Source organism: Aurantibrevibacter litoralis (assembly GCF_034651555.1).
GTDB lineage: Bacteria > Bacteroidota > Bacteroidia > Flavobacteriales > Flavobacteriaceae > Aurantibrevibacter > Aurantibrevibacter litoralis.
Genome location: NZ_JAYEEQ010000006.1, coordinates 24,728 through 82,398, shown reverse-complemented (window position 1 = coordinate 82,398; position 57,671 = coordinate 24,728). Strand labels below are relative to the sequence as shown.

Sequence of the window (57,671 nt, the reverse complement as noted above, 5' to 3'; positions counted from 1 at the left end):
TCGTAGGTAAGGCCAACAGATCCTTGTTTGCTACGGGTAATAGGCAAGGTTGCGTCATCAGACAATATCCAACGTCTTTTTTCAATTCCTAGAAAATTTTGTTTTAGATCAATAATCTGATTGGTGGTCTGATTCTTAAATTCGCCTAGAACTTCCAAGTGCAGGTTTTGGAGCAAATTATAATTGATGGTTAGCCTTGGTTCTACAATAACCTTGGTGAATGTATTTTTGTTTTCGATGTAATTTATACGTGTCCCGCTGCGCGCTATTAATTTTTTATTTGGCGATTCATAACCCACCTCAGAATATAGTGCATGTGTGCGTATTACCCCTTTAATATTACTATTAAAAGGGGGTTGTGTTACATTGGTGAAATTAGTGATGCCTACCTCATTCATTTGATAACCATTAAGCCAATTAAGGGAGCTACTAAGCCTATAGTTGGTATTTAATTTCACGGCCGTTTCTAAGATTTCATTATTCTGAAAAAGTTGTTGAACGTTTTCAAAATTGTTTTGGGCATCTAAATTATAGTAGGTGTAATACAGTTGTATTTCAGTTGAGAAATCGTTGGACCAACGACTAGCCAAGCTGCCGCCAAAAGAAAGGTTCTCCTGAACAAGTTGGCTTTGGGTTTGGTCGTTGTTAGCTACTTGAGTTTCTTCGTAATCGAGTCGGTTGTTCATGGTGATGAAGCTTACTCTTAGTTTATGATTCCGAGTAAGGTCGTACAGAATTTTGCCTGTAAAATCATAAAAATAAAAGGTCTCTTTTCTTCGAATGTCCGGCGATGCATTGTTGGCTTCCGCAATCTCGGTATCCTGAAAAGCACGGTCAAAAAATTGGTTGTAGGTGGGGGTGTTTACCACATCGTTAAGAGATCGGCGTGCAGATAATTGTATGGCCAAGTTAGGGCTTAGGGGTACCTGACCAAAAACATCGCCACTGATCATATTAAATCCACCACCCCCAAAAAACTGGTCGGTAACCTTGTCTTTGGTTTCCATGCTAATGACACTGCTAACCCCATCTCCATATTGGGCACTTGTGCCATTTTTTATAATACTTACTTTGTCTACCAAGTAGGGATTAAAAGCTGAAATTAATCCGAAGAAGTGGCCGGATTGATACATTTTTATACCGTCCCAAAGGATAAGGTTTTGGTCATTTGTGCCGCCACGAACATTGATGTCCGATACGGTTTCGTCTATACTTTTTATACCAGGTAACGCTTGTACCGTCTGTAATACGTCGGGCTCTATTAATCCCGGAAGAATGCCAAAGCGCTCCGTATTCATTGCGATACTACCATCTTCATTTTTAACCAAACCGCTGGTTAAAAAGTGAGATACCACGACTTCATCTAATTGTTGCACCAAGGGTGCCATTAAAACTACGTTACAGGGATCTTGGTTCTCCAAAGATGCAACCGAAATGTACTTGACTTTGTAACCTACATAGCGAATGCGCAAAGTGGCCTCTCTGGGAACATCCATTAATGTAAACTGTCCTTTTGCATCCGTTATGGTGGTATGGTTGTGTCCCAGCACCTCTACCGATGCCCCTATGATGGTGTTGTTCTCGTAGTTGTCTAGTACTTGTGCGCAAATAGCTGCGGTGACACTTTTAGAAAGGGTATAGTACCGCTCATTTAGCTTATTTACTTTTAGCGGTGTTTGGTTCTCAATAGCCTCTAGCACTTCGTCCAAATCGCCTTGAGTAGGCATTGTAACTCGGAACGTTTGTAGGTCCTTATCTACATAAGAAAACTTTATGTTAAAATCGATTTCTAATTTCTGAATGAGCTCAATAAGAGGTAGTTGCGTGGTAATAGCCTCCTGCGCCTTGCTCGGGAAAGGATTAAGAAAAAGCTGGATACAGACAACGAAACCAGCGTATTTACGGTGCGTTTGAGCCATAGAACAGCACTTTATTACCATCTACGGTATACTGTAATTGAGATGGAACACTTATACTTTGTAACGCCAATTCTATATTTGTGTTGCTGAAAGTACCTGTAAATAATTGATTTTTATCGATATCTTTTGTCGCTATACGAACGTTAAATTGCCGTTGAAATTCTTCCAAAACAAAGTGCAACGGGATGCTTTGAAAAGAACTTTCCGCATTCATCCATGAAGGAGTTAAGGCACTAAAAGGGGATCGTTTCTGTGGAACACCATTTAAAACTAAAAAAGATGTTCCTGCCGGTAATTGAGTTTCTTTATTTTCATAGCTAACACCAACAAGACCTTCAAAGCAGTGTACTTCAAAAAAACCATCTCGTTGCACCACATTAAATTGCGTGCCTAACACCGTTACAAGACCATCTTTGGTCTCCACAGTAAAGCGTTTGCCTTTAGCTACTTTAAAAAAGGCTTCTCCCTCTAAGGAAATAGTGCGCTGTTGATCCCATTTTTTCTCGTTATACGATATTTCCGAAGCTGCATTTAGCGCAATTTCAGAACCATCCGGTAATACTACTTCTTTGTTTTCTGCATAGTGGGTGCCAACGGTTTTATTCAAGGTAGTCATATAGAAGTACGACGCAGCAAAAAGAAGCGCAACGACCGCTGCAATGCGAATAAATCGTTTTAAAGGGTTCAGAGCGATTATCTTTACGTCTTTCGTTTTTTCTTTCTGTGCATTTAGGGCAAGTAGCGCCCGGTCCACGTCATATGGAGGTGCTTTTAACCCTCTCGATACTTCAATGAGCTTTTGGTAGCTTGCAAATGCATCGGATTTTTGGAAGGTAGCAAACTCCTCTTCCGAAAGTTCATTGTTGAGCCATTTTGCTAAGTAATTTTCTTGCATGATCTCAAGTTTTATAATGGTAAAACAACTAGGTGCTAAAAAACCCTACTTCTTTTTGCTTATAAGAGCCAAACGCCAAACGCCAACAGCCAAAAGCTAAACGCCAAATGCCAAACCTGTCACTCATATTCCCTCAATCTGATCTCTCAGCGTTTTTAAAGCCAAATGCATTCGTTTTTCTATAGCTTTAATGCTTACACCTTCCATAGTAGCAATTTCGGCATATTTTTTTCCGTCAATTCTATTCAATAAAAAAGTGGTGCGTTGGTTTTCCGGTAGGTCGTTGAGCGCTTTTTCTAGTTTTTCCTGATATTGTTTATGCTCCAAAGTAAATTCGGGCGATTCGTAAGAACCTTCTACAATAGTATGCGCATGTTTTAATCGTACTTTTTCAGCCTTTAGTACATTCAGGTACAGGTTGTTGGCTACGGTAAACACAAAAGACTTCGCCTTTTCAGGACTCACTTTAACGCAATTTTCCCACAGCTTTAAAAAAGCTTCTTGCACTGCGTCATAGGCTTTTTCTTCGTTCCCATATTTATAATAAACAGCATGGAAAACCGTTTTAGAATGAGTCCTAAAGAGCGAACTAAATAGCTGTTCTTCACATACATTGTCTGCCTGTACGTTGTCCAAAGCGGAAATTTTTGTCAAATATATCTTAAAAAAATTAAAAAATTAGGTAGGGTATTTTTAAAGATGGTTGTTTTAGGGTTGTATGAACAAATAAAATCCAAATCGTTATGAAAAATGTAGTAAAACATGTAATGTATGCCGTCCTACTTGCGGGAGCATTATTTTTAAACGCCTGTCAAGATGAATTTGAAGAATTATCCGAGCCTAATGCGCAAGAAACATTAGTGGCAAATTCGGCAACAGCACAATTAATTAAGAGGGCGTCCTCTAATGATGGTTCTATTGATGATATTGTAGATGAATCGCGCTGCTTTGCCATAAACTTTCCCTATACCGTAAATATCGGAGGTGTAGAAATTCGTATTGATTCTAGAGAAGATCTAAAGCAAATAAAGGAAGTGGTCACGGAATTGCCAAGTGCCCTTTTGGAAATTATTTTTCCGGTGACGATTACCTTTGGCGATTTTACAGAACTCACTATTAACAGTAAAGAGGATTTGCGAGAATTAGTGGAAGATTGCAAAAAAGACGACGACGATGATGACGATGATGACCATATCCGTTGTGTAGATTTCGTATACCCAATTACGCTTTTTACCTTCGATATTCAGAGGCAACAAACAGGAAATGTTAGTGTTAACAGTGACAAAGAAATGAGACGTTTTTTTGCGGATTTAGACGACAGCGATCTCGTAAGTTTTGATTTTCCTGTTACTTTGGAATTGTACGATGGTTCTAAAATTACCGCAAACAGCAATGCCGAATTGGCGAATATCATAGAAAACACCAAAAATAACTGTGATAATGATGATGATAGTGATGATGATAGTGATGACGACGGTGATGACGACGGAGACGATTCTGGGGTAACCTTGGAAAGACTTAGAAATGCGCTTGCAGAATGCTCGTGGATCATTAAAAAGGTAAAAAACCAAGGCGAGGAATTAGACCGATTGCTAGGTTTCGAATTCAATTTCCTAGCAGAGGGTGTCGTTACCTTAAGTGATGGCGAAAGTACTTTGCAAGGCTCATGGGAAATAGCGGCAAATGAACAAGGTCGTTTAGTCATGGCTATTACTATGGGTGATGAACCTGGCGTTAGTTTCGAGTGGCCTCTTGCCGATCTAAAGGATAATCGATTAAAGTTTGAAGTGTCGGACATAGGCTATGAACTCATCTTAGAACGGGTATGTAACGACAATGCCGGCGACGGCGATGTACTGGAAATTCGAAATATCATGATGGGTGGCGATTGGGTGGTAGCTCAGTACAAAGATGATGGTGTAGATGAAACTGCCAATTATAACGGTTTTGATTTTTCCTTTGACCCCAATCACCTTATAGAGGTAAGCATTAACGCTGACCCAATACAACGAGGCCTTTGGAGAGTAATACGCGACAGCGACGGAAAGCTTAAGCTTTTTATGAATTTGGGTGAATTTGATCCTTTCGATGAATTCACAGATGATTGGGATATTGTTTCCGCAACGGCAAGCCGAATAGAGCTAAAGGACATCAGTGGCGATGGTTCCACAGACACTCTAGTTTTTGAAAAATAATACATAAAAATAATTTAAAATAGAATATAAAATGAAAAAAACACTTGTGGTACCCGCTTTATTCTTTGTTTCCTTACTGTCTATGATTTCCTGTGATAGTAGCAGCGATTCGGAAAACGATCAAATTACAAGCACCGATATCAACGCCATCAGGTCTTCGGTAGTTAATGGAGATTGGAGGATTACCTTTTTTTTCGATACAGATAAGGAGGAGACTACGAATTTTACAAATTTTATATTCTCTTTTAACGACGATGGCACCTTGGTTGCTACAAATGGCAATCAAACGGTGTCCGGTGTCTGGTCGGTAACTGATTCCAATTCTAGCGATGATGACAATCCAAGTAGCAGTGATGTCGATTTTAATATCTTTTTTGCAACACCATCAAATTTTGAGGAGTTGTCCGAGGACTGGGATATTCTGGAATTCTCTGCCACTACTATAAAATTGACTCATGTAAGTGGCGGAAACGGAGGTACCGATTTTCTAACCTTCGAAAAATAATAAACCTTTTTTGCCCCAAGCTCTGAAAGGGTAGCTTCGCGAGAAGCTGCCCTTTTCTTTTTTATATTTTTGGCTACAAACTGCGAACATCCCAACCATATTCTTAAATTTGCAATTCCCTATAATATCGGAATACAATGTTCAATAATTTAAGTGAAAAATTAGACAAGGCGCTCCATGTGCTTAAAGGACATGGACAGATTACGGAGATCAACGTGGCAGAAACCTTAAAGGAAGTCCGCCGTGCCTTGTTAGACGCCGACGTTAATTTTAAAATTGCTAAGGAATTTACCAATAAAGTAAAGGAAAAGGCTCTGGGCCAGCATGTACTAACCACCTTGCAACCGGGTCAGTTATTGGTGAAAATCGTTAAGGATGAACTCACCGAATTAATGGGTGGGGAAGAAGTGGGTATTCATCTGTCTGCAAATCCCTCGGTAATTCTTATGTCGGGGTTGCAGGGTTCTGGGAAAACCACTTTCTCAGGAAAATTGGCAAATTATCTTCAATCTAAAAAATCAAAAAAACCTTTATTGGTTGCTTGCGATGTGTACCGGCCTGCCGCTATAGATCAATTGCATATTGTTGGCGAACAATTGGGTATCCCGGTTTTTTCAGATAAAGAAAGCAACGATCCTGTGACCATTGCAAAAGCAGGAATCGCTTATGCCAAAGAAAATGGGAACAATGTGGTGATTATAGATACCGCAGGACGCTTGGCGATCGACGAAGAAATGATGGCTGAAATTGCGAACATTCACAAAGCCATTCAACCTCAGGAAACCTTGTTTGTGGTAGATGCCATGACAGGGCAAGATGCCGTAAATACAGCTAAAGCCTTTAATGATATTCTTAATTTTGATGGTGTAATTCTTACCAAATTAGACGGGGATACCCGTGGTGGAGCTGCCATTTCTATTAAATCTGTTGTAAATAAACCTATAAAATTTATAGGAACGGGAGAAAAAATGGATGCCATAGACGTATTCTATCCTTCCCGTATGGCCGATCGTATTTTGGGGATGGGCGATGTGGTTTCATTAGTAGAGCGCGCGCAGGAGCAATTTGATGAAGAAGAAGCTCGAAAAATTCAAAAGAAAATTGCCAAAAACCAGTTTGGTTTTGATGACTTTTTAAGTCAAATTCAGCAGATTAAGAAAATGGGAAGCCTAAAGGATTTGATGGGGATGATTCCCGGTGCGGGAAAAGCCTTAAAGGATCTGGACATAGATGATGATGCCTTTAAGCATATAGAAGCGATTATTCATTCCATGACCCCCCTGGAGCGCTCAACGCCATCAAAATTAGATGCCAGTAGAAAAAAACGTATTGCATTGGGCAGTGGCACAACAGTACAGGAAATAAATCAGCTTCTAAAGCAATTTGAACAAATGAGTAAGATGATGAAAATGATGCAAGGAGGAGGTGGTAAAAAAATGATGCAAATGATGGGTGGTATAAAGGGTATGAGATAATTTGTGCAAGGTTTAATCTAAAGATTCCCCGACCCTTGGGTAGGGGTTTCCTATTTACCTCTCCTTTGGAGCGATCGGAACTGTCTATATGCAGTTCCGGGTGAGGTGAAATACAAAATTTCGGTTTTTGGCCCAAAGGCCAAAATGAAACTGGCGAAATACCCCTATGGCTTGCCTCGGGGATAGTCAGTTTCAAGAAATTTTTTATTGTTACAAGTTTAAGGATTAAAGGTACTAAGGTTATAAAATAATACATCATCAACCATCAACGAACAACCATCAACGATCAACCATCTATGAACAACCATCAACTAAAAACGTAAAACCAACATGAAGCTACTAGACGGAAAAAAAATAGCAAACGAAATTAAAGAAGAAATAGCGGCTGAGGTAGCCAAAATGCGCGAACGAGGTGAAAAAGTGCCGCATTTGGCTGCTGTAATTGTGGGTAGTGACGGGGCAAGTCTTACGTATGTAGGCAGTAAAGTAAAATCCTGCGAAAGGGTTGGTTTTGAATCAACCATGGTGCGACTTCCCAGCACTACCTCAGAGCAGGAATTGCTCCGAAAAATAGAAGAACTCAATAAAGATACCGATATAGATGGTTTTATAGTTCAGTTGCCTTTGCCGGAACAAATAAATACCCAAGCCGTAATTATGGCTATAGATCCGGACAAGGACGTAGATGGTTTTCACCCTACCAATTTTGGTAAAATGGCGTTGGATATGAGCACGTTTATTCCGGCAACGCCCTTCGGAATTTTGGAGCTTTTAGAACGATACAACGTAGACACCCAAGGTAAACATACTGTAGTAATTGGCAGAAGCCATATTGTAGGAAGGCCTATGAGCATTTTAATGGGGCGCAAAGGGTGGCCCGGAAACTCAACCGTGACTTTAACCCATAGCCATACCAAAAACATTACCCAAATTATTTCTCAGGCAGATATTGTGATCTCCGCATTGGGGGTTCCCAGATTCCTAAAGGCAGAAATGGTAAAGGATGATGCCGTGGTGATTGATGTGGGGATTACGCGAGTGGCAGACGATACCAAAGAAAAAGGCTACTATATTACCGGCGATGTAGATTTTGAGAATGTAAGCAAAAAGGCATCTTTTATAACCCCAGTACCCGGTGGAGTGGGCCCTATGACCATTGCCATGCTACTAAAAAATACCTTATTGGCTCGGGAAAGGCATCGTAATAGAAAGTTATAGTATCTGGTAGTTGTCGGTAATTTTGGAAATGGAAAATAGAAATTCAGAAATTTTAGCACAAAAATCGAGAGAGTTATTGAATGACCAATTAAACTCAATAGATTCTAACAACAGTAAAGCTGGAACTTTTGTTTCTATTTCGTCGCTATTTATTCCATTGGCTTTTGGACTTTTTGACAATTTTGAAAAAAGCACAACTTGGATTTTTGTATTTTCAATTCCAATTATTTTAAACCTAGTTGGACTTTATTTCCTAATTAAATCATTGTTTCCTAAAAAAATGTATCACGGAATTAACTTTAGTGAATTTGATATTTTAATTAACAAAGAGGATAGTAGAGATATATATGATTTTGAAATTGGGGCAAATAGAGATTCTTTTAACGACAATAAAGAAACACTAAAAAAACAAAACAATAATCTCAAATACGGACTTATTTTTATTTTTGTAAGTGCTATTTGTTTGACTTTAATTTTTTTTATAAACGTATTGGTAATAAATTGTAGTTCTAATGGCTGAAGAAAATGATAATAACAATGGGGATTCAGGGAATCCTAGGGGAAACAATAGCTCTGGTAATTCCGGCAGGCAAATACCGCAAACCAATCCTTCTCAAAGGTCAACTATTGAGAAAGGTGGAGGTAAAGGTGGAGAAAATTTTAAAAAATAAAACACCGCTAAGGGATGATTATCAAAATCGGAGTCGAACTACTTCTATAGGACATTTATGTAAGGTTCAACTATCATTCTTAGATTGAACTATTGTGCTAAAAATCCCCACCTTCGGAAATACTTAAACCATGAGTATCTCCCGATTTCGTTTGGGTGCTGTCTACAGGTTGTATAATAAGAATACCGGAATCATCTTCATTACCATCGCAGCTGCTAAAGTATACCAAACTAAAGAGAACCAACAAAGGGATTACTATTTTTTTCATCAGCGTAAGTTTACGTATAACGACGTGTTTTTACAAAGTATATCCATAAGGGAAATGCCAACGTGTTTAAATCTCATGATATAGTCACTTCTTTTGATAAAGGCTTCTAGTTCCCCAAAACAGATCGCTATCCTAAGGTTTGTTTAAGGAAGTAAGACCTAAGTTGTCCTCTTTAATAACGGAGGTCACGGCTATTTCTTATTAAAAGGGTCGTATAATCGTTTATTTGCACTTCAAAATTTTGATCGAATAGGCTTTTTAATTGACGTAAATTTCTACCTTGTACAAAATTGAGGTAGTACCAAGTGTATACTTTTTGCTACCTTCATTCAAAAACCAAACAAAATGAATCACTACAAAAAAATCATGCAAAACTCCAACACGTTTTTAATTCTTTTGGCGAGTTTTATTTGTATTACTGCCCTTGGGCAGCAAAAAGTGTCTAAGAATAAACGAGCTGTAATAGCATCGGTTGAAAAACATCAAGAAAATTTGATTCACCTTAGTGATCAGATTTGGGCTTTCGCAGAAACGGCTTTACTGGAGACCAATTCCGCACAAGTATTGGCAGATTATGCCGAAAAACAAGGCTTTCGGGTACAAAGAGGTGTTGCGGAAATGCCCACGGCTTTTATCGCAGAATATGGTTCGGGGAAGCCCATCATTGGAATTATGGGCGAATACGATGCGTTGCCCGGACTTTCTCAAAAGGCACTTCCTACTAAGGAACCATTGCACCTTGGAGCACCCGGACATGGATGTGGTCATAATATGTTTGGACCTGGTAGTTTGGGCGCTGCCGTTGCTATAAAGGAATTAATTGCAGAAGGCAAACTAAAAGGCACTATTCGGTTTTACGGAACTCCTGCTGAAGAAGATTTGGCAGGAAAAGTGTATATGGGCCGTGCCGGATTGTTCGATGATTTGGATGTATGTTTAGATTGGCATCCCGATTATGAAAACAAAGCAGGGATACAAAGTTCGCAGTCCGTCTCGGACTATACCATTTCCTTTAGGGGAAAAAGTGCCCATGCCGCCTCCGACCCTTGGAATGGCCGCAGTGCTCTGGATGCCGCTGAGTTTTTTACAGATGGTATTAATTCTTTGAGGGAACATGTTAGACCCAGTGTACGTATGCATTATGTGTATAGTGATGGAGGTAAAATACCCAATGTAATTCCAGATGAGGCTGCCGTTTGGCTTTGGATACGCGATTCGAAACGCAGTGGAGTAGCAGAGGTTACGGAGCGTATGAGGGAAATCGCTAAAGGAGCCGCTCTCATGGCAGGGGTGGAATATGATATTCAATTGAATAATGGACTCTATGAAATCCTCGTAAATGAAACCGGAGCAAAAGTGCTTCAAAAAAACATGGAAATCGTTGGGCCTATTACGTATACTCAAGAAGAATTGGATTTTGCCGATACCCTTATGGAGAATTACGGTTTGGAGAAAAATGGAATTAATGGAAAGATTCAACCTTTGGATAAAACCAAAGAGGATCCCGAGGGGGGGTCTACGGATGTAGGAGATGTAAGTTATATTGTGCCGGAAATTTCATTGCTGGCTACCACGGCACCACATGGTTCGCCTTGGCACTCTTGGGTCGTAGTCGCATCCGGAGGTATGAGCATAGGTCATAAAGGCATGTTGTTTGCTGCCAAAACCTTAGGTGCTACTATGGTAGATTTGTTCGAGAATGAAAAATTAAGAACGGAAATTAGGGCAGAATTTGTTGAAAGAAAAGGAACCGAGGTATGGGAGGCCATGCTACCTCCGGGCCCACCGCCTATTCCGCAACCCAGAGTGGGTACAAAATAGCGTTTTTAACCAAGGGTAACTTTAGCGTGTTTTGTTATTAGGAACGGTATAGGAGGTGTTGCGAACCAAAAATGTACCCAGATCGGCCTCTATTGTTAAATGTAGAAGTTGAACTAATCATGAAGCAAGGTACCATTTTGTTAGGCTGTTTAGCGTTCATTTCATTGCATACGACAAACGGGCAGACAAAATGTATTGAAACTAAAAGTATTTTCAATCTAAAGATTCCCCGACCCTTGGGTGGGGGTTTCCTATTTACCTCTCCTTTGGAGAGGTCGGAACTGCCTTTTTGCAGTTCCGGGTGAGGTAAAATACAAAATTTCGGATTTTGGCCCAAAGGCCAAAATGAAACTGGCGAAATACCCCTATGGCTTGCCTCGGGGATAGTCAGTTTCAAGAAATTTTTTATGGAAATTGTTGTGGCGCGCCATAATGAAGCTTTGGTAATTTTAAATGGTAGTGATCAATCCTTTAAATCGCATATCGCTTACCAAATTTCGCAAAATCTAAATACCTTTAATCCTTTGGTGCTATATGCATTTTCCTGCGAACTTTTTTAAGGCAGATCAAAAAGAAGAGACCAAGTTTTGGTTGTATGCAGCACAAGGACGAGCAAGAAATGAGCCAATATGTACCTTGATCCAACTGTAAAACAAGCTTTTACTATATTAAATGATGCTTATGAGCCTGATAGTAATCAATATGCGTTTCGCGATATAGCAGTACGTGAAAAAGTAGTGCGGAATGGGGTTCACTCCATACGGATCAATAATGAAGCGCATGATCATCGCCGGATCAACTTGCATGGCGTATAGGAGCGACTTGGCAATGGAGACATCCAAGGCGATCTAAGTATACCCGAAACGGAAAGGAACCTGCCAAAAAAGTACCATGGAGGGTTATTAAGACGGATTCCGTACCTACGCAAAGGCTCAAACCATAAGAAAACCGTACCTTCCTACCTTTTCAAAAAATCGACGATTTGTCGGTTAATTTCTATCTGATGCAAGGAATGCCCCAAACCCCGAGTAGGAATTAAAACACTACTTTTCCAATGGGCATGCACTTTTTCCGACGCGCGAAACGGAGCAATAGTATCTTCTCTATCATGAACCAATAAGCCCGGCTTCGTATTATTTTTGACAAATTTAGAGGTGGAAAAATCTGAAAATCTGAAATTAAATTTTCTCAAAAAATAAGCATCTAAGCCATTATAGACCTTGTTGTTGAATTGAAGTAAATTTTGATAGTGTTTCATGATATCCGTAAGTTCTGAGGGCGCTCCAAGCGCCACTATTTTTTCTAACCTATTTTTCGGTTCCAAATATTGGTGATACAGTGCTGTCATACCTCCCATAGAATGTCCAATGATATACGATGGATCATAAAGTGGAATAAGGTGCTGCAGGCACTGCGCATACAAAGGCACATGCAACATGCTACCGGACGAGTATCCATGTCCGGGGGCATCAAAGGCGATAATGCGGTAGCCGGCTTCTTGTAATATGCCGATGAGATTTCGCCATCGAAACACATTACTTTCCCATCCATGCAGTAATAATACCGTTTCTTTAGCCCCGAACCATTGATAGGTTTGGATGTGTAATCCTTCTATTTCTACGAGCTTATCTTTCGCCTCGTTTAGGTATTTAGCTTGTTGGGGTAACACCCTTCCTTTTCGCGGTGAACTATATAGCCGAAACGCTTTTTGCACCGCAAGATCGGGCGAAATTAAAGACAAACTGTTAAAATAAGCCCCGTAAGCTAATGGCAGTACTTTTTGTAATGTATTTTTCATTGAAAAAAGAATAAGCCGCAAGAGTTACTCCGTATAACCGCAATAGCGTTACAAGAATTTTATCTGCACCATGTTGCACCGTTCTATGGTTATGGCTACCACCCAACCATAAGGTATTTAATTTTTGCTGCATCAGGAATTTGCACTTCTTCAATAGTCACACTACTGGCATAACGAAGACTAGCTGGTAGTTCTTGCTTGTCTATCGTAAAATACACATCGCTTCCTTTTACAAAGACGACCACATTATTTAAAGCAGTTACAATTTTTTTTATGTTGTAATGGGTCTTAATGTCCTTAAACGTGCTGTGAAGACCAACCCCTTTCTCTGTTTTATAACGCGGATCAAAGATGCGAATGTTTTCCACCTTAGGAATGCTATCTGTACTTGGTGTTAGCGTCAGCAAATGACGCCCCCCTTTTTCGTAGACGCTTACTTTAGATGTATTGGCACCTAAGGTTATGCGCGTTGTGTCCTTGACCAAGGAATCGGAAGCAAAAAGGGTTTCTAAATCTGAAAAAGCCGAAGATCGACTTATTTTCCCTACAGAGTCCGCTGTAATCAAAAATTGCTGATTGTTTTCGGACTTACACTGTATAAAGCACGTCGCCAAGGCAAACATGATGGACCAACGAATATGTTGCTTCATTTTTAGTTTATGTGTTTGTTTTTATTGCTTTTGAGCGGTCTCATGGAACGCCCTACGATAATCATACTCCTGTGTGTACTAGTTATACATGGGCGTTTCATGTGTTTATAGTTACTGTTTTTAAGCGGACATACAGCGCATCCAAGGAATCATTCTTTTGTGCGAGACTAAAAAGGAATCAACGATTTTTTATCATTTTATTAAGTACACCAAGCACACCCCGAATAAAGGTGGCACTGGTTAACACTTTTACAACGGGGTTGGCCGCTGTGCTTCGCCGTGTTCTTGTGGTGGTTCTGGGAGACGATGTGTTTTTTTGTCTTTCTTGCTCTTCTTCCAAACGTTCTATTTTCGCATTTAAGATTTCGTATGCACTTTCCCTGTCTATGGCCTCATTGTATTTCGTAATGAGTTTAGATTGATGTATGACGCCACTTAGTTCGTTAGCTGTCAGCGTGTCCATTCTGCTCATAGGTGCTCTTAGTAGGGTGGCTGCCAATGGCGTGGGTCTTCCCTTTTCATCTAAGGCCGAGATCAATGCTTCTCCTGTACCTAAGGCGGTTAAAATTTCACTGGTATTATAAAAAGGCGAAGTGGGGTAGTTTTCTGCTGCCAATTTAATCGCTTTTCTGTCTTTTGCCGTAAACGCCCTTAAGGCATGTTGTACTTTTAAGCCTAATTGCGCTAAAACCGCATCTGGCACATCGGTGGGGTTTTGGGTTACGAAAAATAGTCCCACGCCTTTGGAACGGATTAATTTTACAATGCTTTCTATTTGATTGAGTAAGGCCTTAGAGGCCTCGTTAAAAATTAAGTGTGCTTCATCTATAAACAAAACAAGTTTCGGCTTATCGCTATCGCCCTGTTCGGGAAAGTTCGAATAAATCTCAGCTAACAAACTCAACATAAAGGTCGAAAAAAGCTTTGGGCGATCCTGTATATCTGTCAATCTTAAAATATGAATATACCCCTTTCCATGGGTATCTGTTCGCAACAAATCATCCACCTCAAACGATCTTTCTCCAAAAAACAACTCCGCTCCCTGAGATTCCAGTTCTATAATTTTTCTAAGAATGGTACCGGCCGAGTTGGTGTTAATTCTACCATAACTTTTTTCAAATTCTGCTTTGCCCGCTTCAGTACTATACTGCAATACTTTTCTAAAATCTTTAAGATCTAATAAGGGTAGTTTTTTATCATCGCAATACTTAAAAATAACGGCAACTATACCCTCTTGTGCAGGTGAAAGGTCCAGGATTCTAGAAAAAAGGACAGGGCCAAACTCGGATACGGTAGCCCTTAGTTTTACGCCATCTTGTTCGGACAGCGATAATATTTCAACAGGAAAGCCTTTAGGTTCAAAAGCAAGACCAATGCGTTCGTGGCGCGTTTCAATATGGGCATTGGATGATCCGGGCAAGGCCAAACCACTGAGGTCGCCCTTTAAATCCATCAGTAACACAGGGATTCCTTTATCAGAAAGGTTTTCCGCAATAACTTGCAAGGTTTTTGTTTTTCCCGTTCCCGTTGCACCGGCTATGAGGCCATGGCGGTTTAGGGTTTTTAACGGAATTTTTACATGGGCATTGGTTATGGTTTCACCGTCTAAAATACCGGCACCCATGGTAATAAAATCGCCTTTTGTGCTATAGCCTTCCTCAATATGGGCAAAGAAAGCATCTTTAGTGCTCATGTGCTTTATTTTTTTTGATAAAAATAGGGTAATTTTAATCAACAAAAAAAATGAATACGCAATTTGAGTCGCCGCATCGAGCCTTTTTTGATCTAACGATTTGAAATTAATTGAGTGGTATTCGTGCTCCTGCCAAAAACAGAAATGGGAAACAACGTTAATACAATTCGCATTAGGCATGCTTTTGCAGGATGCCTTATTAAACACTATGTGCATTGTGAGATAACAGATGGCTTTTTTCTATCTTTGCCTAATGCGTAAAGAAGAAGTAGAAGAGCTAGTAGCTAGCGGTGAAATGCTTCCATTAATGGAGGGGTTTTATACCATTCAAGGTGAAGGTTTTCACAAAGGTACGGCTGCTTATTTTATTAGAGTAGGGGGCTGCGATGTGGGGTGCCATTGGTGCGATGTAAAGGAAAGCTGGAATGCAGAAACGCATCCGCCAACAGCCATAACCACTGTTGTAGAAAATGCTACAAAATATTCGGACACTATTGTGATTACTGGCGGTGAACCCTTAACTTGGGATATGGGTCCGTTAACGGCAGCCTTAAAGCAACGAAATGTACAAACTCATATTGAAACCTCCGGCGCGTACCCGCTAACGGGTACTTGGGATTGGATATGTCTTTCTCCCAAAAAAAATAAACTTCCCGTAGGCAACATTTATCGTGAAGCCCATGAATTGAAAATGATTATTTTTAATAAGCACGACTTTGTTTTTGCCGAAGAACAAGCGGCTAACGTAGAATCACACTGTATCCTTTATTTGCAACCGGAATGGAGTGTGCGCGAAAAAGTAATTCCTTGGATTGTAGATTATGTGATGAAAAATCCCAGGTGGAAAGTGTCCCTACAGACTCACAAATACTTGAATATTCCGTAAAAGGGGGCTAAAGTTGCAGTTTGATAGTCTCAGGTGTGCTGTTGTCCTTGTTTCCTAGAAGTATAAACGCAAAAACAACTTACGATCAACGATCAACCAACAACGATCAACGATCAACGAACAACCATCAACCATCAACCATCAACCGACAACTAAAATCACCGCCCACCATTTCCTTGCAAATCTAGCACGCATTCAGGGTCTAATTCGGGGATAACGGCCAAGCCCTTGGCACTTCTGCTTTCCATGAATTTGGCGAAGCCGGCTCCAAAGCGCAGTTCTGCCCGCATAAGACATCCGTCCACAATACAATGGTTGGCTGCTTCCGGATCTTCATGGTCATTTATGGCAACCGTGCCTAAATTTACCAATCCGAAAAGATGGCCAAACTCATGGTTTAAGGTCGCCGTTTCTGCATCCGAATTACTGATGGCAAAACTGCGGGCAGCCAATCTGCGTATCGTTCGTTCATAGATGACCATAGAGGTGTTGCGGTACACGGCACCAAGGGTAACTTTGTTCGATTCCTCATCATCTCCATCAGAAGGAGCATCGGCAAAATAAATATAAACGGCAAGAGTTTGTCCGTTGTTGTAGGCCGTTCTGTTTTCGGTTTCGAGGTCGGCTATCTCCTGTAAGGTGAGTACCGATTTTCCCGGTGAAGGTAATTCGTTAAACAAGACCTCAATATCATTTTTAAATGTATGTTTTCTTAGGAATGCTACAAAATCTTCTATAGCACTATCGGTGGGTCTAAATCCGGTGACATAGCCTATTTCTATTTGCAATTTGGTAAAATTGGTATTAGAGAGAATGTCGTTGGCCGAAGCTCCCGTGGCTCTTAGATTGGCTGCTTTGTTAACGGTGGGTGTGGGGTTGCTACTGTCACCATCGTTGCCGCCATCCGAACAACCCAAACTCATCAAAATGAGCAGGGTTGCAGTCATGAGCAAATGATATCTTTTCATAGATCTTTTTTTAAATTCATCAAATCTGCCTTGTTATTGCTTATCATACGATGCAGCAAAATTAAATGCATAACTCCCAAGAGAATTAGTACGGTGCTTTAGTTGGCTTTAGGAACGTAAACGGTAAAAAATCGCCTGTATTATGCCAATACCTTAAGTCTTGCCAAATAGTCGTAATGCGAGCCCTCACTTACAAGTTCACATGTTAAATTATTAGCATTTGCTGCCCTTTGCAGCGTATTATAATCCACATACAACCACGGAAATGCTGTACTTTTCTTGCCTTTGTACATCGCACTAAACTCGACTTCCCCATAGTAATTTTCAGCGTCAGGAATCCAGTGACCCCCATCCACATCTTCATCAAACATATAAATAATATCTGTAGAATCTAGTAAAATTTGTCCATCGTAAGCCATTAGTGATTTTAAATGCCCAAAAAAGGGGTCTAGTTCTTGTAACGTACCCGCAATTCCTATGCCATTCATTAGCATAAGCAGGGTATCAAATTTAGCGTCGCAAACATCGTAGATAGTGCGCTGCAATGTCTGTTCTATACCTCTTAATCTACAGACAGCAATAGCTCCCGGCGACTGGTCTAAGGCGGTAACATCAAAACCTTTTTGCTGCAGGTACAGGCTGTGGCTTCCGGCACCACAACCAATATCGAGCACGGTACCCCGGCAAAGTTGTAATGCCTTTTGCTCTAGCTCCGGCATTTCTGTATACTTCCGAAAGAGATAGGGTAGGGGAATACGATCTTCTTCATCGAGTGAAGAACGGGTGAGAATGTCTTCTGTGTAATTTCCCGATTGATAATCTAACAAGGCGTTTCCGATAACGTCGTTCACAGTGTATATTTGTAGTTGAAAGGCAAAATACCTATTTTTTAACAAGGTATAAAAGTAGGCTATTTTTTTGGGTTAAAACAGTAGCGATGGAACAAGAAATAGGGCAGCTTCCGGCGATGGCCAAAGAGAAACACAAGGAAAACAACATTTTTTTTAAGCGATTAAAAAAGAAACCTCCGAAAGATTTAGATGTTACCATGCAGCAGTTGCACGCGGCAGAATTTGCAATAACCGACTGTCTCGGCTGCGCCAATTGTTGCAAGACCACAGGCCCCTTGTTTACCAAGGGCGATATCACGCGAATTGCAAAGTTTTTAAGGTTAAAACCTCAAAAATTTATAAATCAATTCTTAAAAATTGACGAAGATCAGGATTATGTGCTACAGGCAGTGCCCTGTACTTTTTTAAATGCGGATAACTATTGCAGCATTTATGAAGTGCGCCCTAAGGCGTGCAGAGAGTTTCCGCATACCGACCGAAAAAAATTTCATCAAATTGGCCATTTAACACTAAAAAACGTAGCCATTTGTCCCGCTGCCTACCGCATTGTGGAAGCCATGAAAAAGCATTTCAAATAACAAATTCTATTACCAAACAGCGTATATTCCAAATCGTTATGGCATTGCTTATTTTTTGCGAGGGCGTCAAGGCATAAATTTACTATTTTAATACCATGCAAACGATTCTTACGTATTTCGAAACAATTCCCGCTACACACAGAAGCCTCATTTTAGTATTGGGTATCACTTTTTTTTGGTTGCTGGAATATGCTGCGCCCTTATTTAAATTCAAGTACCACAAAGTAAAACACGCAGGCGTTAATATCTTTTTTACGCTCACCACGGTCCTCATTAATTTTGTATTGGCCTTTCTTTTACTAGCAACAAGCGATTGGGCGCTTACCCACGGTATCGGAATTTTGCCTCAGTTGGCGCATTGGCCTTTGTGGGGCCAGGTACTTCTAGGTGTACTTCTTCTCGATTTTATTGCGGCTTGGTTGGCGCATTGGGTACAACATAAAATTAAAGTACTTTGGGGGTTTCACCTCATTCATCACACCGACCATGAAGTAGATACAACCACGGCCAATAGGCACCATCCGGGCGAAAGTGTTATTCGGTTTGTTTTTACATGCTTGGGCGTTTTGGTAGTCGGTGCCCCGGTAGGGGTCATTATGTTGTATCAGGCACTTTCGGTGCTTTTTTCACAGTTTAACCATGCCAATATTGCCTTGCCAAAAAAGGTAGATAACGCGTTAAGTTGGGTCTTTGTTTCTCCCGATATGCACAAAGTACACCATCACTTTGTGCTGCCATACACCGACACCAATTATGGCAATATATTTTCACTTTGGGATCGCTTTTTCGGCACTTTTTCCAAACTGCCCAACGCCGAAATCGTCTATGGCGTAGACACCTATCCCGATGCAGCTAAAAATGCGCATTTGGGCGCGTTGCTAAAAATCCCTTTTACAAGATACAAACCTCCGAAAGGCAATCCGGCCAAAAAAAACAGCGCATCAGCATCTTAAAAAGATTCATTCCAATTTTTTCCGTTTTGCAAGCCATTCCTTTGTTGGGCGCTACCACAAGGGTCAGGTTTTCCTATTTATCTCTCCTTTGGAGAGGTCGGAACTGCCTTTTTGCAGTTCCGGGTGAGGTAAAATACAAAATTTCGGTTTTTGGTCCAAAGGCCAAAATGAAACTGGCGAAAAACCCCTATGGCTTGCCTCGGGGATAGTCAGTTTCAAGAAATTTTTTATTCCTTAACGCAAATAAAAAATACTAACCATCAATACATCAGGCCAACCTTATTTGGTTTCCAATAAAAGTAAAATTAATCGTATATCAAATACCGAGCTCGGATCGCTTTAAAATCGGCAATATCCTTTTGCCAGGTTTCCCTAATTTCCTCGGCAGAGAGCCCGTTTATAATCTGTTGTTGCAAGGTTGCGGTACCGGCATGTTTTGTAAACCCTTCGGTAAGAAAAAATTGATCTTTAGATGCCGTGTTGTTGTAGGCATCTATGAGCCATTGCAAATCTACTTTGTTCATTTTTGGTGTATTGGAGAGGTCTCGGCCATAGCAAAGCACTTCTTTGTGTTTCGGGTTTTGAGCTCCAAATTGCGGCGTGGGGGTATAGCTAAAATCGTATTGCGTGGCATCCATAAAAGGAGCCCCATAACGTTGAAACTGAAAATTGGTACCGCGACCTGCATTTACATTAGTGCCTTCAAAAAGACCTAAACTGGGGTATAGATTTATGGCGGTATCGTTGGGCAAATTGGGCGAAGGTCTAATGGGGATCGTGTATTCCGAGGTATGGCTGTAGTGAAGCAGGGGAATAACCGTAAGTGCTGCCTTTTTGGCTCCAGTAAGCCAGCCTTCTCCATTAACCATTTGGGCATATTCACCAATTGTCATTCCATATACCAACGGAATCGGAGTCATACCTAGAAATCCCGCATGTTCTTTTTCCATCATAGGACCGTCTATATAATGAGCGTTCGGGTTGGGGCGGTCCAGAACGATCACGGGAATATTATTTTTCGCACAGGCTTCCATAACCAATTGCAGTGTGGCAATAAAGGTATAAAACCGAACACCCACATCCTGAATATCGAACACAACCACATCCAAATCTTCTAGCTGGGCATGGGTTGGTTTCCTGTTTGCACCGTATAGAGATATGAGCGGCAAACCGGTTTTCGCATCTTTTCCGTCCGTAACTTTTTCGCCGGCATCAACGGCACCTCGGAAGCCATGTTCGGGGGCAAAAACCTTGATAAGGTCTATTTGTAAGGCTAAAAGAGAATCTACTAAATGAACGTGCTGATCGTTGTCCTTAAAAATCACTGAGGTTTGGTTGGCTACCAAACCCACTTTTTTATTTTTTAAAAGAGGCAGGTATGCTGAGGTCTGGTTGGCACCCACCACAATAGCGGGCGCGTCAAGACTTTCCTTTTCCGTTACAACACTATTTCTTATGTTTTCATTTGCTTTAGGGGAGTTTCCGCAGGAAGTCATCACTAAAAACCACAATAAAAATGTATTTTTGGAACTTGTAAAAAACGCCATATATTGAATTTAGAATATTTTATCGCCAAACGCCTTATCACCGGTAAAGAGCATAAAGTTAGTATTTCTGCACCAATTATAAAAATAGCCATAACGGCTATTGCGTTGGGCATTGTTATGATGCTTATTGCCATTTCTACGGGTGTAGGTCTCAAGATAAAAATTCGAGAAAAATTGGCTGCTTTTAATGGGCATATCCAAATATATAACTATGATAATAATGCCTCCGATGTTTCTGTAGTACCGGTTTCGTTACAACAAGAATTTTATCCGCAATTTACATCCGTTAGCGGTATAGCCCATGTGCAGGCAGTGGCCAGTAAAGGGGGTATTATCCGTACAGAAGATACTTTCGAAGGCATTATTGCGAAAGGGGTAGGCAAGGATTACGATTGGACGGTTTTTAAAGAATACATAGTAGCGGGTCGGTTGCCCGAATATCGTTCCGAACTTAACGAAGAAGTACTTGTTTCCGGAGTAATGGCCAACCGATTGCAGTTAAAGGTAGGCGATTCATTTTCTGCCTTTTTTTTAAAAGATGACGATGCCTCGCAAGTACCCAACCAACGAAAATTTGAGATTGTTGGTATTTTCGATAGTGGCTTTGAAGAGTTTGATAGTACCTACGTGTTCGTGGATATTCGGCATATTCAGCGTATCAATAAATGGGACGAAGCCCAAGTAGGGAATTTTGAGGTTTTCTTGACTAATTTTGATGAAATAGATCAGAAAAGTAGAGAAATTTATGGGAAAACCTTGGCTACTTTAGACACACAAACCATTAAAGATAAATACTATAAGATTTTTGAATGGATCGGGCTATTCGATTTTAATATTGCCCTCATCATAGGTATAATGATTATTGTGGGGGGTATTAACATGATTACGGCACTTTTAGTACTCATTCTAGAACGTACCCAAATGATCGGAATTCTCAAGGCCTTAGGCGCCAATAACTGGAGTATTCGTAAGGTCTTTCTGTATAATGCTACCTATCTCATTGCGGTGGGCCTGTTATGGGGCAATCTCTTTGGATTAGGATTTATATGGATTCAGAATACGTTCCAAATCTTTAAATTTCCAAATCCGGCAGAGTATTACATAGACTATATCCCCGTGTATATGGATATGCCCACTATTGCGGCTCTTAACTTGGGAGTACTCTTATTATGCTTACTCATGTTAGTGCTACCCTCTTATATAATCACCAAAGTTACGCCCGTAAAAGCCATAAAATTTGAGTAAATAAGCCACTTACAAAAGGGTATTTGGTTGTTGATTCTACATTTAGAAGAATACTAAAACTACCCTTATAAACTGTTATACGTAAATTTTTGCCCACCTACAGAAGCCTCATACATGAGACCACTTTTTGCCATAGTAAATACCACAACACCATCTACATATTTGGCATCTGCCGATACACCAGATTTTAAAGCTACAGCCGAAACCTGTGCGGAAAATTCTGCTTTGTTGCCCTTTAGTCGACTTAAATCGGCATCTTTTTCAAAAAAGATAACCTCTCTATAGGCTTGTCCACCGGCTTGTAAACCGATATTTAACTGCTTCAGTTTTGCGGTGCCAATAAGCTCTCCCTGTTGCCAAACCGCCCCGGTGCCTGCAGCTGCACCAACCAATAAACCGCCTTTTCCTACATTGGGAAAAATAACGTAACCGTAAGATTCATTAAAGAATTTTTCTAATCCCGGATCTTGTTTTAAGAATTCTGCCTTTGCCTCTTTGGCTTCTTCAATAATTTCTTTTTTCTTTCGCTCCGACTGACCAAAGGAGAGGCTACTACATAAAACAGTTAATAAAAGGATGGTTTTTAATGGCAATTTTGCAATAGTAACGGTTCTCATTAGTGTCTTGTTTTAGTGTCAATAATGCAGTAAAAATAAAAAAATTGTACCGGATTCGATGCCAATACCTTCTTAAAAGAATAAATTATATCGCACGCGCTGAAAAGGCTTTAAATTTTTGGTATCTTGTTTTGCAAATCAAATGTCGGTATATAAAGGAGCCTAAAAATGAAACAAATAAAGCAATTTTCAACGTACAGGATTGGTATTATTGGCCTATTCGCAACTAAAATAGCCATAATCAAAGGAACTGTTTTTCCGGTGCTCTTCATAACTACTCTATTATGTAGTAGTTTAAGTTCTGCGCAAAAATTATCCCGGACAGAGCAAAAATTAATAACTACCATCGAAAAGAATAATGCGGAGGCCATTACTTTTTTAGAAAAAGTAGTAAACATAAACAGTGGTACATTAAACAAAAAGGGAGTCGCCCAAGTAGGTCAGGTATTTAGGGAGGCTTTTGATGGTATTGGTTTCCGAACAAAATGGATCACAATGCCTGAAGAAATGAATAGAGCGGGACATCTGTTTGCAGAAACCTCGGGTACTAAAGGCAAAAAATTATTATTGATAGGACATTTGGATACTGTTTTTGAAGAAGATAGTCCTTTTCAGGTATTTAAAAGAATAAATGACAGTGTGGCATTGGCACCGGGAGGCAATGATATGAAGGGTGGAAATGTCATTATACTTTATGCCCTAAAGGCCTTGCAAGAAAATGGCTTACTTAAGAACGCGCAAATAATCGCGGCATTTACAGGCGATGAGGAAAGTACAGGTAAACCTTTAGCTATTAGTCGCAAAGATTTAGTTGAGGCGGCCCAACGAAGTGATATTGCCTTGGGTTTTGAGACAGCAACCGGATTTAACTATGCTACGGTGGCTCGGAGGGGTTCTTCGGGCTGGGTGCTAGAAACCACAGGAAAACGTGCCCATTCGTCCGGTATTTTTAATGAACGAATTGGCGCCGGAGCTATTTTTGAAATGGCGCGCATTCTAAATTCGTTTTACGATGAGGTTCGGGGAGCGGACTTACTCACGTTTAATCCGGGACAAGTATTGGGAGGCACTTTTATAGATTACGATGAGCGTACCGGTAAAGGAAATACCTTTGGGAAGACTAATGTAGTTGCCCAAACAACTATGGTTCGGGGTGGTATGCGGTTTATTTCCGAAGCACAAAAGCAAAATGCACAACAAAAAATGCGAGACATTGTGGCAAATAACCTCCCGCAAACCGAAGCGACGATCACCTTTACGGACAGTTACCCTGCCATGCCTCCTACCCCAGGCAACCAAAGACTTCTTGAGGTTCTAAATAAGGTTAGTATAGACTTGGGACAGGGGCAAGTGGTAGCGTATGATCCCGGGAAACGCGGTGCTGCAGATTTATCATTTGTAGCCGCCTACGTAGACGGATTAGACGGATTGGGTGCCATGGGATGGGGTGCGCATACCCCAGAAGAAACAGTAAATCTTAACACATTTGAAGCTTTAACCAAGCGCACGGCAGTTTTAATTTATCGATTGATTAATGAATAAAGAAATAATGGTATTCCTGAAAAACGAGAAGAGCCTTGTCGGTATTAATGGTGGCGAATTAGTAAGCTATCAGGTGGCAGGGTACGAATATATGCATCAAAAAGGAAGTCCGGGCTGGCGCAATACAGATACCGAAATGTTTCCCATTATTGGCCCTACCAACGATGCAAATTACCGGGTACAAACTCCAAAGGGAGACGCACTTCAAGATCAGCACGGGTTGCTGAGAGCGTTGTCGTATGAAATAATAGAACAAACAGCTAAAAATGCTGTTTTTTTAAAATCGTATAAAGCCCAAACCTTGGTGCGTAATCCTAAGTTTCCCGAAAAATCGGCACAGCAATGGCTTCAGTGGCCATACGACTTTCAGTTTTTAAAAACGTTTGAATTAGGTGACCATAGCTTAGAAATTACGTTTACCATTTCCGGAGAAAGAGATATGGCTTTTATGTTAGGGTATCATCCGGCCTTTCGGCTACAATTGTCAGATCCAAAAATAGAAACAGAACACCAAAGCATCTCGCTTTCTCAGGTTTTATCGGTGGGCAGTAGAGCGCTTCATGTGCCCAATTGTGAACAGATTACACTTAGAGATAAAAATCAGCTTACCCTATCCACAACGGGTTTTGGTAGTTTTATGCTTTGGACCGAAGTGCCAAATATGGTGTGCATAGAGCCGATAACTTTTTACCCTTATGACGTACACCAATCTCGTTTGCATAATGGTTTTCAATTCTTGGGCAATGCACCATCAGTATTTAAAGTGCAAATTTCCGTAAAAACCTAAGGAGATTACATAGGAGCAAGGTACTTAAATGAAAACCATACCGGTGCCATTACCCGATTCACAATTGAGTCGTATACGTCTGTCGCCCGCAAGTTAATGTACATCTTTTTAAATTTTACAGGTTACTGAGAAGAAAGAAATGAATTCCGAAGCCTCGGGGATGCATATTCAGGAATTCGCATAAAAAATGGAATCATATCCGTTGCTATGGGGAGATCAAATTAGGTTAAGTTTATTTTGGAGGATAACCCTATATTTTATCGAATTAACCATCCGTACGTAACAAATGTTACTGAACCGTTTCATTATTAATGGTAATTTTGCCTCATGCAAAAATTTCTTCCAATATTGGATTGGTTGCCGCACTATAAAAGGTCATTTTTTAGAAAGGACTTGGTAGCGGGCGTTAGCACGGCCATAATCCTTATCCCTCAGGGTATGGCTTATGCTCTCATTGCCGGGTTGCCCGCCGTTTATGGCTTATATGCCGCTTTGTTGCCCATACTCATTTATGCTTTATTGGGCACCTCAAGACGATTGGCTGTGGGTCCCGTGGCTATGGATTCTTTGCTTTTGGCTGCCGCCCTGGGTACCTTTGCAATTAATGGCGTGGAAAATTATATTGCCATGGCCTTACTACTTACCTTTATGGTGGGTGCCATTCAATTAATTTTAGGAATTTTAAGAATGGGGTTTTTGGTCAATTTTTTGTCAAAACCTGTCATTAGCGGGTTTACTTCTGCTGCTGCTTTAATTATCATTTTTAGTCAATTAAAGCATCTTTTTGGGGTGAATGTTCCGCAAAGTAGCCACATTCAGGAACTGCTACTTTCTTTATTTGCTGCCTTGCCGCAGACGAACTGGATTTCCATACTCGTTGGGTGTTCGGGAATACTACTCATCCTAATTCTTAAATATTGGAATTCTAATATACCGGCAATTCTTATTGCGGTTATCCTTGGTGTGGTAACGGTTTATTTTTTTAATTTAACCGCTTCGGGAATTAGTGTTCTTGGTGCAGTGCCAAGTGGACTCCCATCGTTTAATTGGCCAACATTCAACTGGTTGCACGTGCAAGAGCTGAGCACCATGGCGCTTACCATAGCACTAATAGGGTATATGGAGCTGGTGTCTATTGGCAAGGCATTAGAGGAAAAAACCAATGAAGAAACCATAGATGCAAATCAAGAATTAATTGCATTAGGCACGGCAAACCTTTTTGGATCCTTGTTTCAATCGTATGCGGTTTCCGCCAGTTTGTCACGATCGGCAATTAATAATGAAGCAGGTGCTACAACCCCAATGGCTTCTATAATCAGTGTTGCTTTGGTAGGCTTAACCCTCTTGTTTTTTACCCCCTTGTTTTATTATCTCCCCAACACCATCTTGGCGGCCATTATTGTTGTATCGGTTACGGGATTAATCGATATTAGATTTCCAATGCTACTTTGGAAACACAATAGGGATGAGTTTGTGTTGTTGCTGATCACTTTTGTAATGACCCTGACGATTGGGATAAAGGAAGGAATTTTGTTTGGCGTATTGTTTTCTTTGTTGCTTATGGTGTACCGCACGTCTAGACCTCATTTTGCGGTATTGGGGAAAATAAGAGGATCATATTATTATCGCAATATTAGTCGATTTAAGGATGAAATTGAAGTGCGAAACGATCTTTTGATTGTCCGCTTTGATGCCCAATTATTCTTTGGGAATCAGCGTTATTTTAAAAAGGAATTGGCCAAATTTATAAAGACTAAAGGCACAGATCTTAGAGCTATTATTTTAAACGCTGAGGCTATAAATTATATCGACGCTACTGCAACGGACATGCTGGTAGGACTTATTCAGGAGCTTCAAGAAAATAACATAGCCTTTTTTATTTCCGGTGCCATAGGACCCACCCGCGATATAATTTTTAATAGTGCCATTATCAAATTATTGCATAAAGATCATCTTTTTGCCAATACCCAAGATGCCGTAAGCCATTACGACAATCCAACCATGTTAAACGATCTCAGTGAAAAGCTGGCGCATCAAAATAGAACGCAAGGTAACTAAGGTTACAAAGATTGGCTCAAAGGAGCGCTATCTTTACACGAGTAAATCTATGAGAACTAAAAAGGAATTTTAAATTATACGTTATGCATATAGAACAAATTTACACCGGTTGTTTGGCTCAAGGAGCTTACTTTATAGAAAGTAATGGCGAAGTGGCCATTATAGATCCGTTGCGGGAGGTGACACCCTACATGCGGAAGGCGGAAGCAGCAAATGCCAAAATTAAGTACATTTTTGAAACTCATTTTCATGCAGACTTTGTAAGTGGGCATGTAACGCTTTCAAAAGAAACAGGTGCCCCTATTGTGTTTGGCCCTACTGCCAATCCGTCTTTTGAGGCAATTATTGCTGAAGATGGAGCTGAATTTAAGCTGGGCGATCTTACGATTAAAGTACTGCATACACCCGGCCATACCATGGAAAGCACCTGCTATCTACTTCGGGATAAGGACGGAAAAGACCATGCCTTGTTTTCGGGAGACACCTTGTTTTTGGGAGATGTAGGTCGTCCGGATTTGGCACAAAAAGCGGCGAATATGACGAAAGAGGATTTGGCAGGAATCCTTTTTGATAGTCTGCGCCAAAAGATTATGCCTTTGGCTGATGAGGTTATTATTTATCCCGCTCATGGAGCCGGTTCTGCATGTGGAAAGCATATGATGAAGGAAACAGTAGATACCTTGGGCAACCAAAAAAAGATAAATTACGCCTTACGAGAGAACATGACAAAATCTGAATTTGTAGCCGAAGTTACTGAGGGTTTACTTCCGCCGCCTCAATATTTTCCGTTGAATGTAAAAATGAACAAAGAAGGCTATGAAGATATTGCCAAAGTGTTACAAAGAGGCACAAAGGCTTTAGCACCCGATGCCTTTGAAAGGACGGCAAATGATACCAATGCCCTAGTCTTGGATGTGCGCCATCAGGACGATTTTGTAAAGGGGCACATTCCAAGATCTATTTTTATTGGCCTTAATGGGGATTTTGCGCCGTGGGTAGGTGCTTTAATTTCGGATAGTGAACAACCGATAGTGTTGGTTGCCCCTTATGGAAAAGAAGAAGAAGCCATTACAAGATTGTCGCGCGTTGGGTACGACGGTACTATTGGTTATTTAGAAGGCGGTTTTGACGCCTGGAAAAAAGCGGGTAAGGAGTATGATACGGTAAATTCGGTATCTTCCGATGCGGTAAAAATAGGAGCGCAAGCCGAGAACCCCAATCTTTTTGATGTACGAAAAACTGCGGAATATGAGGCAGAACACCTCAAAGAAGCGCAAAACACACCTTTGGATACGCTTAACGATTCTATGAATGAATTTCCTATTGATTACGATTTTTACGTGCATTGTGCTGGGGGATACCGCTCAGTTATAGCCGCTTCTATCTTAAAAAGTCGTGGAATACATAATCTCATTAATATAGAAGGTGGATTCCCTGCTTTAAAGCAATCAGGATTTATGGTACTGTCAAAGGAGTGTTCCAATTTATAAAAATAAATATAAGCACATGAAAAAAAACATGGGAAAATTAGACAAAATTCTACGGGTTTTGTTGGCGCTGTCCATTGCTATTTTAATTTATTTTGATATTTTAAAAGGCGCATTGGCGTATGTGCTATTGGCTGTCGCCGCCGTTTTTGTACTTACAAGCCTTGTTGGATTTTGTCCTTTGTACGGTATTTTCGGTATTGGTACGTGCAAGGTTAAAGGCGACTCCAAGAAATCTTAACTCAGAAGGTATGTATTAGAATTAATGTATAAAAAGCTGCCTTAAAACCTTAAAGCTGATTTGTATCATAAAGCGATTCTTTGAATTTATCTAAGTTTGTCGGTATAATTTTATACGTTTCTATTATGCAAAATACACTACTTCCGTTAGTAAATTGGGGCAATGGCATTATAATGATCGCCGTTTTTGCCATGGTGTGCGTTGCCCTTATTGTTACCTTAGTCATGTTCATGAACAGTGGTAAGAAGAAATGAAGGATACCCCAAGAGTATTAGAGTCGTTTCGGTATTACAGCAATCTAAAACACCTAAGAATCTGGTTTCATTAACTTGAGAAATACGATTCTTAGGTGTCTTATTACTGTATTTAATCCATTTCTTGCAACTTTAACAGAGCTTCAGATTTAGAATTTACATTTAATTTTAAATAAATGTTTTGAATATGAAAGTTTACTGCACTTGGGGTAATATATAGTTTATCGGCAATAAGTTTGTAGGTTGCACCGGAGCACAAATAATCTATAATTTGGTTTTCTCTGTCGGAAAAGGACACATAGTTTTTTTGGTGAAAGTTTGATATTACTTTTTGGATAATATCATTGCTCATGGTGGCTCCTTCGTATTTAATTGAATTTAGCGCCTGTAGCAATCTTTTTTTGCTTACCGGTTTGGTAATATAACCATGGGCACCATTTTTAAATGCTTTTTTTACCAGATCAAATTCGGTCTGATTACTACTCATAATAATTTTTACGTGCCTATCTTTTTTGCGAAAAGCACGAATGCCTTGTAGGCCAATTTGTTGAGGCGTAAATACTTCAGATACAATAATGTCGGGTTGTATTTTGGTAAAATCTTTTAGGGCATCTTCTACAGATGCGTATAGACCCACAAGACAATAGTCGCGGTACTTTTCAAAATAATACCGGTAGGCTTGGTGATACAACTTTTCATTGTCGATGATCATTACGTTTAAGATGTTCGATTTCATAATTTGTGAGTTTTTGTGTGGATACCTTGGTGTTAGCACGCTGTATACCCTGAGTTAATGACATAAGTGATGCGCATGGGCTAGCCTAAGGAACATAATAGACATAGAATCAGAATTTACCGTTGTGTTTGGGCAAAGGGTAGACAGGGAAATCATTTTAAGGATTTCCGCAGACCATAAAACATGATTGTAAATCGATTAATACACCCAGGTTAACCTGTGGCAATTAGCACGTGAATTAGGCGGGAGGTCTATGAAATTAATAGCACTGAACGGAGCACTAAACAGCTGCCTTTTACACAAAAACCCGCGATAATATATGCTGCAATGCATTAGGCTTTGTTTAATGCTGCGCAACGCAGATTCGATAAAATATCAGGTATTTATTTCATAGGTTCAGCCAAGAAATCAGCGTTGCTCCAAACAAATTTTCATTTGTAAAAAGGAAAGATAGCGGGCGATCGATAGGAGTGCGTTTTGCCTAGGAACAAGATTACGGTTTGTTCTAGCATTTAAATTGCTGCATGTAGTGTTGAAACATGTAGATTGTAGGTAAAAATTTTCCATATTCCGGGGGGATTTGGGGTTACACAATAATTTTTTTAAACAGAAATACAATTAAATGTAGAAAATTTATAAGCAACTCAATCCATTTTGTAAGAAATTTCGTTGAAATGCATAGCCTGCAAAAGGGCAAACAAAAAGGAGGGGCACTAATGTCCCCCCGGACCCCCCTCCTTTGATCAACCCAACAAATAATACAATCTACATAAAGGCATTTTAAAGAACGGATAACGTAAATTCTTGTAAACTGCTAATAATCAGTAATTTTTAACTATTTTTATGCTTTTAACAGGGAATTTTGTTGGGTGAAGTCTCCGCTATTAGAGCTTTTTCATGTGTTTATGTCTATTCTATTAAATGGGTCATGCTTAGACTGCGCTCCGCACAGGAATGTTACTCCCCAACAATCATTCTCCTGTGCATTATACGTTTTAGCATAACTTGTTTCATAGCAGCACCTACTCATACCATACATACCATCGTTTCAGTTGAATTTCAATCTAAAGATTCCCCGACCCAAGGGTCGGGGTTTCCTATTTACCTCTCCTTTGGAGAGGTCGGAACTGTCTTTTTGCAGTTCCGGGTGAGGTGAAATACAAAATTTCGGTTTTTGGCCCAAAGGCCAAAATGAAACTGGCGAAATACCCCTATGGCTTGCCTCGGGGATATTCAGTTTCAAGAAATTTTTTATTAACAACCAGATCTTTTAATTTCGACGCGAGTAACCATCGTCTTCGTAACTATTAGCCACCGTTGCTGCTGGATTATCTACTTGCATAATCCATTTCTCTGCTTCATAGCGTCCGTTCAAATGGGTCTGAAAAGCCACTTCGGCATCTTTTCTAAAATGGAAGTCGGCCAAGTACACATAATGCAATCCATTTTCTTTGTTGTAGAAGTTTCGAGCTTCTAAACCTTCATTTTTTAATTTATTCATAAAGGCATTTAAATAACTTTTATTTTTAAAAACATTGGCAATCACGTAATATCCGGTATTTACTCCGTCCATGTCAGATTGGTTAAGTACTTTAATGGGTACTTCTATAAATTCATCTTGTACGGGCTGGGCGCGGCTTTTGTCGGTTGTGGACTTCGTTTCTGTTACAGCAAGGGCTGTCTGTTGACCAGTCTGTATATCTTGTAAATTACTTTTAATGTTGTTTTGTATGTCGTTTCGGAGTAATCTGAATATCGTCTCGAAGCGTTGTTCAAAAGCGGCAGTACGGGCAGCCTCAATGGAATCTTGTCGAAGAATTAATTCATCGAGGATAAGACGGTTTTCATAGGCCAAGGTATTCGTTGAGGCATCCTCAGGTGCTGCTTTAGCAGCGTCCTTACTTTTCGTTTTCGATTTGTGCGCTTCCTTTTCTGCCAGCAGTTTCAGAATCTGTTCTTCGTAATTGCGCACTATACCATCTATTTTACTGTCTTCGGAACCCATTGCATAAGAGGTAGAGGTAGCCTCTTTATTTTTAAAAGTGTAGGCCAGTGAGAGTTCATGGTTCCATCCGAAGTTCGCATCTTGTTGGGCAAGATCTTTTTCCATAAGATATCCTAGCGACATGGTGTCGTTGAGGTTAAAACCAAATCCCGCAGACAAGCCATAACTATCGTCCCAACTGGTCTGTAACCAGCCTAATTTGGGCATGTCTAGCAATAAGGATCCTAAATATCCTATAGAATTATCTTGGTTCTGTCCTATTTGCAACAACGGCATTAAACGGGCATTTTTGAACAATCCATACCCCTGAAGCTCATAGGTGTATTGCAGGGTTCCTTTTACGCTTTTTGCATTTATGTTCGTGGTAATTTCATTTGTCGTTTGATTGTATTGTGCAAAGTCTTGCGCATACAATCCTACATCAAACTTACCCACCGATAGGCTTAGTCCAGGCTGTATAGCCAATTTACTCTCTTTGCCGGCAGCCAATAGTTCGGGGTCATTTTCAGAAGCCACTACCCTGTTTTTGTCTAGACCAACATTAAAATACGTAACATTGGCACCAAAAGTAAGTGCGCTTTTTTCTCCAAGACGAACAGCACTGGCGTAATTAGCATTAAAACCAAATTCTTGAATAACACCTTCCCACTGACTGTAAACGCCGATACCAAGAGCGGTGCGTTCGTTCAGTCTATGGCTAAATCCTAGATAGTAATTTTGACTGTTATCATCAAAAGTAGCATACTGGTTACGGTGCAATATATTGAGATACGACTTGTTTTCTCGCACAAGGGAAAAAGTGGGGTTAATTAAATACCTATTAAAATACAATTGATTGTGGTAGGTATTGGTAGATCGGTTGTTTGCTACTTCTTCTTGGGCGAACGCAGTGGGATGATAAAGCAACACGTACGTTGCGAGAAGCAAACAGAGTTTATATCGTGAGGGAATTGAATAGCTCATTTTATTTTTTTTTGCTGTGAATTTACTTCCATAACTAAAGCGGAAGTGAAGTAGTGCCAACGGGAGCATTCCGGTTTTTGGCGATGCACTCTATTTTTTTGTGACATGCCTGTTGCGCGGTTTTTGTTGGCGATCTCATACTGCCATGGCAAATCACTTCATTGCTACACCAAATAAAGAATGCTGAAAGTGATGGATGCCAAACGTCGTTTTATTGATCTTCGAAAACAGAACTAGAATAATCAACCTTACTACCACTGTGCAAAACATCTAGTAGGTGAAGGTCTCGTAATTCTCCAGTGCCTTGGGGTTGGTTTCCTGCATAGGAAAAGGCTACTTGCTGAATCGTATCTTTGTCTGCCCCGCGGTTAGACATTACATAGCCCATACCCCTTTCGGTGCGCAGCACAATAGAATAATCGTTTTCTGCACTGTTAATAGGACTTCCTAAATGTACAGCCATTTCTACGTTGTTGTCGTTTATTCGGGTCATGTACACATCCAGTCCACCCAGGCCGTTACGTCCCTCGGAGGCAAAAAAGAGGGTGTTGCCACCAACGATATTAGGATATAAATCGTTCTTTTTTGTATTTACTTTTTGGCCCAAATTTATGGCTTTACTATGTGTTCCATCATCATGTATAGTTACCACATAAATATCATATTCGCCATAGGTTCCGGGCATGTTAGACGCAAAAAATAATTGTGAACCGTCCTCTGAAATCGTCGGATGCATGGCCGAAAAATCCTTTGGGCAAACCTGAAGAACGCTCACTGTTTTCCATTCGCCTGCTACTTTTTGAGCCTTATAAATTTTATGAACAAGTTCCTTTTTAGAGAAAATGCCATACAAGGGCTTCTCGTATACTCCTTTGCTGTAGTAGGCGGTATTCCCATCGGCGGTAAGAGCTACCGGAGCTTCATAAATACCTTTGTTGTTTGGTAAGGCATTTAAGTCTGCAGTAGCACCTCTTTTGTAGTGTACTAATTCCGCAGTGCGTTCTTCATGCAAACCCGGTAGTGGCAAAGGTCTGTACTTTTCCTGGGCAGTAGCATGTGTAATTTTGGATCGTTCGCTATCCGTTTGGTAGTTTTCTCTTATCATGGCAACCCAATCTCGTTGATCAAGATCATTGGCTACTGACATATAGGTGTTGTCTGCCATGGTTCTGGCATATTGCAATCGTTTATGAAATCCGGAGGGCAATGCGCTTTCAGGGGAGGTATTCATTAATTTTTGATACCAAAAAAGTGCGGTTTCATAATTCTGAGATAGAAAACTTACATTGCCCAAATCTTCGAAAATTTCGGGATCGGTATAGCCCAAATGCTTGAGTTCTAAGTAGGTTTCTATTCTTTTGTTGGTTTCGCGGCTTTCAGCATCGGGTACTCGGGGGATCACCTTTTGCTGCGCCTGTAATGGCATGTACGTTATACTTAAGATACATCCAATGATCACTTTGTAGATTAACGACTTCTTCATGGGATAAGATTTTGAGGGTTAATATCCCAAAGGTCATTCATTAATCGACAGAAATACCTAATAAAAATTCATAGGTTTTCAAATATTTTCGATGATTTACTTAAAAAAAGGGTGCAAATACGCAAAAATCACTTAAATAAGACTACTAAAACGCTGAAAATGGGTTTTATGGCGTCCTTATCACCTTTAGAATAAAAAAATTAACCCTTTGGAAACGCAATGTTAACAACATATACCTTGTACCTTGGGTCTGATGAATCCATAACGGTTTACTTTGAGTAATCCTACAACCTCGGAATCGTACTCATTAGTTGAATGCGAATCTAAAACAGGTATAAGCGTAATCGAAATCGGTTTCATCGTTGCTACTTCGCCGTCTTCTGCTGTACCAACTATGCTTAAATTACAGGTTGCCTTTTGTTGTAGGTTGACATGAACACTAATTCATCTGCAGTATTCAGCTTTATGAAAACGTGGTTATAAGCCTGCTTATTGTTTATGGGGCTTACAAAGCCCTAAACAACCCACATAAAAAAAGCCCAAAATATTCGTTATGGGCTTTATGCTTTCGTTTTAAAAAGACCTTCCTCTTATTGAAAAATAACAACTCCTAAGGGAGGTATGGTAATTTCAAAAGATCTTTCATGGCCGTGCCACGGTGTTTTGGTTACCTTAATTTTATTGTTGGTCATGCCACTACCACCGTAGTCCTTTTTATCCGAGTTAAAAATCTCTTTTAACGGCCCTGCTCTGTGCACACCTACCCTGTAATGTTCTCTTGGTATGGGTGTAAAATTGCAAGCTACAATAAGATCGTTTTTAGGATCGTGCCCTTTACGAATATAGGTAAGCACGGAGTTTTCGTTATCACCATAGTCGATCCATTGAAATCCTTCCGGACTAAATTGCTTTTCATAGAGTGCCGGATAGGTTTTGTAAAGGGTATTTAAGTCTTTGATGAGTTGCTGAATTCCTTTGTGATAATCGTACTGCAACAGATGCCAATCTAGGCTATTTTGGAAATTCCATTCGGAAGATTGCCCAAATTCACCACCCATAAAAATAAGCTTGGTTCCGGGATGCGTAAACATATACCCGTATAGTAACCGTAAATTGCCAAATTGTTGCCATTCGTCACAAGGCATTCGGTACAACAATGATTGTTTACCATACACCACTTCATCATGCGAGAAAGGCAGCATAAAATTCTCCGTAAATGTATAGGTCATTCCAAAAGTTAGTTCGTTTTGGTGGTATTTTCTATAAATGGGTTCTTTTTTGAAATATTCCAACGTATCATGCATCCAGCCCATCATCCATTTCATCCCAAATCCAAGGCCACCTAGACTTACCGGTTTAGAAACCTTGGGGAAGGCGGTAGATTCTTCGGCAATGGTTTGTACGCCGGTAAAGCTTTTGTAGATTTCTTCGTTCAATTCCCGAATGAAGGAGATTGCTTCCAGATTTTCATTGTTTCCATAGATATTGGGTTCCCATTCCCCTTCGTTCCTGGAATAGTCTAAATATAGCATGGAAGCAACGGCATCAACTCGTAGGGCATCTACATGATATTGATCTAGCCAAAATAAGGCGTTGCTTATTAAAAAGGCGCGCACTTCATTTCTACCATAATTAAAAATAAGGCTTTTCCAATCCGGGTGGTAGCCTCTTCTTCGATCCGGATGTTCATACAAGTGCGATCCGTCGAAAAACCCGAGCCCATGTGCATCTTCCGGAAAGTGCGAGGGTACCCAGTCCAGAATAACGCCAATGTCGTTTTGGTGCAATTTATCGACCAATAGTTTAAAATCTTCGGGTTTTCCGAAACGGGAGGTGGGGGCAAAATAACCGGTAAGTTGGTATCCCCAAGAAGGGTCGTAGGGGTACTCCATGATGGGCATAAACTCTACGTGGGTAAAGTTCATTTCCTTAACATAGTTCACCAAATCGTCACCGAGTTCTACATACGAGAGGAATTGGTCACCATTTTTACGTTTCCATGAACCAAGATGCACTTCATAGACCGAATAAGGTTTGTCTAGACCATTTTTGTCCTGCCGGTACCCCATCCAGTTTTTATCCTTCCATTGATAAGGGGCATCCCAAACCACCGAAGCCGTATTTGGTGGTTTTTCACAATACCGCGCAAAGGGGTCTGCTTTTTCGGTCTTAACATCATAGTTGTGCGAGTGAATTTTGTATTTGTACAAGGTTCCTTTGTCTAAACCCGGAATAAACCCTTCCCAAATACCGCTGCCATCCCAGCGGACATTCAATTTATGATCCCCTTCAAGCCAGTAATTAAAATCGCCTATAACGCTAACAGCCTTTGCCGATGGTGCCCATACGGCAAAATAGGTTCCTTTTTCACCATTTACTTCAATAAGATGAGAGCCTAACTTATCGTAGAGGCGGTAATGTTTTCCTGCTTTAAATAGATTAATATCAAATTCTGAGAATAAACTATGTGGTATTACTTTGCCCATATTGCTTTCGTTAGTTGTTTTCATTTATAATATTCATAATGCCTTCTAAAGGAATTACAGCCCAAAGCGGTCTGGAGTTCATTTCGTAGCCCAATTCGTAAACGGCTTTTTCTAGCATACTATACTTTAGTATAAAAATACGCTCCTGATTATAGCCAATATTAAGATTTTCTTTTTGAATAAGGCTTACGTAGGTCTCTAAAAAAACCCCAATAAAATAGCGATAAAGTATTTCCCCGGCTTTAAAGAGTTCCTCTTGAGTGTAGGCATAGTTTTCGCCGTTGCTAAAAATGGTAGCGTAAATGGCATAATGAAACGATCTAAACATGCCGGCAACATCTTTTAAGGGTGGCTGTTTTACTTTTCGGTCTCGAATTGTACTTTCGGGCTCCCCTTCAAAGTCGAGCAGAAAAAAATCATCACCTTGTACCAATACTTGTCCTAAATGGTAATCCCCGTGCACACGTATGCGTTCGCCCTTTAATTTGGTCCAATCGAAATTTACAAATTTCTTTCGTATCTCATTTTTACGTTCCAGAAACACATTGGCCAGTTCCAACGCACGGCCTTCCAGTCGGTGTAAGTTATTTTCAACGATATTCAGGCGATTTTGAAACTGGTATAAGAGTCGGTTTTTTAACCAAACCTCGTAATCTCCGTTAAAACGGGTTGGGGTAAAGGAGGTATCTTCAAATTCTGAACCCAATGCAATATGCATTTCGGCTGTTCTTTTGGCTAAGGTTTGTAGTTTAATGAAGATATTCAGTCCGGCCCAATCGATAATTTCGGGAGGCACATCTCGTATTTGCATTCTTTGGAACAGCGCAATTTTTGGAAGCCGATCTATTTGGATATGTTTGTTTTTTAGATTGCCAAAGATCTTATCGGTTTGCGATAGCATAAATTCCCATGCATCGCCCTGATTGGTTACCAGTTCTTGCATTAAGGCAATGGTAATGTTGTCGTTATCACTGTCGATGATGCTTATACTTCCTAAATAGGCGGGTGTATTTTTGTACTCTTTGCGCTCCGATAAAAACCGACTCATTTCATAATCCGGATTTTTGTCGGCATAAATCCTCCTAAAGAATTTTATCACGGATTTATCATTTATAATAATGGACGTATTGCTTTGTTCTAATCCCATAAACCGAGACGATACATATTCGGCGTCCTTAAAGTAAAGACTTTTATGGTATTGAACCTTGGTCGTGTCGTTGGGTATGGCAGTCCTAATTCTTTCGAAAACCAATTTCCGAAAAGCTTCCAAATTAAGGGCATCTATGATAAATCCTTGTTGCCCATTTACCGTTAAGGACAAGATGCGATCCTTTTCGGCAAAACTTTCGTCGGTAACAAAAGCAATAGGAAGAAAATAATGTTGGTAAAAAGCCTCTACGAAATTAACTTCTAACAACAGCCCATAATACATTTCGCTTTTTTGTTGTATTCTAAAATATTCGGAGAGTTCTATATATTTAATCTTGCTAGACTTGCCACCATACCATCGTTGTTTTAGGATATAATCTTGCAAAACATCTGAAAGAAATACTTTGATGAAGTTCTTATCGTTTAGCAATTCTTCCCAAACCACATTAAAAGAGTAGGGCGGCTGTACTACTTTATCGTTTTCTTGACTCTTTTTTGCCATAATTAATGCTTTATATGAAACAAATGAAAGGGTAGCGCCGTGTGCAATTCTACATAGTTCCATTCACTGGCCCATACATACTCGTTATCTGTAATTACATCGTGCATGGTTATAGTTTGTCCTCTAGAGATTCCCATAGTCTCTAACGGTAACTGCAGCATGCCGTTTTGCGAATGGTGGGCGTCCAAATTAATTATCGTGAGTGTTTCATCTGTTTTATCGTCGTTCCATTTATAATACGCAATAAGGTAATTGTTCTCTATATGGCAGAACTTAATGTTCCAGGTCTGTTGTAGGGAAGCATGTTCGTGTCTTGCCTCATTTATTTTGGTAATGATATAGGTAAGTTTATTTTTTATAGACCAGTCCCAATGGTACACTTCGTACTTCTCAGAATTTAAGTATTCTTCCTTGCCAGGCATGGAATCGCTAACCATATACTCAAATACAGGGCCATAAATACCGATATTGCTGCTCATGGTGGCCGCTAACGCATAACGTAACAGATGCATGGCTTCATTGGCACCTTGCAGGTGATATGGATTAATATCCGGCGTATTGGGCCAAAAGTTGGGTCGGTAATACTCCCGCATTTCTGTTTGCGTAAGTTCTACCATATAATCTATAAGTTCTTGCTTGTGTACCCGCCAGGTAAAGTAGCTGTAAGACTGTGTAAAACCTTGTTTTGCCAACTGTTGCATTACCTTGGGACGTGAAAAAGCCTCGGCCAAAAACAACACATCGGGGTGCTTTGTTTTTACTTCACTTATAAGCCAGTTCCAAAAATAATAGGGTTTGGTATGGGGGTTGTCTACCCTAAAAATACGAATACCAAAGGTTTCTACCCAATAGAGCGCAACACTTCGCAATTCTTCCCATAACGCCTTATAGGCGGTGGTTTCAAAATTAAAGTTAACAATGTCTTGGTATTTTTTGGGTGGATTTTCGGCATATTGCATGGTGCCATCGGGTCTTTTTCGAAACCATTCTGGATTGGAACTAATATACGGATGGTCCGGCGCAGCTTGAAAAGCCAAATCCATAGCAATTTCAATATGATGCTCGTTTGCTTTTTCAATAAAGTGCTTAAAGTCGGCTTCAGTGCCCAGTTCCGGGTGAATGGATTTGTGTCCGCCATGCCGGGAGCCAATACCCCAAGGTACACCGGAATCACCTTCAAGCGCCTCGGTAGTGTTGTTTTTACCTTTCCGATTCACCTCCCCAATAGGGTGTATGGGTGGCAGATAGACCACATCAAAGCCCATTTGAGCAATGCGTGGCAACAAGGCTTCGGCATCCTTAAAGGTACCGTGCTTGTCCTTTTCCGGCGCGGCAGATCGCGGAAAAAACTCGTACCACGTACTAAAATTTGCTTTTTTTCGATCTACGTAAACTTTTAGGGTTTGGCTAGTGCTTACCAAATTCCGTTCAGGGTATTTTAAAAAAAGTTTGTGCAGTTTTTTGGATGCAGCATGATCAATAGCCACCTCATAGGCATTTTCATCCTGAAAAAAACCGATTAAATTCTCCAAATAACCTCGATCTTCCTCGGGGTTGTGCCGTAATACCTGTTCCAGATATTGAACACCATCTAATAATTCGCTTTTTACGTATTGCCCATCTTTTAATTTGGCTTGTATGCCATGCTGCCAATTCAGGGCATTGTCTACCCATCCATTAATGCCATACTCGTAAAAACCTTGTTTGTCGGTGGTAAAGGAAGCTTCGAAAAAATCATTACCCAGATGTTTCATGCGTCGCTGTTGGCGATCCACTTCTTTTTCGTGTTTAAACCAAATTTCGGCCTGCATAACGTCATGGCCATCGGCTAAAATATCGGCGGTAACGCTTACCTCTTCCCCAATCGTTCTTTTAATAAAGAAAGTTCCGCATTGTAGTTGTGGTTGTACATTTTCTATAACCACTCGTTGCTGTTTCAACATATTTTTTTGGTATCGTTTGCGTTTTTATTAAAAATAGTAAATAAAAGTTAAACTAAAAGGAATATGTTGCGCATTATCGATAGAATAGCGCAAACAAGGTCTAAATTATACCAAAACTTTCTTAATTCGGTTCATTTTCTTACGGGTATCTGGAGTTTATGGTGTATTACTTCGTTGCACTGCTGTTGATTCCCGTTCAATGATGGCTGTTTTTATAATTTGGGTACGGCACGCCTCTTCCTCATTTTCCTTCTCCAATGTATCGATCAGCATAGTAGCAGCCACCCTACCCATGTCCTGACCGTTTTGTGCCACAGTGCTCAATGCCGGGACAGTACATTGCGACAGCAGACCATCTGTAAATCCAATAAAAGCGATGTCATGGGGAATAGTATAGCCCAAATTTTGAGCCATTTTCATGGCGTTTACCGCAAAAAACTCGTTAACCCCAAAAACACCATCAAAGGTTTCTCGCTCAAATAAGGCAGCGATACCCTCTTTGCAATTTTCGGTATCCTCTATTTTTACAATTAAATGTTCATTATAGGCGATGCCCGCTTCTTTTAAAGCCTTTTGGTATCCTAAAGTACGCAGATAGCCCACACTCAGGTAATCTACCGTGGTGATCAGTGCAATTTTTTTACAACCGGATCGGATAAGTACATTTACCGCTTCATAGGCGGCCTGGGTGTCGTCAATAATTACTTTATCACATTGTATTTCGGCTGTAACACGGTCAAAAAGGACCACAGGGATGCCTTCGTCCAAAATTTCCAGAAAATGATGATAATCTTTTTTAGCTAGTGTTTCTTTGGAAAGCGAAACAATAAATCCATCAATACTTCCATTGGCCAACAGTTCCATATTAATTACTTCCTTGTCAAAAGATTCATCCGAAAGACATACAATAACATTATATCCTTTAGCATTGGCTACCTGCTCTATGCCAAAAATAACCGTGCTGAAAAAATGGTGTACAATTTCCGGAATAATTACACCAATGGTTTTGGTGCATTTGTTTTTAAGACTAAGGGCAATATTATTGGGACGGTAGTTATAGAATTTTGCGAACGCCTGAATTTTTTCTCGAGTATCCTGGCTAACTTCTTTACTGTTGTGAATAGCCTTTGAAACCGTAGAAATGGAAACACCCAACTCGCGCGCTAATTGTTTTAATGTAATTTGTTTTTTCATTGCCTTTATGTTTAAGCGGTCATGCTTCAACTGCGCCCAGCACAGGAATGGAAATCCCTACGATACTTATTCCTCTAGGTGTTACACATTTTATAGGTGTCCTTATTCCTAATTTTATAAAAAATACCTCGTTATTTCACGAATATAGAAATCTTAATACCTAAAACGTCCTGTTTTAAAGATAAAAATTGTTAACACGAAAACGTTTTTTATTTTAACGAAAACGTTTTTGTTTGCTCCTAAAGCCTTGGTATATAGTTTTTTAAATCTATTTGTAGTATATTTATAAGCATAAATTTAATTTTCATTCTTCACTATTTAGGTTTTGAAAGTTAGTTGATTGTTGTTTTTAGTTATCATGAGTAAATAGTCCGTCAGTGATTGGGCGGACTATTTCCTTTTTAAGCCAAATCGTTGTTCATTCTGACTCCATTTCTTCACTTTTTGCCCCGGCCTTAAGGGTAGATCTAATAAATCTTTAGTACTTCCTTCAGGATCGAGGCACATAATGAAGATTTTAGTATCAAATAGGCATTAAATAATCAACGAGGTAAGCTCAGTTTTTCGTAAAATTTAGATGCTTTTCTTAAGGGCGTTACCACAAGGGTCAGGCTTTTCGTTACAATCTTTTTTTGAGAAAAAAATCAAAAAAAGAATTTTCACTTCAATCCTTAACGCAAAAGACAGCGTTGTGAAGTTCCTTTACAGTAGTCCTAATTTTTGCGTAAGAATGCTTAGGGTATTCCGTAGGTTTTCTTAATCATTTGGTCTGTCTCGCTCAACGATTTAAATACCTCAAAGGTTTTTCCCTGAGTGCGCTGTGCGCCTAATACATTACCATATTGGGCCGCTTGTACATAGTTGTGCTTATCTTTTAGCATCCCGTAGGCAACACCACCGGCAAAAGAATCGCCACAACCCGTGGTATCTATTACGTGTGCTACTTTTACTGAAGGCACCAGTTGTTCATTAAAAACACCGTCTTTTAAGGTATACACCATAACGCCTCTAGAGTCTAAAGTAACGTATAATGCTTTAAGACCCTGTTGCAGGCAATGAGCCGCAAAAAGAGGTAATTGTTCTAGGGCAATTTCTTCATTATGCTCCAATTCCGAGAGTTCGTATTCTTTTTCGAACCAACTACAATTGGCCTCTTCCAAATTCATTTTTAGGATATCAATATAGGGCAGCCAACGGTCCCGATCTACCCAAAACTTCATTAATCGATCCCCATGAATGGTAAGCGTATTGGTAGGCCCGTGCGCATCAAACACAATAATACCATCGCTATTTTCTTTAATATACTTTAGCGTATCCAAAGGCACCTCAAAATCGGTTACCGGCACAAAAACAAAAACCTCACAGTCCAGAATATCCTGAATATCTTCGGGCACAATGGGGTTCATAAAAGCAACCTGCTTTTCCAATCGTTTATTTTGATCCACAAAATTGAGGTTTATAACATCGCCCTGATCTGCTGTAGCATCGATGTGCGACAAGACAATATTTTTGTAGGGTTCAAATATTTTTCGAATGTCGTCCTCATCTTTTTTACGCACATGGGTTACCGGTATAACAACATCATCGGGACCTAAAAGGTTTGCAATGGCAATAGCTGTATGCGTGGCGCAACCGTATTTTTCTATCACTTCTCCGTTATGTGTAGTAATATGATCTCTGGGAATGGGACCCAATACAGCAACTTTTCTTCTTTTCATCGGTATGTTGTTTTTAATAATCTAAATGATTCCCCGATGGCTCTGCCTCGGGGTTTCCTATTTACCTCTCCTTGGGAGAGGTCGGAACCGCATTTTCGCAGTTTCGGGTGAGGCAAAATATAAAATTTCAGTTTTTGAACCCTTTGGTCAAAATGCGTTGCATTGCGCTTGCCGAAAAGAAACTGGCGAGAGCCGTGCTGAGCATAGTCAAAATATACCCCTGTGGCTTGCCTTAGGGTTAGACAGTTTTAAGAAATTTTTTGTTCGCTTGTGTCCAAGATAGAAAAAAATAATGTGATTCGCATATTTTCATACATTTCTCTGCATCATAAATAATGTAGCATCGCAATCAGCACAAAATACCTATTTCGTAAGGAGGTTTTATGAAGGCTTGGGTTGGGTCTTAAAAGTAGCCAAAATAGCGCTTTTCCCGAAGTCTTTGGAGAGTGGTTGTACATTCAATAAATAGTACTTGAGTTCTCATTATTGAAAATAATAAAAAAATAGATGGCTCCGTATTGCCCTTTAAAAGAGGACCGTTGGGCACTACAAAATAGCAGGTATTTCTCAACTAAATTCCTTAGATCCCAATTTTAGGATTAAACACCCTCTTTTCGTAGTACGGCCAAAGGCGGACTTTTTATAATACCCAGACTATTGCCCAAGCCAATGCCCAACACCAACAAGGTAATTCCCGGGAATAAGATCAAAAAGGGAATCCATGAGGGAGCAAAAGGAGCCTCAAACATCCAAAAAGCTAAAATTTGACTGCTAAGTAACGACAACAGTATGCCTGCCAAGCTACCCAAAACACCGAGGTATACATATTCTAAGGCCGTTATTTTAAGCACTTGTTTGCCAGTGGCTCCCAAAGTGCGCAACAAAACACTCTCCCGAATGCGTTGGTACTTACTAGTGCGTATGGCACCGAGCAATACAATAATTCCCGTAAAAATACTAAAGAAGGCCATAAAATTGATAATCCAAGAAATCTTACCCAATAAGTTTTCTACTACAGATAGCAATTGGCGTAAATCTAAAATGGAGATATTAGGAAATGCAGTTACCAAATCCCGTTGTAATGCTGCGGAGGCTTGTTCGTCCGGTGCTTTGGTTGTAAGCACCCTAAATTGAGGGGCTTTATTTAAAACCCCCATAGGAAAGACGATTGTAAAATTGGGTTGCATTCGGCTCCAATCTACCGTTCGGATACTACCAATTTTGGTGTTTAATAACACACCCTGTACATTAAATATCATTAAGTCGCCAATACCCACCTTAGCATCTTGGGCAAAATTCTCGCTCACCGATATGGGAATGAGTGCTGTGGAGGAAACGCTGGGCGTCCAAGCGCCTTCCTTTAAGGTTTCAGAAGCAATAAGAGAATCCCTGTACGTAGCTCTAAACTCAAAGTTTAAAATCCACCGACTTATTTGAGACGTGCTGTCTTGCCGAATTTCATTAACCAACCTTCCGTTAATACTGGTAATACGCATGGTTACAATGGGAATGTCATCTAAAAGAGGCAAGCTTTTTTGTGATATACTTTGTGCTACCGCCGCTCTTTGTTCCGTTTGCACATCGAGCAAAATGATATTGGGGCTATTGGCTTGCCCTTCAATTGAGGCCTGAGCCAAAAGCACATCTTTAGTAAAATAAAGGGTGCTGATAAGAAACGTACCCACACCTATGGCGATCACTAAAATTAAGGTCTGATTTTGAGGTCGGAAAAGATTCAACAAACTTTGGCGCGCTATAAACCCCCAAGAATGAGGGAAATAGTTCTTGATGCCTCGCATAAACAGAGTTGCAATTCCGATAAGAACAGCAAAAGTGATGAGAATACCCACCACGAAGGCTAGGGCGTAGCGCCAATCTTTTAATAACCAAAAAGAAAAAAGATAAATGAAAAGAAAAATGCCCAAGACGGCCAATGCCCCTGCTTTTACCGATTTAGAATTGGCAGTTGCCTGTACGCGCAAGGCTTGCAAGGGAGACGTATATAAGGTACCCATTAGTGGATATAATGCAAATAGAATCGACATAAAAACACCCAATAGCAGACCCATAACAATGGCTTGCGGTGCTATGGAAATTTCTACATTAAGAGGTAATAGATCTTGGAGTAAAATGGGAAAAAGATATTGAATGCCCAAGCCAAGAGCCGTACCTATACTTCCGCCAATAAGGCCAATAAAGGCAATTTGAAGTAAATAAATTAAAAAAGTCTGCCTTTTGGTGGCGCCAAGGCATTTTAGCACCGCTACAGCACGCAGTTTTTGTTTGATATAAATATTGATGGCACTGGCGATGCCCACACAGCCCAAGAGCAAAGCAATAAAGGCAATTAGATTTAGGAACTTTCCAAAATTATCGTAGCGCCGCCCCAATCTTCTACTCGTAGCTGTATGCGTATCTAGGCGCGCCTCTTCGGCCTCTAAAACGGCACCTATTTTACCGTAGAGCTGATTTACATCATTTTCAACCCCTGCTACAAAGTAATAGTCATAGTCGATGCGACTTCCGGTTTGCACCAAACCGGTAGCTTCAATTAAGTGATACGGAATAACCACCGGAGGGGCTACGGCACCAAATATGGAAGAACTTCCGGGAATGGTGATTAATTTTCCGACTATAGGAAGGGTAATTTGACCTATTTTAATACTATCTCCGGGTTGTAAATTCAATTGAAACATGGCCGTAACATCTACCAAAGCACCCTCTTGTTCGTAAAAGCTGGCCGCTGCCGAAAGGGGTGCTGTTTCCAATTCCCCGTAAAACGGAAATCCGGCTTCAATACCGCGCACCTGAACCAGTTTACTGGCTCCGGTCTCCGGAAAAGCCGCCATAGAAGAAAAGCTAATTTCGCGTGCATTGGCACCGCCCAAGGAATCTATTATTTCCTGAACACGTTCGTTGGCAGGTCGACTACTATCAATCTTAAAATCGGCACCCATAAGGGATTTGGATTGCAGGGCAATATTAGTTTTTAGGTTATCGCCAAACGACTGTATAGATACCACTGCGGCAATACCAAGGACAATGGAGGCCATAAAAAGCATCAATTTTTTTGTGCTGGCCTTTCCATCGCGCCAAGCCATTTTCAGGAGCCATCCAAATTGCGCTCCCGAAGCACTATTTTTTTGTGGTTTCTTCATAAGGCGGTTACAGCGTTTTCAATAATTTTTCCGCCTTTTAATCGTAAAATGCGCTGTGTTTTATGTGCTAAGTCTATGTCATGCGTTACGATAATTAGGGTGGTGCCCAATTCTTTGTTTAATTGAAAGAGCAACTCAACTACTTTTTCGCCGGTTTCGGCATCCAAATTCCCTGTAGGTTCATCGGCAAAAAGCACCGACGGCTTATTTGAAAAAGCTCTGGCTAAGGCCACGCGTTGTTGTTCCCCTCCGGAAAGTTGAGAGGGATAATGGTTAAAACGGTCTCCGAGCCCCACTTTTTCCAACCATTCTTTACTTGCCGATAGTGCATTCTCCGCCCCTTGCAATTCTAAGGGAACCGCCACATTTTCTAGTGCCGTAAGCGTGGGCAATAATTGAAAATCCTGAAAAACAAAGCCAATGTTTTTGTTGCGAAGTAAAGCCCTTTCGTCTTCAGTGAGTCCATTTAATTCGGTACCACACAGGGAAATAGAACCCGCATCGGGCTGATCTAGTCCGGCACAAAGACCCAAAAGCGTGGTCTTCCCGCTTCCGGATGGGCCTACAATGGCAAAGGTTTCCCCTTGTGCTACACTAAAGCTTATATCGTGAAGTACGGTAAGTTTTTTTAAACCACTTTTATAGTGTTTCTCAAGATGCGCAACGTTTAATATCTTTGTCATGTAACAGCTTTGTCGTTATAAATCTTCAAAGCGGTCAAATTAAAGAAATGATTTCGAATATAGTTCCCGTGAGTGTTAGAAGCTTGTTAATCTTTTGTTATTTTTTGATGTTTGTCTGTGGGCTATCTTGTGGCGATGCGCCCTCCAAGAAACAAGAAGACCCAACGGTAAGTCCCAAGTCGGAGACTACAGAAGAGGCATCAAGCACAAAAAAAATACTGTTTTTTGGCAACAGTCTTACCGCCGGAATGGGATTGGATCCCAATGAGGCCTTCCCGGCCGTCATTCAAAAAAAATTAGATTCTTTAGCACTTCCCTACGAAGTAATCAATGCCGGTCTTAGCGGAGAAACCACGGCCGCCGGAAAAAGTAGAATAAGTTGGGTGCTACAGCAGGATGTGGAAATTTTTGTGTTAGAATTGGGTGCCAATGACGGCCTTAGAGGGATTCCTTTAGAGGAAACCCGAAAAAACTTGCAGGATATTATAGACTTTGTGCGTCAGCAAAACCAAGAAACAAAAATTGTACTCACCGGAATGCAGATGCATCCCAATATGGGTGATGCCTACACCACCGCATTTAAAAATATTTTTCCGGAATTGGCAGCCGCCAATGGCCTGTATTTGGTGCCTTTTTTACTCGAAAATGTAGGCGGCATTCCCGAACTGAACCAAGCCGACGGCATTCATCCTACCGTAGAAGGACAGCGCATTTTGGCAGAAAATGTGTGGGAGGTATTAGAGGGGTTGGTAGGGGAGTAATTCTTTTTAAAAATTGACGTAATAAACAAGGTAATTTAGCATAAACAAGCCGCTTTTTGTAAAAGAATTACAAAAAAAACCATGCGATTGCGCACATGGTTTTAACGCCTCCACGGAGGGCTATTCCCCCAAACAACCCCCGCTTTAGCTGCGCTAAAAGTAAGGTTTTGTTTTTTGTATGAAAATACCCTTTTATGGGTATTTTTAGTGAACGGTATGACGGGACAAAGGGAACTTTAATAGAAATACGCCAAGCAGGTATGGTAATCTTGCATAAACAAAAAGCAGGGAAAACTTCTCTTTTTGTCTAAGGATAAGCCTTTACCCAAAAAATAGGGCTTTAATTTCCGGTAAATCTTTATGCGCATATTTCTGTAATAACGATACCAAAATGCGAAGCTCCAACGCCGACAAACCATACTTTTTTTGAACACGCTCTTTTTCAGCGAAAGTCAATTGTGGCAGGGTGGTAGTTAGGGTTAGGCTTTTCATGAGGGTTTGGTTTTTTAATACCAACATCGCCGGTGGGGCGACGACATTGGTATGGAGCTAAAACAAGGTATTTTCTGGAACTAAAGCTAGTTGTATTTGGCATGCCAAAACATACCCATAAAAGGGGATTTTTCATTAGGTTTAAGACATAACGAAAATCTCTTTATGGTACAGTTGGCCAAAATACCCATGGTTGGGTATTGCTATTCGGTTACAAATTAGTATGTTTATGTGATTTCTTATAGTAGAAACCATGTAGGATAAAAAGTCAGTTAACTACACGGCATCGGTATATTTTACCTTTAAAAATGAGGATGGTAAAAGTATCGTACTTGGCTCCCCTCGTTGCCACCAAAGTAATGTAATGCTCAAGTTTTAGTGAGGCGAAAACTCATTTTTGTTTTGGTAATTTTTCCCCTATTTCTCAGAGGAATCGGGGCAGACCCTGTGGATCTGGTATTGGCGCACTTGAGAAGTCTGGAGTTTGAAAAAGCAAAACTGCATATAGCCCAAGTGGCTCAGAAAGATCTAGCCCAAGAGTTAACTACCTTACACGATCTACTCTATTTTGCCGGGCAACGAGATTCTACCTTCTTTTCTTTAGGCAGCCATAACAGACTGCAGGAAGCCTCAATACCACATGTGGTGCAATTGCTTAATAAAGGGTATTACGCCCTGTATTATCACAAAACCAAGAGTGACGCCTTTGCCTTTTTTTATGAGGCCTTAAAAATGGCAAAAAGTCAAAAAAATAGGGTATTGCAAAAGGCAGCCTTACAGGCGGTGCTAGAATATTACCGTATAGAAATAGCCCAAAACAGTCAACATCAAGAGAGGTATTTAGAGGAATACAAACGGTTGTCTTCAGATGAAATAGATCGCCTTTGGGGTGTGCTTTACCAAATTATTTTCACTACGAAAACACTCGGTAGCCTAGAAGACGAATACTATACGCTAGCCGACGAGTTAAACGCCTTTGAAAATAGCATGACAATTCCTGCTTCGATTCTACCTCGTATCTATTTTGAAAAGGGCTTGCGCATGGAGTTGGGAAATAGGCTTGCGATCTCTAGGATCTATTATGAAATGGCCTTTAATGCATCAGAATCGTATCCTTTTCATAGAGAAACACGATTTTTTTCACTTATTCGTTTATCCGGTTTGGCACAGAAAAAAAAGGAATTTGAGGAGGCATTGCAATTGGTAGACAAGGCTCGGGTACATATTAATCTTGCAGATACCTTACGGGGGAATTATTATCTCAATTTGTATTCCTCCTATTACTTAAACGACCTTGGTAAACATGATAGTGCCTATACCCTCTTAAAAAAGGCATATGTATCCGGATTGCAATTAGATTACCGTGCCAATGCACTGGAGGTAAACAGATTGAATGTCATTTTAGAAACCCAGCAAAGCGCATTGGAAAATGCATCGTTAAAACAGAATAAAATATGGCTCATTGCTACAGTTATCATCCTTGCACTTTTATTAACCACGAGTTATTTTTTTTATAGAAGTAGCCAGGCCAAGAAAAAAATAGTGGAGAAGGAAAAAGAGCTTCAATCGCAACACATAGAGAAGCTGCTTCATGATCAGGAAAATATAGAATTGGATGCCATGCTAGAGGGTCAAGAAAAAGAGCGGCAACGACTGGGAAATGATTTGCATGACCATTTGGGTAGTATTTTAGCAACGCTAAAATTACATTTTGAGAATTTGCAAACCGAAATAGGACCGCGGGGCACGGCGCATTTGTTTAGCAAAACAGACAAACTGCTGGAGGAAGCCTACCAAAAAGTGCGCAGTTTAGCCCATTCCAAAAATACCGGGGTAAATGCACAAGAGGGCTTACTGCCGGCACTAAGAAACCTTGCGGCAAAAGTCTCCATTTTGAACAAACTAAACATATACGTTGAAGATTATAGTATGAATCAGCGGCTCGATAATTCGTTGGAAATTACTATTTTTAGGATGATACAAGAATTGATAACCAATGTCATTAAATATGCAAGCGCATCAGAAATCATCATTTATTTAACGCATCATGGAGATCGCATCAACATTATGGTAGAAGACAATGGTATCGGATTTGATATTTCAAGCATCAAAGCTAAAGAGGGGCTGGGTCTGCATGCGATACAAAAACGTATTGAAAATTTGGGCGGACAAGTTACTATAGACTCCACCCGGCAAAAAGGAACCACAGTAATTTTAGATATTCCGATAACATGATACGACTTGCAATTGCCGAAGATCACAATTCGCTTGTAGACGGAGTTAAACTTTTTTTGCGTCACGAAGACGATATCCAACTGGTAGGCAGTGCTACTAATGGAGTTGAACTTTGCAAATTGGCAGGGCTAAAACAACCCAATGTAATCATTACCGATATTCGTATGCCGATTATGGACGGCATTGCCGCTACTCAAAAAATTTTATTAAAACATCCCCAAATAAAGATTATTGCCTTTACCATGTTCGATCAGGACGATGCGGTAAACCAAATGCTGGCCGCAGGAGCTAAGGGTTATGTGTTAAAAAATTCAAGTTTAAAAGATCTTTTAGTTGCCGTACGCACGGTGTACAATGGCGGTACGTATTATGATGGGTCTCTAGTTTTATCCGAAATTGCAACCGCCAAGGCACCGGTAAGCCCATTGTCTAAACGGCAAATAGAAATCTTAAAATTAATTGCCTTAGGAAACACCAATCAAGAAATAGCCGATACTTTATTTATTGGTAAAACCACGGTAGAGACGCATCGTAAAAATATGATTCGCATTCTTAACCTCCAAGGTTCAGGAGAGTTACTGCGCTATGCATTAGAAAGCAAATACAGGTTCTAATTGGCATACAACGTCCTAAGTTTATTTTATGAAAAATAGCATGAGTAAAAACGAATGAAGTTTAAAGCGAAAGAGGGTTGTTTTTCAATTTTTTAAAATGATCTTACTTTCAAATAATTAAACTAAATTTAGGCTTCATACATTAGGTTTAGGCTACGCACTATTTATGATGAAATGCGAATTAATCATTGTGCAACGAAATAGTAGATATAGAAAGTAGAGCACTTTAAGAACCATTTCTTAAAGTCGTAACGGTGCTTCAAAAACCTATCAAATGAGCGTTATGAAATGAGCCAGAACAGCGCTAGATCATCAACAGCGAATACTAGTCGTCGGCATTTCAAGGCTTGCTGTTCAAAAACAAAAAGAGGTAAAAAAATGCAAAGAAAAACGTTTATAAAAAAAGCAAGTTTGGCGGTAACCGGAGGAATGTTACTGCCAACTCTTTCTTGTGTAGAAGATAAGAAAACAAAAAGTATGGTGGAAAAGAGAGATCGAAAAAACTGGGCCGGTAATTATAGCTACAGGGCCGAAAACTTGCATGAACCAACCTCTGTGGATGAGGTACAGCACTTGGTAAGGACACTAGATCAGCAAAAGGCATTAGGTTCTACACATTGTTTTAATGCTATTGCCGATAGTCCAAAACACCAGATTTCTACCAAAAAGTTGAATAAGGTGATTGCGCTAGATGCTGAAAATAAAACCTTAACTGTGGAAGCAGGAGCTCGGTATGGAGATTTTGCGGAAATGCTGCACCAAGAAGGTTTTGCCTTACATAATTTAGCCTCCTTGCCTCATATTTCCGTGGCCGGAGCTTGTGCTACAGCAACCCATGGCTCCGGTGTAACCAATGGTAATTTGGCCACAGCAGTGGTTGGCATAGAAATGGTAAGGCCCGATGGCGATATCGTTGTATTAGACAAAAATCATCCTCATTTTAATGCGGTGGTAGTGGGTTTAGGAGCCTTTGGTATAATCACTAAAGTTACCTTGGAAATACAGCCTACCTATAACGTTCGGCAAGATGTTTTCCTAGATTTACCTTTAGAATCGGTACTTGTGCATTTTGATGAAATTATGGCAAGTGGGTACAGCGTAAGTTTATTTACCGATTGGATGGACACTAAAATAAGTGAAGTATGGATTAAACGAAGGATGGATGGTGCTGTAGCAGATTTAGGGCATGATTTTTATGGTGCTAAGGCAGCAACGGCACACATACACCCTATCGTTTCTATTTCGGCTGAAAATTGTACCGATCAAATGGGTATTCCAGGCCCATGGTACGATCGGTTACCTCATTTTAAAATGGGTTTTATGCCGAGTGCAGGGGAAGAATTACAATCGGAGTACTATATTCCCCGTGAACACGCCGTCGCGGCTATAATGGCTATTGAGAAAATGAAAGCGGAGATCTTTCCGCATATTTTAATTTCGGAAATACGTACCATTGCGGCAGATAATTTTTGGATGAGTCCTTGTTATCAGCAAGATTGCATTACCATTCATACCACGTGGAAACAAAAAACCAAGGAAGTATTGGCGTTGTTACCAAAGATTGAAGCGGCTTTGGCTCCCTATCAGCCTAAACCTCATTGGGGGAAATTATTTACACTAGATGCTAAAACCCTGCAAAGCAGGTATGCCAAGCACTCCGATTTTGTAGCACTTGCTAAAAGCTATGATCCTAAAAAAAAGTTCGTAAACGAGTATCTTAAAAACCATGTGTTCGATGGTTCTTAAGTTGATGTGTTGGCAAAAAACGGTCAAAGGGAGCCACTAAAAACGGAATTCTTTGAGCCACCTAAAAAGCCATTTCAGACTATGCGATAAAAGGGTTTACACTAATTATTGCTAAGCTCACTTTAATCCAGTGCGGGTGGTGTACTATTTCTTTGGGGAGAAGACCCAATAACTTCTTCTTCTTTCTAAAATCTTACAACCCTGTTTCAATCTAAAGATTCCCCGACCCTAGGGTCGGGGTTTCCTATTTATCGCTCCTTTGGAGAGGTCGGAACTGTCTTTTTGCAGTTCCGGGTGAGGTTAAATACAAAATTTCGGATTTTGGCCCAAAGGCCAAAATGAAACTGGCGAAACCCGTACTGAGCGCAGTAGAAGTATACCCCTATAGCTTGCCTCGGGGATAGTCAGTTTCAAGAAATTTTTTATTCAGTCAATATCAATAAAAATAGGGTTAGCGTAGAACCATAGTTCATCCCATGGACTCTCGCCTTTTTCATCTTCTCTAGGTTCCAGTTCAGTACTATTCGTACCTCTGATTCGGATATAACTTTTTTTTCTAAGGTTAGAAATAGTATAAGTTATTTCCCTAAATGAGCCATTTACGCTCCAATCAGACTCTGTAAAGCGTTCAATAACCTGTGTGGTAGGATTGTTGTCGCTATTTCTATCCCTAACCGCACCGCTTACTTCCCCGATTATTAAATCGACACGGGTAACTTTAGGGTTCTGTTTCCATGAATTCAGGGTGTCAGGGTCTTTAAAGCGAACGGTAACCGTTACGTCTTGGCCCTTTTTACTATGAATGGTACCTCCGATATCCGCAGTATGATGGCCTCCGGCTACCCGAACATAAAGCCCTGAGATTAGGTCTCCCAAGGTTACAAAAACCCGACCACTTCGAATGCCTTCTATGATATCTTTGTGATTTTTTTGGGCATATACATAGGTTTTGGAATATTCCCCCGGCCAGAAATCACTACCCCCTTCCCGCCAGTGAACATGTGAGTCGGAGTTTGCTGTTATCCACCAACGGCGACCTTCGCCCAACATCGAATACCAAAATCCTCCAACTTTAGCAGTCATCTGATCAAAACCTCCCATGGTAGGGAATTTTCCGTATGCTCCACGGGAACGATTGCGTAAAGTACTGTCCGGGTTTATTGTTGCAGCTTGGTGACCAGGGGCTCCCGCCATACCTACGGCAATTTCTGGAGCCGTATCGTTCCAGTCCCGAAGTTCGTTAGGATCATCATTTCCATACACGCCCAAACCTGTTGCCGATCGGGATGGGTGGTTGGCAATAACCACGGGTTTTGTCGTCATTTTATTCATGAATTTCAAGGCTTCAAGCATTCTCGGTTCGGTATCCCAACTCGGATCAGCAGGGTGGGGTTCTCTTTTGTTGAATTGAGATTCTATGCTATGTAAGTGGGTAGCTTCGTCGTGCGAATGCGGTATAATTAAACTGGAGTGATCGGCACCGGGCGTATCGAATTCCATCCCGTAAAACTGAATCACTTCGGGGACAACTTTTCTGGAATTCAACAACTCGGGATACGCCATTTCTAGATTTACTTTACTGTGATTGGGACCTCCATGATCTGTTGTTACCATCCAGGAAAGCCCATAATACTTAGCCATTAAGGCATTCATGGGCGTAGGATAAATGGCATCGCCTCCTTTTAGGGGAGCAGGAGGATCCACTTCCCGATCCCAGCCAACGCTATATCTAGAATGAATATGATGGTCTCCTGCCAGCCATGTTCTGTTGGGTTTATCTTGTGCCATCGTTGAATTCTGAAATGCAAGCATTAAATACAGGATTGATAGATAAACAGAAGATGACAGGAACGCAGTTGAGAATGGTAGTCGCATGAGATAGATTGGCTAAGAGCTTGAATTTAAATTAAGCCCTCAAGATAATATATTGGTACGACTAATACTTTACCATACTATTAATCTTTTGAGATCATTACATTACTTGAGATGCATCAAGTAACCCTTGGTACTTTTGTCATCGGACTTCCTTTTTTGTGGTATTTTGTCGAAAAGTATTCATGAGAAGATCAAACCTTATTTATTTCTACGTAATCTGTATAAAATCTGGAAAGGCCGGATAGACAGAACCACCAATATCGGATTTTTTAGGCCTCAGTCAATTTTGTCTCAGAAGTTTGTTTATCAAACAATTGCCAACGTTTTTTGCTTTGTTCCATTTTTTTTCGGCCAAGGCGATATACGATGTCCGGGGTTTTCACTAGCACGGCAGAAAAGCTTAACGGAATGGTAAGGAGAAATTGGGGATGGTGTTCAATCTAAAGATTCCCCGACCCTTGGGTCGGGGTTTCCTATTTACCTCTCCTTTGGAGAGGTCGGAACTGTCTTTTTGCAGTTCCGGGTGAGGTGAAATACAAAATTTCGGTTTTTGGCCCAAAGGCCAAAATGAAACTGGCGAAATACCCCTATGGCTTGCCTTGGGGATAGTCAGTTTCAAGAAATTTTTTATGACTTTTTAGGGAAGCGCTGCCGCCCGAAATATAGCTTTTCGCGAAATGGAGGGGAATGTGCTGAGTGGTTTATATGCTCATAATGGAAAAAAATTGTTTTTAAATAATATAAGCACCTTCTTAATGGAAAATATTTGTAACAAATTCAATTGTCCCAAAAAACACTTTTTTTGGGACAAAAATTAAGTTCACTATAGTATTGGTTGAAATAACGTAAAATACTATTTACTTTTTTACTTACATTTGTAAAATATATTGAACGTTATGCCCAGAAACAGTATTATATTATTGCCTAAGAACAAGAAGCTTTTACAAGCAGTGGGAGAAAATATTAAGTTAGCACGCTTACGCAGGAAACTGACGATGGATCAGGTTTCTGAGCGAGCAGGGATTTCCCGTCCTACACTTTCTTCCCTAGAAAAAGGAAGTGCTTCAATTTCTTTAGGTATTATTCTCCAAGTTTTATTAGTATTAGGATTGGAGAAGGATATATTGCTTTTGGCCGACGATGATGTATTGGGCAGAAAAATACAGGATGCCGATCTAACCGTAAAGGAACGCGGCCCAAAAAACAACAAGAAATAATGGCACCGGAACGAAAAAAAATATTTGTATATGCGCATTGGGATGGAATTGAAGCTCCATTCTTAATGGGGAGTTTATATGCTACGCCATCTAGAGGGAAAGAAATATTTTCCTTTGAATATGATAAAGAATGGTTACAGTCGGATTATGCCCAGATCATAGATCCAGACCTACAATTATTCGAAGGAGCTCAGTACCTCAAAGATGAGAAATCTAATTTCGGTATTTTCTTGGATTCCTCACCTGATCGGTGGGGACGGGTGCTAATGATGCGTAAAGAGGCTGCTAAAGCCAGAAAAGAAGATCGACGCCCCAAAACTTTAATGGAGTCAGATTATCTACTCGGGGTTTACGACAATAACCGAATGGGGGGACTTCGTTTTAAAACAGCACAGGATGGTGCTTTTTTAGATGATAATGCAGCTATGGCCGCACCACCTTTCTCTGCACTTAGAGATCTTGAATTTGCCAGCTTACAACTGGAGAAAGAAAATGCCCCAGATAATCCGGAATACCTAAAATGGCTCAATATGCTAATGGCACCAGGGTCTTCATTGGGAGGTGCAAGACCTAAAGCCAATATACAAGATATTGATGGCGGTTTATGGATTGCCAAATTTCCAAGCCAAAATGACCAGCAGGATATGGGGGCTTGGGAAATGTTGGCGTATCGACTTGCAATTCAATCCGGTATTGAAATGGCACCATCAAGAATCCGAAAATTTTCGCATCACCAACATACCTTTTTGACACAACGTTTTGATAGGAAGATCGATAGTACCCGTATTCATTTTGCCTCTGCAATGACCTTATTGGGACACACTGATGGAACGGACTATCAAGATGGGGGCAGTTATTTAGAGCTTCTGGAATTTTTAATGCAGAATGGTGCTGATGTTGATAAGGATCTCAAGAAGTTATGGAGACGTATTGCGTTTAATGTTTGTATTTCCAATACTGATGATCACCTTCGCAATCACGGATTTCTATTAACGGATTCCGGTTGGAAACTTTCACCTGCCTATGATATCAACCCAACCCCGAACGGTACTGGTTTAAAACTTAATATTTCAGAAAATGACAATGCTTTGGACTTAGACCTGGTACGGGAAGTTGCTCCTTATTTTCGTTTAAAAGAAAAAGAAGCCAACGCTATTATCAATACGATTCAGCAGAATGTAGGTCAGTGGCGACAAATTGCGATGGATTTAGGTATTCCAAGAAATGAAATGGAATTAATGAAAAATGCGTTTAAGCATTAAAATAGTTCATCAATACTATTTTTGGCTACAAAATAATGGCATTTGCAATCAAGAGAAATGTCAAACCGAAAACACTACTATTCTGTACTATGTGAAATAAAAAAAGGGTCTCAATTTCTGTGAAGCCCTGTCTTTGCTAGTAGTCAGCCTTTGGCGGAGACTCGAATCAGTGTCCGCCTCTGGCGGATATGAGCCCTATAATAATCCTTAAATATATTGTGCTTTCAATTCTTTTATTGCTGTACGTCCAACACCACTTTTATAGTATTTTTCTCTGGCCATGGCGTCCTTCTTCGTTTTAAATAACTCAATATGTATTACTTCCCA

General features: G+C 40.4%; 47 protein-coding genes (1 of these 47 cut by a window edge). 24 read left to right on the top strand and 23 right to left on the bottom strand.

The features are described from left to right. The 3 genes from U1E44_RS07085 to U1E44_RS07075 form a co-directional block, all read right to left on the bottom strand. Positions 1-1,919: the 5' portion of a TonB-dependent receptor gene (locus tag U1E44_RS07085; protein WP_322930366.1), read on the bottom strand. 637 nt of this gene lie to the left of the window's left edge; only the first 1,919 of its 2,556 coding nucleotides appear in the window; the start codon lies at positions 1,917-1,919; its stop codon lies beyond the left edge, outside the window. After that, positions 1,900-2,814, bottom strand: a complete 915-nt coding sequence (locus tag U1E44_RS07080; protein ID WP_322930365.1) for a FecR family protein — start codon at positions 2,812-2,814, stop codon at positions 1,900-1,902. Before U1E44_RS07080 ends, U1E44_RS07085 begins: the two co-directional genes overlap by 20 nt. 123 nt (positions 2,815-2,937) lie before the next feature. Beyond that, the gene (locus U1E44_RS07075; protein WP_322930364.1) at positions 2,938-3,450 is read right to left on the bottom strand and encodes an RNA polymerase sigma factor; all 513 of its coding nucleotides are present in this window, start codon (positions 3,448-3,450) and stop codon (positions 2,938-2,940) included. A 107-nt stretch (positions 3,451-3,557) separates the two neighbouring features. Between U1E44_RS07075 and U1E44_RS07070 the strand changes: the two genes are divergently transcribed. The 6 genes from U1E44_RS07070 to U1E44_RS07045 all read left to right on the top strand — a co-directional run bounded on the left by U1E44_RS07070 (position 3,558) and on the right by U1E44_RS07045 (position 8,878). Continuing rightward, positions 3,558-5,009 carry a hypothetical protein gene (locus tag U1E44_RS07070; protein ID WP_322930363.1) on the top strand — a complete coding sequence of 484 codons (1,452 nt, stop codon included), beginning with the start codon at positions 3,558-3,560 and terminating at the stop codon, positions 5,007-5,009. A gap of 31 nt (positions 5,010-5,040) precedes the next feature. After that, positions 5,041-5,514, top strand: coding sequence for a hypothetical protein (locus U1E44_RS07065; protein ID WP_322930362.1), 474 nt, complete (start codon positions 5,041-5,043; stop codon positions 5,512-5,514). Positions 5,515-5,651: 137 nt separating this feature from the next. Beyond that, positions 5,652-6,989 (top strand): signal recognition particle protein, encoded by a 1,338-nt coding sequence (gene ffh / locus U1E44_RS07060; RefSeq protein ID WP_322930361.1) that lies wholly within the window; start codon positions 5,652-5,654, stop codon positions 6,987-6,989. 330 nt (positions 6,990-7,319) lie between these two features. Then, entirely contained in the window at positions 7,320-8,207 is an 888-nt protein-coding gene (locus U1E44_RS07055) for a bifunctional 5,10-methylenetetrahydrofolate dehydrogenase/5,10-methenyltetrahydrofolate cyclohydrolase (RefSeq protein ID WP_322930360.1), read from the top strand. Between the two features lie 28 nt (positions 8,208-8,235). Beyond that, positions 8,236-8,727, top strand: coding sequence for a hypothetical protein (locus U1E44_RS07050; protein WP_322930359.1), 492 nt, complete (start codon positions 8,236-8,238; stop codon positions 8,725-8,727). Further along, positions 8,720-8,878 (top strand): hypothetical protein, encoded by a 159-nt coding sequence (locus U1E44_RS07045; RefSeq protein ID WP_322930358.1) that lies wholly within the window; start codon positions 8,720-8,722, stop codon positions 8,876-8,878. The genes U1E44_RS07050 and U1E44_RS07045 overlap by 8 nt, the downstream gene beginning before the upstream one ends. Before the next feature lie 97 nt (positions 8,879-8,975). Here U1E44_RS07045 and U1E44_RS07040 read toward each other — a convergent pair whose 3' ends face one another. Then, positions 8,976-9,146 (bottom strand): hypothetical protein, encoded by a 171-nt coding sequence (locus U1E44_RS07040; protein ID WP_322930357.1) that lies wholly within the window; start codon positions 9,144-9,146, stop codon positions 8,976-8,978. 345 nt (positions 9,147-9,491) lie between these two features. Between U1E44_RS07040 and U1E44_RS07035 the strand changes: the two genes are divergently transcribed. Together U1E44_RS07035 and U1E44_RS07030 are read left to right on the top strand one after the other, a co-directional pair. Beyond that, positions 9,492-10,967, top strand: a complete 1,476-nt coding sequence (locus U1E44_RS07035) for an amidohydrolase (RefSeq protein ID WP_322930356.1) — start codon at positions 9,492-9,494, stop codon at positions 10,965-10,967. 407 nt (positions 10,968-11,374) lie between these two features. Continuing rightward, positions 11,375-11,527, top strand: coding sequence for a hypothetical protein (locus tag U1E44_RS07030; RefSeq protein ID WP_322930355.1), 153 nt, complete (start codon positions 11,375-11,377; stop codon positions 11,525-11,527). Positions 11,528-11,925: 398 nt separating this feature from the next. Here U1E44_RS07030 and U1E44_RS07025 read toward each other — a convergent pair whose 3' ends face one another. From U1E44_RS07025 to U1E44_RS07015, 3 genes are all read right to left on the bottom strand, one after another. Next, positions 11,926-12,765 carry an alpha/beta fold hydrolase gene (locus U1E44_RS07025; protein WP_322930354.1) on the bottom strand — a complete coding sequence of 280 codons (840 nt, stop codon included), beginning with the start codon at positions 12,763-12,765 and terminating at the stop codon, positions 11,926-11,928. A 95-nt stretch (positions 12,766-12,860) separates the two neighbouring features. Beyond that, positions 12,861-13,415, bottom strand: a complete 555-nt coding sequence (locus tag U1E44_RS07020) for a hypothetical protein (RefSeq protein WP_322930353.1) — start codon at positions 13,413-13,415, stop codon at positions 12,861-12,863. A 178-nt stretch (positions 13,416-13,593) separates the two neighbouring features. Beyond that, positions 13,594-15,108, bottom strand: coding sequence for a helicase HerA-like domain-containing protein (locus U1E44_RS07015; protein WP_322930352.1), 1,515 nt, complete (start codon positions 15,106-15,108; stop codon positions 13,594-13,596). A 253-nt stretch (positions 15,109-15,361) separates the two neighbouring features. On the opposite strand from U1E44_RS07015, the gene U1E44_RS07010 reads away from it, so the two are divergent. Beyond that, positions 15,362-15,994, top strand: a complete 633-nt coding sequence (locus U1E44_RS07010; protein ID WP_322930351.1) for a 7-carboxy-7-deazaguanine synthase QueE — start codon at positions 15,362-15,364, stop codon at positions 15,992-15,994. A gap of 158 nt (positions 15,995-16,152) precedes the next feature. On the opposite strand, the gene U1E44_RS07005 is transcribed toward U1E44_RS07010, so the two are convergent. After that, entirely contained in the window at positions 16,153-16,962 is an 810-nt protein-coding gene (locus tag U1E44_RS07005; RefSeq protein ID WP_322930350.1) for a PLC family EF-hand domain-containing protein, read from the bottom strand. 140 nt (positions 16,963-17,102) lie between these two features. Beyond that, on the bottom strand, positions 17,103-17,813 hold the full coding sequence (locus tag U1E44_RS07000) for a class I SAM-dependent methyltransferase (protein WP_322930349.1): 711 nt from the start codon (positions 17,811-17,813) through the stop codon (positions 17,103-17,105). An 86-nt stretch (positions 17,814-17,899) separates the two neighbouring features. On the opposite strand from U1E44_RS07000, the gene U1E44_RS06995 reads away from it, so the two are divergent. Together U1E44_RS06995 and U1E44_RS06990 are read left to right on the top strand one after the other, a co-directional pair. Further along, positions 17,900-18,391, top strand: a complete 492-nt coding sequence (locus tag U1E44_RS06995) for a YkgJ family cysteine cluster protein (protein WP_322930348.1) — start codon at positions 17,900-17,902, stop codon at positions 18,389-18,391. Between the two features lie 95 nt (positions 18,392-18,486). Further along, on the top strand, positions 18,487-19,344 hold the full coding sequence (locus U1E44_RS06990; RefSeq protein ID WP_322930347.1) for a sterol desaturase family protein: 858 nt from the start codon (positions 18,487-18,489) through the stop codon (positions 19,342-19,344). A gap of 305 nt (positions 19,345-19,649) precedes the next feature. Here U1E44_RS06990 and U1E44_RS06985 read toward each other — a convergent pair whose 3' ends face one another. Further along, positions 19,650-20,891, bottom strand: coding sequence for an exo-beta-N-acetylmuramidase NamZ family protein (locus U1E44_RS06985; RefSeq protein ID WP_322930346.1), 1,242 nt, complete (start codon positions 20,889-20,891; stop codon positions 19,650-19,652). Positions 20,892-20,894: 3 nt separating this feature from the next. On the opposite strand from U1E44_RS06985, the gene U1E44_RS06980 reads away from it, so the two are divergent. Beyond that, positions 20,895-22,136 carry an ABC transporter permease gene (locus U1E44_RS06980; RefSeq protein WP_322930345.1) on the top strand — a complete coding sequence of 414 codons (1,242 nt, stop codon included), beginning with the start codon at positions 20,895-20,897 and terminating at the stop codon, positions 22,134-22,136. A gap of 65 nt (positions 22,137-22,201) precedes the next feature. Here the strand turns inward: U1E44_RS06980 and U1E44_RS06975 are convergent, their stop codons facing one another. Next, positions 22,202-22,753 carry a lipid-binding SYLF domain-containing protein gene (locus tag U1E44_RS06975; RefSeq protein WP_322930344.1) on the bottom strand — a complete coding sequence of 184 codons (552 nt, stop codon included), beginning with the start codon at positions 22,751-22,753 and terminating at the stop codon, positions 22,202-22,204. Between the two features lie 168 nt (positions 22,754-22,921). Here U1E44_RS06975 and U1E44_RS06970 point away from each other — a divergent pair, with 168 nt between their 5' ends. The 6 genes from U1E44_RS06970 to U1E44_RS06945 all read left to right on the top strand — a co-directional run bounded on the left by U1E44_RS06970 (position 22,922) and on the right by U1E44_RS06945 (position 29,122). Beyond that, positions 22,922-24,295 (top strand): M20/M25/M40 family metallo-hydrolase, encoded by a 1,374-nt coding sequence (locus U1E44_RS06970; RefSeq protein WP_322930343.1) that lies wholly within the window; start codon positions 22,922-22,924, stop codon positions 24,293-24,295. After that, a complete protein-coding gene (locus U1E44_RS06965; protein WP_322930342.1) occupies positions 24,288-25,082 on the top strand; it encodes an aldose epimerase family protein in 795 nt (264 codons plus the stop codon). The genes U1E44_RS06970 and U1E44_RS06965 overlap by 8 nt, the downstream gene beginning before the upstream one ends. A gap of 327 nt (positions 25,083-25,409) precedes the next feature. Further along, positions 25,410-27,140, top strand: coding sequence for a SulP family inorganic anion transporter (locus tag U1E44_RS06960; protein WP_322930341.1), 1,731 nt, complete (start codon positions 25,410-25,412; stop codon positions 27,138-27,140). Positions 27,141-27,223: 83 nt separating this feature from the next. After that, positions 27,224-28,630: an MBL fold metallo-hydrolase gene (locus U1E44_RS06955; RefSeq protein WP_322930340.1), complete on the top strand. Its 1,407-nt coding sequence runs from the start codon at positions 27,224-27,226 to the stop codon at positions 28,628-28,630. A 16-nt stretch (positions 28,631-28,646) separates the two neighbouring features. After that, positions 28,647-28,868, top strand: a complete 222-nt coding sequence (locus U1E44_RS06950; protein WP_322930339.1) for a YgaP family membrane protein — start codon at positions 28,647-28,649, stop codon at positions 28,866-28,868. Positions 28,869-28,993: 125 nt separating this feature from the next. Continuing rightward, the gene (locus U1E44_RS06945; protein WP_322930338.1) at positions 28,994-29,122 is read left to right on the top strand and encodes a hypothetical protein; all 129 of its coding nucleotides are present in this window, start codon (positions 28,994-28,996) and stop codon (positions 29,120-29,122) included. Between the two features lie 112 nt (positions 29,123-29,234). Here the strand turns inward: U1E44_RS06945 and U1E44_RS06940 are convergent, their stop codons facing one another. The 10 genes from U1E44_RS06940 to U1E44_RS06895 form a co-directional block, all read right to left on the bottom strand. After that, positions 29,235-29,858 carry a response regulator transcription factor gene (locus tag U1E44_RS06940; RefSeq protein WP_322930337.1) on the bottom strand — a complete coding sequence of 208 codons (624 nt, stop codon included), beginning with the start codon at positions 29,856-29,858 and terminating at the stop codon, positions 29,235-29,237. Between the two features lie 1,270 nt (positions 29,859-31,128). Continuing rightward, positions 31,129-32,826, bottom strand: coding sequence for a PorP/SprF family type IX secretion system membrane protein (locus U1E44_RS06935; protein WP_322930336.1), 1,698 nt, complete (start codon positions 32,824-32,826; stop codon positions 31,129-31,131). Positions 32,827-33,037: 211 nt separating this feature from the next. Then, the gene (locus tag U1E44_RS06930; protein WP_322930335.1) at positions 33,038-34,309 is read right to left on the bottom strand and encodes a TolB-like translocation protein; all 1,272 of its coding nucleotides are present in this window, start codon (positions 34,307-34,309) and stop codon (positions 33,038-33,040) included. 590 nt (positions 34,310-34,899) lie between these two features. Continuing rightward, the gene (gene glgB, locus U1E44_RS06925; protein ID WP_323673863.1) at positions 34,900-36,795 is read right to left on the bottom strand and encodes a 1,4-alpha-glucan branching protein GlgB; all 1,896 of its coding nucleotides are present in this window, start codon (positions 36,793-36,795) and stop codon (positions 34,900-34,902) included. Between the two features lie 10 nt (positions 36,796-36,805). Next, positions 36,806-38,446, bottom strand: coding sequence for a hypothetical protein (locus U1E44_RS06920; RefSeq protein WP_322930333.1), 1,641 nt, complete (start codon positions 38,444-38,446; stop codon positions 36,806-36,808). Positions 38,447-38,448: 2 nt separating this feature from the next. Next, the gene (locus U1E44_RS06915; RefSeq protein ID WP_322930332.1) at positions 38,449-40,389 is read right to left on the bottom strand and encodes an alpha-1,4-glucan--maltose-1-phosphate maltosyltransferase; all 1,941 of its coding nucleotides are present in this window, start codon (positions 40,387-40,389) and stop codon (positions 38,449-38,451) included. A 156-nt stretch (positions 40,390-40,545) separates the two neighbouring features. Continuing rightward, positions 40,546-41,583: a LacI family DNA-binding transcriptional regulator gene (locus tag U1E44_RS06910; protein WP_322930331.1), complete on the bottom strand. Its 1,038-nt coding sequence runs from the start codon at positions 41,581-41,583 to the stop codon at positions 40,546-40,548. Between the two features lie 734 nt (positions 41,584-42,317). After that, a complete protein-coding gene (locus U1E44_RS06905; RefSeq protein WP_322930330.1) occupies positions 42,318-43,301 on the bottom strand; it encodes a carbohydrate kinase family protein in 984 nt (327 codons plus the stop codon). A gap of 599 nt (positions 43,302-43,900) precedes the next feature. Further along, entirely contained in the window at positions 43,901-46,459 is a 2,559-nt protein-coding gene (locus U1E44_RS06900) for an ABC transporter permease (RefSeq protein WP_322930329.1), read from the bottom strand. Then, positions 46,456-47,142 carry an ABC transporter ATP-binding protein gene (locus U1E44_RS06895; protein WP_322930328.1) on the bottom strand — a complete coding sequence of 229 codons (687 nt, stop codon included), beginning with the start codon at positions 47,140-47,142 and terminating at the stop codon, positions 46,456-46,458. The genes U1E44_RS06900 and U1E44_RS06895 overlap by 4 nt, the downstream gene beginning before the upstream one ends. A gap of 47 nt (positions 47,143-47,189) precedes the next feature. Between U1E44_RS06895 and U1E44_RS06890 the strand changes: the two genes are divergently transcribed. Further along, positions 47,190-47,903, top strand: a complete 714-nt coding sequence (locus tag U1E44_RS06890; protein WP_322930327.1) for an arylesterase — start codon at positions 47,190-47,192, stop codon at positions 47,901-47,903. 321 nt (positions 47,904-48,224) lie between these two features. Here the strand turns inward: U1E44_RS06890 and U1E44_RS06885 are convergent, their stop codons facing one another. After that, positions 48,225-48,395 carry a hypothetical protein gene (locus tag U1E44_RS06885; protein WP_322930326.1) on the bottom strand — a complete coding sequence of 57 codons (171 nt, stop codon included), beginning with the start codon at positions 48,393-48,395 and terminating at the stop codon, positions 48,225-48,227. Positions 48,396-48,773: 378 nt separating this feature from the next. Between U1E44_RS06885 and U1E44_RS06880 the strand changes: the two genes are divergently transcribed. The 3 genes from U1E44_RS06880 (at position 48,774) to U1E44_RS06870 (ending at position 52,990) form a co-directional block, all read left to right on the top strand. Beyond that, complete coding sequence (locus tag U1E44_RS06880) at positions 48,774-50,630, top strand: sensor histidine kinase (protein WP_322930325.1); 1,857 nt, start codon at positions 48,774-48,776, stop codon at positions 50,628-50,630. Then, positions 50,627-51,244 (top strand): response regulator transcription factor, encoded by a 618-nt coding sequence (locus U1E44_RS06875; protein ID WP_322930324.1) that lies wholly within the window; start codon positions 50,627-50,629, stop codon positions 51,242-51,244. Before U1E44_RS06880 ends, U1E44_RS06875 begins: the two co-directional genes overlap by 4 nt. A 378-nt stretch (positions 51,245-51,622) precedes the next feature. Next, a complete protein-coding gene (locus U1E44_RS06870; protein WP_322930323.1) occupies positions 51,623-52,990 on the top strand; it encodes a D-arabinono-1,4-lactone oxidase in 1,368 nt (455 codons plus the stop codon). A gap of 426 nt (positions 52,991-53,416) precedes the next feature. Here the strand turns inward: U1E44_RS06870 and U1E44_RS06865 are convergent, their stop codons facing one another. Beyond that, positions 53,417-54,778, bottom strand: a complete 1,362-nt coding sequence (locus U1E44_RS06865; RefSeq protein ID WP_322930322.1) for a CehA/McbA family metallohydrolase domain-containing protein — start codon at positions 54,776-54,778, stop codon at positions 53,417-53,419. A 983-nt stretch (positions 54,779-55,761) separates the two neighbouring features. On the opposite strand from U1E44_RS06865, the gene U1E44_RS06860 reads away from it, so the two are divergent. Together U1E44_RS06860 and U1E44_RS06855 are read left to right on the top strand one after the other, a co-directional pair. Next, the gene (locus tag U1E44_RS06860) at positions 55,762-56,082 is read left to right on the top strand and encodes a helix-turn-helix domain-containing protein (protein WP_322930321.1); all 321 of its coding nucleotides are present in this window, start codon (positions 55,762-55,764) and stop codon (positions 56,080-56,082) included. Beyond that, on the top strand, positions 56,082-57,344 hold the full coding sequence (locus U1E44_RS06855; protein ID WP_322930320.1) for a type II toxin-antitoxin system HipA family toxin: 1,263 nt from the start codon (positions 56,082-56,084) through the stop codon (positions 57,342-57,344). Before U1E44_RS06860 ends, U1E44_RS06855 begins: the two co-directional genes overlap by 1 nt. Positions 57,345-57,671: the final 327 nt, after the last annotated feature.

Excerpts from the sequence above, each read along its gene's own strand:
- U1E44_RS07080 (WP_322930365.1), bottom strand. The coding sequence starts at position 2,814 with ATGCAAGAAAATTACTTAGCAAAATGGCTCAACAATGAACTTTCGGAA.
- U1E44_RS07070 (WP_322930363.1), top strand. The coding sequence starts at position 3,558 with ATGAAAAATGTAGTAAAACATGTAATGTATGCCGTCCTACTTGCGGGA.
- U1E44_RS07065 (WP_322930362.1), top strand. The coding sequence starts at position 5,041 with ATGAAAAAAACACTTGTGGTACCCGCTTTATTCTTTGTTTCCTTACTG.
- ffh (WP_322930361.1), top strand. The coding sequence starts at position 5,652 with ATGTTCAATAATTTAAGTGAAAAATTAGACAAGGCGCTCCATGTGCTT.
- U1E44_RS07055 (WP_322930360.1), top strand. The coding sequence starts at position 7,320 with ATGAAGCTACTAGACGGAAAAAAAATAGCAAACGAAATTAAAGAAGAA.
- U1E44_RS07050 (WP_322930359.1), top strand. The coding sequence starts at position 8,236 with ATGGAAAATAGAAATTCAGAAATTTTAGCACAAAAATCGAGAGAGTTA.
- U1E44_RS07045 (WP_322930358.1), top strand. The coding sequence starts at position 8,720 with ATGGCTGAAGAAAATGATAATAACAATGGGGATTCAGGGAATCCTAGG.
- U1E44_RS07040 (WP_322930357.1), bottom strand. The coding sequence starts at position 9,146 with ATGAAAAAAATAGTAATCCCTTTGTTGGTTCTCTTTAGTTTGGTATAC.
- U1E44_RS07035 (WP_322930356.1), top strand. The coding sequence starts at position 9,492 with ATGAATCACTACAAAAAAATCATGCAAAACTCCAACACGTTTTTAATT.
- U1E44_RS07030 (WP_322930355.1), top strand. The coding sequence starts at position 11,375 with ATGGAAATTGTTGTGGCGCGCCATAATGAAGCTTTGGTAATTTTAAAT.
- U1E44_RS07025 (WP_322930354.1), bottom strand. The coding sequence starts at position 12,765 with ATGAAAAATACATTACAAAAAGTACTGCCATTAGCTTACGGGGCTTAT.
- U1E44_RS07020 (WP_322930353.1), bottom strand. The coding sequence starts at position 13,415 with ATGAAGCAACATATTCGTTGGTCCATCATGTTTGCCTTGGCGACGTGC.
- U1E44_RS07015 (WP_322930352.1), bottom strand. The coding sequence starts at position 15,108 with ATGAGCACTAAAGATGCTTTCTTTGCCCATATTGAGGAAGGCTATAGC.
- U1E44_RS07010 (WP_322930351.1), top strand. The coding sequence starts at position 15,362 with ATGCGTAAAGAAGAAGTAGAAGAGCTAGTAGCTAGCGGTGAAATGCTT.
- U1E44_RS07005 (WP_322930350.1), bottom strand. The coding sequence starts at position 16,962 with ATGAAAAGATATCATTTGCTCATGACTGCAACCCTGCTCATTTTGATG.
- U1E44_RS06995 (WP_322930348.1), top strand. The coding sequence starts at position 17,900 with ATGGAACAAGAAATAGGGCAGCTTCCGGCGATGGCCAAAGAGAAACAC.
- U1E44_RS06990 (WP_322930347.1), top strand. The coding sequence starts at position 18,487 with ATGCAAACGATTCTTACGTATTTCGAAACAATTCCCGCTACACACAGA.
- U1E44_RS06985 (WP_322930346.1), bottom strand. The coding sequence starts at position 20,891 with ATGGCGTTTTTTACAAGTTCCAAAAATACATTTTTATTGTGGTTTTTA.
- U1E44_RS06975 (WP_322930344.1), bottom strand. The coding sequence starts at position 22,753 with ATGAGAACCGTTACTATTGCAAAATTGCCATTAAAAACCATCCTTTTA.
- U1E44_RS06970 (WP_322930343.1), top strand. The coding sequence starts at position 22,922 with ATGAAACAAATAAAGCAATTTTCAACGTACAGGATTGGTATTATTGGC.
- U1E44_RS06965 (WP_322930342.1), top strand. The coding sequence starts at position 24,288 with ATGAATAAAGAAATAATGGTATTCCTGAAAAACGAGAAGAGCCTTGTC.
- U1E44_RS06960 (WP_322930341.1), top strand. The coding sequence starts at position 25,410 with ATGCAAAAATTTCTTCCAATATTGGATTGGTTGCCGCACTATAAAAGG.
- U1E44_RS06955 (WP_322930340.1), top strand. The coding sequence starts at position 27,224 with ATGCATATAGAACAAATTTACACCGGTTGTTTGGCTCAAGGAGCTTAC.
- U1E44_RS06950 (WP_322930339.1), top strand. The coding sequence starts at position 28,647 with ATGAAAAAAAACATGGGAAAATTAGACAAAATTCTACGGGTTTTGTTG.
- U1E44_RS06945 (WP_322930338.1), top strand. The coding sequence starts at position 28,994 with ATGCAAAATACACTACTTCCGTTAGTAAATTGGGGCAATGGCATTATA.
- U1E44_RS06940 (WP_322930337.1), bottom strand. The coding sequence starts at position 29,858 with ATGAAATCGAACATCTTAAACGTAATGATCATCGACAATGAAAAGTTG.
- U1E44_RS06935 (WP_322930336.1), bottom strand. The coding sequence starts at position 32,826 with ATGAGCTATTCAATTCCCTCACGATATAAACTCTGTTTGCTTCTCGCA.
- U1E44_RS06930 (WP_322930335.1), bottom strand. The coding sequence starts at position 34,309 with ATGAAGAAGTCGTTAATCTACAAAGTGATCATTGGATGTATCTTAAGT.
- glgB (WP_323673863.1), bottom strand. The coding sequence starts at position 36,795 with ATGGGCAAAGTAATACCACATAGTTTATTCTCAGAATTTGATATTAAT.
- U1E44_RS06920 (WP_322930333.1), bottom strand. The coding sequence starts at position 38,446 with ATGGCAAAAAAGAGTCAAGAAAACGATAAAGTAGTACAGCCGCCCTAC.
- U1E44_RS06915 (WP_322930332.1), bottom strand. The coding sequence starts at position 40,389 with ATGTTGAAACAGCAACGAGTGGTTATAGAAAATGTACAACCACAACTA.
- U1E44_RS06910 (WP_322930331.1), bottom strand. The coding sequence starts at position 41,583 with ATGAAAAAACAAATTACATTAAAACAATTAGCGCGCGAGTTGGGTGTT.
- U1E44_RS06905 (WP_322930330.1), bottom strand. The coding sequence starts at position 43,301 with ATGAAAAGAAGAAAAGTTGCTGTATTGGGTCCCATTCCCAGAGATCAT.
- U1E44_RS06900 (WP_322930329.1), bottom strand. The coding sequence starts at position 46,459 with ATGAAGAAACCACAAAAAAATAGTGCTTCGGGAGCGCAATTTGGATGG.
- U1E44_RS06895 (WP_322930328.1), bottom strand. The coding sequence starts at position 47,142 with ATGACAAAGATATTAAACGTTGCGCATCTTGAGAAACACTATAAAAGT.
- U1E44_RS06890 (WP_322930327.1), top strand. The coding sequence starts at position 47,190 with ATGATTTCGAATATAGTTCCCGTGAGTGTTAGAAGCTTGTTAATCTTT.
- U1E44_RS06885 (WP_322930326.1), bottom strand. The coding sequence starts at position 48,395 with ATGAAAAGCCTAACCCTAACTACCACCCTGCCACAATTGACTTTCGCT.
- U1E44_RS06875 (WP_322930324.1), top strand. The coding sequence starts at position 50,627 with ATGATACGACTTGCAATTGCCGAAGATCACAATTCGCTTGTAGACGGA.
- U1E44_RS06870 (WP_322930323.1), top strand. The coding sequence starts at position 51,623 with ATGCAAAGAAAAACGTTTATAAAAAAAGCAAGTTTGGCGGTAACCGGA.
- U1E44_RS06865 (WP_322930322.1), bottom strand. The coding sequence starts at position 54,778 with ATGGCACAAGATAAACCCAACAGAACATGGCTGGCAGGAGACCATCAT.
- U1E44_RS06860 (WP_322930321.1), top strand. The coding sequence starts at position 55,762 with ATGCCCAGAAACAGTATTATATTATTGCCTAAGAACAAGAAGCTTTTA.
- U1E44_RS06855 (WP_322930320.1), top strand. The coding sequence starts at position 56,082 with ATGGCACCGGAACGAAAAAAAATATTTGTATATGCGCATTGGGATGGA.